This window comes from Pseudomonas sp. MIL9 (assembly GCF_016887925.1).
Taxonomy (GTDB): Bacteria; Pseudomonadota; Gammaproteobacteria; order Pseudomonadales; family Pseudomonadaceae; genus Aquipseudomonas; species Aquipseudomonas mohnii.
The window spans coordinates 57,527-115,197 of the sequence record NZ_JAFEHE010000008.1; the positions used below are offsets into that span (position 1 = coordinate 57,527).

Consider the following 57,671-nt stretch of genomic DNA (forward strand, 5'->3'; position numbering starts at 1 on the left):
CGCGGAGGAAACGGTCGTTCTTCAGGGCAGTCATGTCGGCATCCGGAAAAAAAGTGCGGGCATTTTCTCAGAGCCGGGCGCAAAAGGCACGGATGCAGGTCAGCCTTTTGTCTATCGGGTCAATTTGTCGCGGTGGAACACGGCTTTCGCCACAACACAAAACAACTGTGGGAGCGAGCCTGCTCGCGAAGAGGTCGGCACATCCAACATTGAAGTTGGATGACAGACCGCTATCGCGAGCAGGCTCGCTCCCACAGGGTTATTGCATTTCAGCTCAGGATTCGGGCTCAGACGCCCAGGTAATCCAGGATCCCTTCAGCCGCATTACGGCCTTCGAAGATCGCCGTCACCACCAGGTCGGAACCGCGGACCATGTCGCCACCGGCGAAGATCTTCGGGTTGCTGGTCTGGTGTTTGTACTGGCCCTGCTCAGGCGCGACAACGCGGCCCTGGCTGTCGGTCTGGATGCTGAACTGTTCGAACCACGGCGCCGGGCTTGGACGGAAGCCGAAAGCGATGACCACGGCGTCGGCCGGGATGATCTCTTCGGAACCCGGGATCGGCTCAGGGCTGCGACGGCCGCGGGCGTCCGGTTCGCCGAGACGGGTCTCGACCACTTTCACGCCTTCGACCTTGTCCTCACCGACGATGGCGATCGGCTGGCGGTTGTAGAGGAATTTCACGCCTTCTTCCTTGGCGTTCTTCACCTCTTTGCGCGAGCCCGGCATGTTGGCTTCGTCGCGACGATAAGCACAGGTCACCGACTTGGCGCCCTGGCGGATCGACGTACGGTTGCAGTCCATCGCCGTGTCACCACCGCCCAGTACCACGACCTTCTTGCCTTTCATGTCGACGAAATCTTCCGGCGACTTTTCAAAGCCCAGGTTGCGGTTGACGTTGGCGATCAGGAAGTCCAGTGCGTCGTAAACGCCCGGCAGGTCCTCACCGGCAAAGCCGCCCTTCATGTAGGTGTAGGTGCCCATGCCCATGAAGACCGCATCGTATTCTTCGAGCAGTTGATCCATGGTGATGTCCTTGCCCACCTCGGTGTTGAGGCGGAACTGGATACCCATGCCGGTGAAGACTTCGCGGCGATTGCTCAACACGGTCTTTTCCAGCTTGAACTCGGGGATACCGAAGGTCAGCAGACCGCCGATTTCCGGGTTCTTGTCGAACACCACCGGGGTCACGCCACCGCGCACCAGCACGTCGGCACACCCCAGGCCCGCAGGGCCCGCACCGATGATCGCGACACGCTTGCCGGTCGGCTTGACCTTGGACATGTCCGGGCGCCAGCCCATGGCGAACGCGGTGTCGGTGATGTACTTCTCCACCGAACCGATGGTGACCGCGCCGAAACCGTCGTTAAGGGTGCAGGCACCCTCGCACAGACGATCCTGCGGGCACACCCGGCCGCAGACTTCCGGCAGGGTGTTGGTCTGGTGAGACAGCTCGGCGGCCTGGAGGATGTTGCCCTCGGCCACCAGCTTCAGCCAGTTGGGAATGAAGTTGTGCACCGGGCACTTCCATTCGCAATACGGGTTACCGCAACCCAGGCAGCGGTGGGCCTGGTCGGCCGACTGCTGGGGTTTGAACGGTTCGTAGATTTCCACGAACTCTTTCTTGCGTTGACGCAACAGTTTCTTCTTCGGATCCTTGCGCCCGACCTCGATGAACTGGAAGTCATTATTCAGACGTTCAGCCATTGTTAAAACCTCATCAAACTCTTCAGGCGCATATCACTGCGGGTTGGCACGGGTGCTGGAAAGCAACGATTTCAGGGTGGCAGCCTTGGGCTTGACCAGCCAGAAACGACGCACGTAATCGTCAAGGTTTTCAGCGAGGTTACGACCCCACTCGCTGTCGGTTTCCTCGACGTACTCGTTCAGCACGCGCTGCAGGTGGCTGCGATAGGCTTCCATCGCCTCGCCGCTGATCCGCTGGATTTCCACCAGTTCATGGTTGACCCGGTCAACGAAGGTGTTGTCCTGGTCGAGCACGTAGGCGAAACCACCGGTCATGCCAGAGCCGAAGTTGTAACCGGTCTTGCCCAGAACACAGACGAAACCACCGGTCATGTACTCGCAGCAGTGATCGCCAGTGCCTTCCACGACGGTGTGGGCACCGGAGTTACGCACGGCGAAACGTTCGCCCGCGGTGCCGGCGGCGAACAGCTTGCCGCCCGTGGCGCCGTAGAGGCAGGTGTTGCCGATGATGGCACTGTCCTGAGTCTTGTAGACGCTGCCTTTCGGCGGAACGATGACCAGCTTGCCGCCAGTCATGCCCTTGCCGACGTAGTCGTTGGCATCGCCTTCCAGGTACATGTTCAGACCACCGGCGTTCCACACGCCGAAGCTCTGGCCGGCAGTCCCTTTGAAACGGAACGTGATCGGCGCATTGGCCATGCCCTGGTTGCCGTGTTTGCGGGCGATCTCGCCGGAGATCCGCGCGCCGATGGAACGGTCGCAGTTGCAGATATCCAGGGCGAATTCGGCGCCGCTCAGGTCGTTGATCGCCGAGGTGGCCATGTCGACCATTTTCTCGGCCAGCAGGCCCTTGTCGAATGGCGGGTTACGGTCCACGCCGCAGAACTGGGGTTTGTCCGCCGGCACGTGATCGCTGCCCAGCAACGGGGTCAGGTCCAGGTGATGCTGCTTGGCGGTCTGCCCTTCGAGGACTTCCAGCAGATCGGTACGGCCGATCAGCTCTTCGAGGGAGCGCACGCCCAGCTTGGCCAGCCACTCACGGGTTTCTTCGGCGACGTAGGTGAAGAAGTTCACCACCATGTCGACGGTGCCGATGTAGTGATCCTTGCGCAGCTTCTCGTTCTGGGTCGCAACGCCGGTGGCGCAGTTGTTCAGGTGGCAGATGCGCAGGTATTTGCAGCCCAGGGCGATCATCGGCGCGGTACCGAAGCCGAAGCTTTCAGCGCCGAGGATGGCGGCCTTGATCACGTCGAGGCCGGTTTTCAGGCCGCCGTCGGTTTGTACCCGGACTTTGCCGCGCAGGTCGTTGCCACGCAGGGTCTGATGGGTTTCGGCCAGGCCGAGCTCCCACGGGGCGCCCGCGTATTTGATCGAAGTCAGCGGCGATGCACCGGTACCGCCGTCGTAGCCGGAGATGGTGATCAGGTCCGCGTAGGCCTTGGCCACACCGGCGGCGATGGTGCCGACGCCCGCTTCAGCCACCAGCTTCACCGAAACCAGCGCTTTCGGGTTGACTTGTTTCAGGTCGAAAATCAGCTGCGACAAGTCTTCGATCGAGTAGATGTCGTGGTGCGGCGGTGGCGAAATCAGGGTCACGCCCGGCACTGCGTAACGCAGCTTGGCGATCAGACCGTTGACCTTGCCGCCCGGCAGTTGACCGCCCTCGCCTGGCTTGGCGCCCTGGGCGACCTTGATCTGCAGCACTTCGGCATTGACCAGGTATTCCGGGGTCACGCCAAAACGGCCAGTGGCAACCTGCTTGATTTTCGAGCTCTTGATGGTGCCGTAGCGCGCCGGGTCTTCGCCGCCTTCGCCGGAGTTGGAACGCGCACCGAGGCGGTTCATGGCTTCGGCCAGGGCTTCGTGAGCTTCCGGCGACAGGGCGCCCAGGGAGATACCGGCGGAGTCGAAGCGCTTGAGCACCGATTCCAGCGGTTCGATCTCGCTGATGTCCAGCGGCGTGTCGAGGGTTTTGACTTTCAGCAGGTCGCGGATCATCGACACCGGGCGGTTGTCCACCAGCGACGTGTATTCCTTGAACTTGCTGTAGTCGCCCTGCTGCACAGCGGCTTGCAGGGTGTTGACCACGTCCGGGTTGTACGCGTGATATTCGCCACCGTGGACGAACTTCAGCAGGCCGCCTTGCTGGATCGGCTTGCGCGGGCTCCAGGCTTCGGTGGCCAGGGCCTTCTGCTCGGCTTCGATGTCGACGAAACGCGCACCCTTGATGCGGCTTGGCACGCCACGGAAGCTCAGGTTGCAGACTTCCTCGGACAGGCCGATGGCTTCGAACAACTGCGCACCACGGTACGACGTGATGGTCGAGATACCCATCTTCGACAGGATCTTGAGCAGGCCCTTGGTGATGCCTTTACGGTAGTTCTTGAACACCTCGTAGAGGTCGCCCAGCACTTCACCGGTGCGGATCAGGTCACCCAGCACTTCATAAGCCAGGAACGGATAAACGGCAGAGGCACCGAAACCGATCAACACGGCGAAGTGATGCGGGTCACGGGCGGTCGCGGTTTCCACCAGGATGTTGGAGTCGCAACGCAGGCCTTTTTCGGTCAGGCGATGGTGCACCGCGCCGGTGGCCAGGGAAGCGTGGATCGGCAGCTTGCCCGGGGCGATGTGACGGTCACTCAGCACGACCTGGGTACGACCGGCGCGCACGGCTTCTTCAGCCTGATCGGCGACGTTGCGGATCGCCGCTTCGAGGCCGACGCTTTCGTCGTAGTTCAGGTCGATGATCGCGCGCTCGAAGCCCGGACGATCGAGGTTCATCAGCGAGCGCCACTTGGCCGGGGAAATGACCGGCGAGCTGAGGATCACGCGCGAGGCGTGTTCCGGCGACTCCTGGAAAATGTTGCGCTCGGCACCGAGGCAGATTTCCAGCGACATGACGATGGCTTCACGCAGCGGGTCGATCGGCGGGTTGGTCACCTGCGCGAACTGCTGGCGGAAATAGTCGTACGGCGTGCGCACGCGCTGGGACAGCACGGCCATCGGCGTATCGTCGCCCATCGAGCCCACGGCTTCGTAGCCTTGCTCGCCGAGCGGACGCAGCACCTGGTCGCGCTCTTCGAACGTGACCTGGTACATCTTCATGTATTGCTTGAGCTGATCGACGTCGTAGAACGCCGAACCGTGGTCGTTGTCTTCCATGGTCGCCTGGATGCGCAGGGCGTTCTTGCGCAGCCATTGCTTGTACGGATGACGAGACTTCAGGCGGTTGTCGATGGCGTCGGTGTCGAGGATCTGACCGGTTTCGGTGTCCACGGCAAAGATCTGGCCAGGGCCAACACGGCCCTTGGCGATCACGTCTTCAGGCTGGTAGTTCCAGACACCGATTTCCGAAGCCAAGGTGATGAAGCCGTTCTTGGTGGTGACCCAACGCGCCGGACGCAGACCGTTACGGTCGAGCAGGCACACCGCGTAGCGACCATCGGTCATGACCACGCCGGCCGGGCCGTCCCACGGTTCCATGTGCATCGAGTTGTATTCGTAGAACGCACGCAGATCCGGGTCCATGGTCTCGACGTTCTGCCACGCTGGCGGAATGATCATCCGCACGCCACGGAACAGGTCGATGCCACCGGTGACCATCAGCTCGAGCATGTTGTCCATGCTGGAGGAGTCGGAACCGACGCGGTTGACCAACGGGCCGAGTTCTTCCAGGTCCATCAAATCGTTGGTGAACTTGGTGCGACGGGCCACGGCCCAGTTGCGGTTGCCGGTGATGGTGTTGATCTCGCCGTTGTGCGCCAGGAAGCGGAACGGTTGGGCCAGCGGCCATTTCGGCAGGGTGTTGGTGGAGAAGCGCTGGTGGAACACGCAAATCGAGGTTTGCAGGCGCTCATCGCTCAGGTCTGGATAGAAGGCGGTCAAGTCCGCCGGCATCATCAGGCCTTTATAAATAATGGTCTTGTGGGAAAAGCTGCAGACGTAGTGATCGACGTCGGCGGCGTTGGCCACGGACGAGCGACGACGGGAGGTGAACAGCTTGACGGCCATGTCCTGGTCGCTCAGGCCTTCACCGCCGATGTACACCTGCTCGATCTGTGGCAGGCGCTCAAGGGCCAGGCGGCCGAGGACGCTGGTGTCGATCGGCACTTTGCGCCAGCCGACGAGCTGCAGGCCGGCGGCCAGGATCTCGCGGTTCATGTTCTCGCGAGCGGCTTCGGCTTTGACCGGGTCCTGGTTGAAGAAGACCATGCCCACGGCATATTGCTTGGGCAGGTCGACGCCGAACGTTTCCTGGGCGATGGCTCGCAGGAACACGTCCGGCTTTTGAATCAGCAGACCGCAACCGTCACCGGTCTTGCCGTCGGCATTAATCCCACCGCGGTGGGTCATGCAGGTCAGGGCCTCGATGGCCGTTTGCAAAAGGGTATGACTGGGCTCGCCCTGCATATGGGCTATCAGGCCGAAACCGCAGTTATCCTTGAATTCATCTGGTTGGTACAGACCTGCTTTCATAGACACTTTCTCACCAGGCTGCCTCTTATCGAGGCAAATTTCTTTTCAATTCAACCACTTACCGTCCACGCCGAACGTACGCCGGCTTTGCGGGGGCAAAAGGGAGGTCATTGTACACACCGTCACTTGGCCTCACAAATTTGACGACGAAATGTCGCAAATTCATGTCGCATTTGTGAAAGGTTTAAAGCGATCCGCTGTGCTAGTCAAAACTTTTTTAATCTTGACCGCAACGACTCAAAGACTACTGTGACGCAGACACCACAAGGCACGCGGCCTGTGGGGCCAGCGCGCTCTTGTAGAAATTTTGAGGTGCTTGGAGAGGCGGCCTGGGTAAGGCCGCCGAATCTTCAGCGAGTTGTTGCCAGTTCCTGTTGGACGCTGGCGACAGTGCGAGGCCAAGGTTTACCAGCCTGAACCTTCGCTGGCAAGGCCTTGATGGCGGAAACGGCTGCATCACGATTGGCGAAACTGCCGTAGGTGATCACATAGAGTGGCTTGCCGTTGAGGACTTTCTTGAAGTAGCGGTACTCGCCGCCCTGCTCCTTGACGAAGTTTTGCGCGGCCGTTTCAGAGCTGGTGCCGAGGATCTGTACCACGTAGTTGCCCGGAGCCTGACCTGCGTACCAGCTGCCGCCTGCGGCCTTGGCCACGGCGGCTGGTTTCTCGACTGGCTTCTCGACCGGCTTGGCCGCAGGTGCGGCTTTAGCCACGGGCGCGGGTGCAGGCTTGGCCGCTGGAACCGGCGCTGGCTTGGCGGTAGCGACTTGAGTCGGAGCAGGCGTCGGCTTGGCGGCGGGTGTCGGTGCAGGACCGGCAGGCACGCCCACAGGCGGCGCAGTCGTGGTCACGGTCGGCGGCGTGGCGCTGGAGCCTTCGACCGGCACGCCATCATCTCCCTCGGAAATCCCGCCTGCGGCTTCGGCCAGCGGACCACGCATGACCGGTTGCGAATTACCGACCAACGGCAATGGCATCGGCTGCGTGTTGCCGGCGAATTCGACAGACGGTGCACCACCGTTTGCTGCTGGCTGACCCTGACCGAGCGGCAGTTGCGCCTGTTCGTTGGCAGGTGCACCCGTGGTCGGCGCTTTGTTGCGACCCGGCATCAACCAGGCGGCGGCCACCGCGACCACAACGACGGCGGAAATCGCCAATACGTGTTTCTTCGGCATATTGAACCCCATACTTGGACGCTTGACCGCTGTGCGGCTGGCAATCATGGCTTCGATCATGGCATCGCGGGCGACCTGATTGATGTTGCCAGGCCAACCGTCGGAGCGTTCATGAATATCAGAGATCTGATCCGCGGTAAAAAGTTCGATCCCCCGGCCTGCGCCTTCGAGGCGCTGATCCAGGTATTCGCGCGTTTCCTCTACGGTATAAGGCTGCAGCTCGATGACGTGGAAACGCTCTTCCTCCAGGCTCAACTGCTCCAGCTGAGCGATCAGCGAGGACTCCCCGAACAGGAACACATGCGGACGGCCTTCCGGCGCTCCGGCGGCCAGCGCCATCAAGGCTTCGAGCGCGGACTCGTCGAGTTGCTCGGCGTCATCCACCAGCAGATAGACTTCCTGACCGGTCAGCGCCAGTTGCACCACCTGCGCCAGAATCGCGCCGATCTCGGCCTGGGCAACGTCCAGCGCCTGGGCAACCTGCCGCAGGATGCCAGCCGAATCGCCGGCGCCACGGGCGGAAACCACCACGCTTTGCACGGATTGTTTGTTGGTGCTGGCCACCAGGGCCTGGCGCAACAGGGTCTTGCCACTGCCTTGGGGCCCTGTGACGACCAACAGCAACTGGCTGTAACGCGCCAGGTGGTGCAGCTGTCCCAGCACCGGTTTGCGCTGGGCCGGGAAAAACTTGAAGCCAGGCACCCGTGGAGCAAAAGGGTCATGACTCAACTGGTAATGGCCGAGGAAAGCCTCGTCCGCATGCAAACTAGTCATCGCGATCTTATTAACCTTTAAGCTGAGCCAGGGCGCGGTAATCCGCTCCCAGCGTGGCCTGTAAAACCTCTTTCGGATAATCGTCGGTCACCACTGCCTCGCCCATTTGGCGCAGCAGCACCAGGCGCAAACGACCGTCGATCACTTTTTTATCAATTGCCATATGTTCGAGAAAATCGGCTTCCGTCATCTCCTCGGGCGGGATGACCGGCAGCCCGGCGCGCTGGAACAGACGAATGCCGCGATCACGGTCCTGTTCACTGATCCAGCCCAGGCGGGCGGACATTTCCAGCGCCATTACGGTGCCAGCAGCGACGGCCTCACCATGAAGCCAGACACCATACCCCATGTGGGTTTCGATGGCGTGGCCGAAGGTGTGGCCCAGGTTCAAGGTGGCACGAACACCGGTTTCCTTTTCGTCGGCGCCGACCACCGCTGCCTTGGCTGCGCAGGAGCGTTCGATGGCGTAGGTCAGGGCTTGCTGATCCAGATTGCGCAGGCGATCGACGTTGTCTTCGAGCCAGGTCAGGAACGGCTCATCGCAGATCAGCCCGTATTTGATGACCTCAGCCAGACCGGCGGACAGTTCGCGGGCCGGCAGGGTATTGAGGGAAGCCGTGTCGATCAGCACGACATTCGGCTGATAGAAGGCACCCACCATGTTCTTGCCCAGTGGGTGGTTGATCCCGGTCTTGCCGCCCACCGAGGAGTCGACTTGCGACAGCAGCGTGGTTGGAACCTGAATGAAATCGACGCCGCGCTGATAGCAGGCGGCAGCAAAACCGGCCATGTCACCGATCACACCGCCACCCAGGGCGATCACCGTGGTGCGGCGGTCGTGCCGTGCGGTCAGCAGGCCGTCGAAGATCAGTTGCAGGGTTTCCCAGGTTTTGAAGGCTTCGCCGTCGGGCAACACGACGGATATCACCGAGAACTGCGCGAGGCTGCGAGTCAGACGTTCAAGATAGAGCGGCGCGACCGTTTCATTGGAGATGATTGCCACTTGCCGTCCGCGAATATGCGGGGCCAGCAGCTCAGGCTGATCCAACAAACCTTCGCCAATATGAATCGGGTAGCTGCGCTCGCCTAGATCGACCTTGAGTGTCTGCATGTGTCCCCACAGTGAAGATGGAATCAGGCGTTCCGCCTTGAGTTAACGAATGTTCACGGCCTTTGCTGTTATTGACGCCGCTGGGTCGCCGTTCGCCACAACCTTGGACGGTTGTGGCAGGACGCCGAGGATAGCGCATTTCGCGCCGCGCATTAACGGGGAGGCAGCTGCTGCAAGCGTTCCAGGATATCGAGCACGACCATGCGTGGCGGCCGCTCATCGGTTTCCACCACCAGATCAGCGATTTCCCGATACAGCGGATCGCGGATCGCCAGCAGATCCCGAAGGGTCTTGGCCGGATCGGCGGTGCGCAACAAGGGCCGATTGCGGTCGCGGGACGTGCGACCGACCTGCTGCTCGACAGAGGCATGCAGATAAACCACCCGCCCACCGGCGTGCAGGGCTCGACGATTGGCTTCGCGCATCACTGCACCGCCGCCGGTCGCCAGCACCACGCCATCGTAATCGCACAGTTCGGCAATCATTGCCTCCTCGCGGTCACGAAAGCCCGGTTCGCCTTCTTTATCGAAGATCCATGGGATATTGGCGCCCGTGCGTAATTCAATTTCCTTATCGGAATCTTTGAATGGCAAGCGCAGCTCTTTGGCCAGCAACCGGCCGATGGTGCTTTTTCCAGCGCCCATCGGTCCTACAAGAATCAAATTTCGCACAGAATCAACGACTCACAGCAATCGCCTGGTTATTCATGATACGCGGAGTGAGAAACACCAACAGCTCGGATTTTTTCTCCGAAACCACGTCACGCCGGAAAAGGCGGCCAAGATACGGCACATCGCCAAGAAATGGCACCTTATCTACAACCTTGCTTTGAGTATTTGAGAAAACACCGCCAATGACGATGGTCTCCCCATCGTTGACCAGGACCTTGGCATTGACCTCGTTTTTCTTGATGGGCGGCACATCCTGGACCTTGTTCAGGTAGTCCGGTTCGTCCTTGGTGACCTTGACCTCCATGATGATCCGGTTGTCCGGAGTGATCTGTGGCGTCACTTCCAGCGACAGCGATGCTTCCTTGAAGGACACCGAAGTCGCGCCGCTGGAACTGGCTTCCTGGTAGGGAATCTCGGTGCCCTTGAGGATTTTGGCGGTTTCCTTGTCGGACGTGACGACCTTGGGTTGCGAGACGATTTCCCCGTTTCCGGTCTTCTCCATGGCCGTCAGCTCAAGGTCCAGCAAGACGTTATCGGTGATGAACGCAATGCCGATCCCCGAGGTGTTGTTCGTCGCCCCTAAATCGACGAACGGTGAATTGGTGCTGGTGCTGCCCGGCGTGCCAATGGTCGACGAGCCGTTGGCGCCGTTGCTGACCCCGGAAGTATTCCAGTTGCCCCTGTTCTGGACGGAGCCGCCCCAGCGCACACCCAGGCTCTTGTCGTAATCGACGTTGGCTTCGACGATTCGCGCTTCGATCATGACCTGGCGCACCGGAATATCCAGCTGGGCAACGATTCGCCGCAGCTCGTCGAGCCGATCCTGGGTCTGGTAGGCAATGATGTTGTTGGTACGCTCATCGACGGTAATAGAGCCCCGTTCGTCGACTTTCGCCTCGGCACTGGTCACCGACTGGAACAGTTTGGCGATATCCGCCGCCTTGGCGTAATTGACCTGCAACAGTTCCCGCCGTAGCGGTGCCAGATCGGCGATCTGTTTTTGCGACTCCAGCTCCTGCCGTTCCCGGGCAGCAATTTCGTCGGCCGGCGCCACCAGCAGGACGTTACCGATCTTGCGCTTGTCCAGCCCCTTGGTTTTCAGCACCAGATCCAGCGCCTGATCCCAAGGTACGTTCTGCAGGCGCAGGGTAATGCCGCCCTGCACGGTGTCGCTGGCGACCAGATTGAGATTGGTGAAATCAGCGATCAGTTGCAGCACCGAGCGCACGTCGATGTCCTGAAAATTCAACGAAAGCTTTTCACCGCTGTAGGCATGGCGGTCGGCATCACGCTTTTGCAGGTCGTCGGCGGTCACCGGACGGACGCTGACGGTAAGTTTGTTTTCGGTCTGATAGGTCGAGTAGTCGAAGGCACCGCCGCCGGGCTCGATCGTGATGGTGGCCCGATCACCCGTGGCGCTGGCGTTGACGAACTGCACCGGCGTGGCGAAATCCTTCACATCCAGACGCACGCGCAAGGGGTCGGGCAATTGGGTCCTGGCAAACCCGACGATGATCTTGCCGTCGCGCTCCTGAATGTCCGGCGCAATCGACGGATCCGACAGATCGATCAGCACATTGCCTTCGCCCTGGGTACCCCGCTGGAAATCCACACCGCGAATAGCCTTGCCCGATGGCATTGGGGGGCGCGCCGGGGCCGGCGCTGCGAGGGTGGCCGATGTGGTCGGCGCGACTTTGCCGCCCTGCCCGACCACCACGAACAGGTTGTTGCCCTCGACTCGCGTGCTGTAGGGGGCCGCCTGGGTCAAGTTGATGATCAGGCGCGTACGGTCCTTGACCTCCACCACCGTCGCGCTTCGGGCATTGCCAGCGCCCAGGTCACGGGTTTTGTTCGCCAATTGACTGACGACACCCGGCAGATCCAGTGCGATCCGCGCCGGTGATGCCGTGGTGTAACCCTGAGGGGCCGGTGGCGGCTCGTCGAATGCCAGCTTCAGCTCGACGCGGTCTCCCGGCAGCTCCGCAACATCCAGCGCCTTGAGGCTGGTCGCTTGTGCCATCGGCGACAACAACGCTATCCATAGCGTCATTCCGAGGGCTGAGAAAGTCCTGTTCATTTTTCCAGTTCCACTATGAGTGCTCTTTCAGAGGGAGGGTCCGCGGCCGTTCCAGCCAGGCACCTTCCCCGTCGGGGACGATTTCGACCACATCCACTTGTGAGCCGCTGATGGCAACGATCCGCCCGTCATTACGCCCCAGGTAATCACCGACTTTCAGCCTGTGCACCCCGCCAGCCCCGCGCAGCAATGCAAAGGAGCCCGCCGCATTGGAGATCGTGCCGACCATTTCAAACTGCTCGATGTTGAACCCCTCAAGGTATTGCTTGATTCGGTCGGGGTCGGGCCTGACGTCGCGTGAGCCGTGTTGCTGACCGGACAGGTCGATCCTGACCTGCGGTGAAAACGGACTGCGCAGGTTGGCTGCGTTGTAAGTGAATGTCGGGTAAGACCGGATTGTGGGCGTTGGTTCAATCTTGCCTGGTGCGCGCAGGCGCATTTCGTTCAGGTAGGCATCCAGGTCGCCGAAGTCATCGCCACCGCCACAGCCGGCAAGGACGACGAGCGACACGACCATCGATAAACAACGAATCGGGTTCATTGATGCGCCCCCTGATCGTTGTAGCGATAGGTCTTGGCAAGGATGCTCATGCGCAGCTTCGGGCCGCCGTCCGGTTTGGCCGGTGCCAGGTCGAAATCGTGCAGGGTCACGATGCGCGGCAACCCGGCCACACCACTGACGAACGTGGCCAGATCGTGATAGGCACCAGTGACGGTGATCTGAATCGGCAGTTCGATGTAGAACGGCCGGGTCACCTCCGGCAGTAGCTTGATCTCTTCAAACTCCAGCCCGCTACCCAGACCTGTGCGAGTGATGTCCTCCAGCAGGCCGGGCACTTCGGTATCACTGGGCAGTTGCCGCAGCAGCACACCAAAAGAGTCTTCCATCTCTTTCAGTTGCTGCGTATAGCGCTCCAGATTCGCCGCCCTATGCGCCTTGGTGGCGAACTGCTCCTTGAGGGCCGTCTCTTCTTCGCGCTTGAGGTCGAGCTGGCTCTGAACCTCACTTGTGGAAAAGCTGTAACCGAGCGCCAGGACCAGAATCATGACCAATACGCCCACCAGAACCTTGATCGCAGGCGGCCATGAACCGATGTTGTGAGTACCCAATTCGTGAATGTCGATCCTGCGCAGCTCTTCCAGCCATCCGGAAGGACTCATTGTTCATCCTCCACGGCGGCCGGCTGAGTCTGACGAACGGTCAACTGGAAGACATTGGCCTGATCCAACTGACCCGCCGTGGTCGCTTTGACTTCAGTCAGGCTCGGTGCATCGAACCAGTCCGAAGCGTTCAGGTTGCGCATCAGGTCGGAAACACGATTGTTCGATTCAGCGGCGCCAGAAATCGACAAGGTTTTGCCCACCCTTTTGACTTCGGTGAAATACACCCCGTCGGGCAGGGTCCGCGCCAGTTGGTCAAAAATTCGCCCACTGACCGGCCGATTGCCTTGCAGGTCCTGGATGATGCGCATGCGCTCGAGCAATTGCTGGCGACGCGCCTTGAGATCGCTGATCTGTTTAATCCGCTCGTCGACCACGACAATCTGCTGATTGATGTAATTGTTACGGGCGACTTGCCGTTCAATGGCGCTGTTGATGGCTTGATTCGCAACCAGCACCGCACCCGCCGATCCCACCAGCACCCCTGCCAGAATCACTAAAAACCGTTTTCGACGCTCCTCGCGCAGCTCTTCGCGCCAGGGTAAAAGATTGATCCGCGCCATCAGTCGAAGCTCCTGAGGGCCAGCCCGCAGGCAATCATCATGGCCGGCGCGTCGCTGGCCAGGGCGGCGGCGTTGACCTTGGCGCTCAACGTCATCCCGGCAAATGGGTTGGCCACCTGGGTCGGTGTGCCCAAACGCTCTTCGATCAACCGTTCCAGCCCACAGATTGACGCGGTGCCGCCGACCAGCAGGATGTGATCGATAGCGTTGTATTGGCCGCCAGCGAAGAAAAACTGCAATGAACGCGATACCTGTTGCACCAGCGCCTCGCGAAACGGCTGCAACACTGCACTGACGTAATCATCCGGCAAACCACCCTGCTTCTTTGCCAGCACCGCCTGTTCGAAGGTCAGGCCGTAGCGGCGCTGAATGTCCTCCGTCAGCTGACGACCACCGAACAATTGTTCGCGGGTATAGATAATGCGTCCGTGGTGCAGCACGCTCAGGGTGGTCATGGTCGCACCGATGTCGACCGCCGCCACCAGGCGCTCCCCGGGTATCACCGATTGATTGGTCAGCAAACCGAATGATCGCTCCAGGGCATGGGCCTCGACGTCGACCACGCGAGCGGTGAGGCCGGCCAGAGCCAGGGCTGCCTCGCGGACCTCGACGTTTTCCTTGCGGCAGGCCGCGAGCAGCACATCGACCCGCTCGGGATTGCGCGCTGAAGCGCCCTGTACTTCAAAGTCGATGGCGACTTCGTCCAGCGGATAGGGAATGTACTGGTCGGCCTCGATCTTCAGCTGGTTTTCCATGTCGTCGTCACAAAGCCCGGCGTCCATCTCGATGGTCTTGGTGATCACCGCCGAGCCAGCCACCGCCACCGCCACGTTCCTGAGGCGGGTTCTGGCCTTGATCAACGCGCGAGAGAGCGCCTGGCCCACAGCATCGAGCTCGGCAATATTTTTTTCGATAACGGCGTTGGCGGGCAGCGGTTCGACCGCATAGGCCTCGACCCGATAACGGGCGCCCTGGCGGCTCAGCGCCAGAAGCTTCACCGAAGTGGAGCTGATGTCGATACCCAAAAGCGCATCGGCCTTTTTGTTGAAGAGTCCTGGCACTGGCAATTCCCTATGACTATCCGTGAGTTACGGACTCTGCATTGTGTTTTGCGTTCCCTCCGCCCGTCTTGACATCAGCGCAAATGACGCTTCTGGCGGAAAAATGCTTATAATGCCCAGCGTTTTTTTCCGCTTTTCTCAAGCGCGGGTCGTTCGCCTTTAGCCTGAACCCTGATGCCTAATTCATTCTTTGCCCTGGATATCCAAAAGCCTTGATTCGTCTGCTGAAATTTTTCGGTTGGTCCATCGTCGCGGTTTTCTGCGGACTGCTTCTGGGTCTGAGCGGGGCGTTTCTCTACCTTAGCCCCGGATTGCCGTCCGTAGAGGCGTTGCGAAGCATCCAGTTGCAGATCCCTTTGCGGGTCTACAGCAGCGACAACAAGTTGATCGCAGAATTTGGCGAAATGCGCCGTACACCGATCCGTTTCGCCGATATTCCCCCCAATTTCATTAATGCGTTACTAAGTGCTGAAGACGATAACTTCGCCAACCACTATGGCGTCGACCCCAGCAGCCTGATGCGTGCCGCCACCCAATTGGTGAAAAGCGGGCACATCCAGTCCGGCGGCAGCACCATCACCATGCAGGTGGCGAAGAACTTCTTCCTGACCAGCGAACGCAGCTTCTCGCGCAAGACCACCGAAATCCTCCTGGCCTTGCAGATCGAACGGCAGCTGACCAAGGACGAGATCCTCGAGCTGTACGTCAACAAGATCTATCTGGGCAACCGCGCCTACGGCATCGAGGCGGCGGCGCAGGTTTATTACGGCAAGTCGATTCGTGACGTCAGCCTCGCGCAGATGGCGATGATCGCCGGCCTGCCCAAAGCCCCGTCGCGCTTCAACCCGCTGGCCAACCCGGCCCGCAGCAAAGAGCGTCGCGACTGGATCCTGGGGCGCATGTACAAGCTCGGCAAAATCAGCGAGGCCGACTACACCACCGCAATCAACGAACCGCTGAACGCCAGCTATCACGTCCCGACACCGGAAGTGAATGCGCCCTACATTGCCGAGATGGCCCGTGCCGAAATGGTCGGCCGCTATGGCAGCGACGCCTACACCGAAGGTTTCCGCGTGACGACCACGGTGCCGAGCAATCTGCAGGAAATGGCCAACACCGCCGTCCACGAAGGCCTGATGACCTATGACCAGCGCCACGGCTATCGCGGCCCTGAGTCGCGCCTGCCGGGCAAGACCCGCGAGGCCTGGGCGACCGAGCTGACCAAGCAGCGCACCATCAGCAGCCTTGAACCGGCCATCGTCACTCAGGTCGAGAAGAACGGCCTGCAGGTGCTGACCCGCAACGGCAACGAGCACGTCAGTTGGGACACCATGAAATGGGCGCGTCCGTTCCTGAACACCAACAGCATGGGTGCCAATCCGAAGCAGCCGTCCGACGTGGCCCAGGTCGGCGACCTGATTCGCGTGCAGCGTCAGGCGGACAATTCGCTGAAATTCAGCCAGATCCCGCAAGCCCAGGGCGCACTGGTATCCCTCGACCCGCAAAACGGCGCGATCCGCGCGCTGGTCGGTGGCTTCGCCTTCGAGCAGAGCAACTACAACCGCGCCTTGCAGGCCAAGCGCCAGCCGGGCTCGAGCTTCAAGCCTTTCGTCTACGCCGCTGCGCTGGATAACGGCTACACCGCCGCCAGCCTGGTGAACGACGCACCGATCGTGTTCGTCGACGAGTACCTGGACAAGGTCTGGCGTCCGAAAAACGACACCAACACCTTCCTCGGCCCGATCCGCTTGCGCGAAGCGCTGTACAAGTCGCGCAACCTGGTGTCGATCCGCCTGTTGCAGGCGATGGGCGTCGGCAAAACCATCGACTACATCACCCGCTTTGGCTTCAACAAGCAGGATCTGCCGCCCAACCTGTCCCTGGCCCTGGGTACCGCGACCCTGACGCCAATGGAAATCGCCACCGGCTGGAGCACCTTCGCCAACGGCGGCTACAAGGTCACCCCGTACATCATCGACAAGATAGAAAGCCGCAACGGCGACACGCTGTTCGTCGCCAACCCGGCGAGCGTGCCGAAAGGCGGCGTCGCCAGCGACGGCATCGCCGCACCGTCCGCCCAGGCCTTCACGGTCAACGCAATGCCGGGCGAAGCGCCAACTACCCAACCGGCGACACAGGCACCGGCCGTGGCTGAGCGCATCGTCGATGGCCGTACCACTTACATCCTCAACAGCATGCTCGAGGACGTGATCAAACTCGGCACCGGCCGCCGTGCACTGGCCCTGGGTCGCCCTGACATCGCCGGCAAGACCGGGACCACCAACGAATCCAAGGATGCGTGGTTCTCCGGTTACAACGCCGATTACGTGACCACCGTCTGGACCGGCTTCGACCAGCCGGAAAGCCTGGGGCGCAAAGAGTTCGGCGGCACCGTCGCGCTGCCGATCTGGATGAACTACATGGGCGCCGCGCTCAAAGGCCTGCCGCCACATACACAACCGGAGCCGGAAGGCATCCTGAGTCTGCGCGTCGACCCGGTCAGTGGCCGTGCGGCAAGCCCAAGCACGCCTGGAGCCTACTTCGAACTGTTCAAGGCCGAAGACACGCCACCGTCGGTCAACGAACTGGGCAACGGCAATGCGCCAGGCAGCCCGCTGCCAGCGGATGAAGCGGCGCCGATCGACTTGTTCTAGAGAAGCAGCCTGTAGGAGCGAGCCTGCTCGCGAAAAACAGTCAGATAACGCGGGTATTCAGACCGCCCGCGTCATCATTGACGACCATCGCGAGCAGGCTCGCTCGCGCACACAAACACACCTACGCCAACGGCCCCCCGTAGGGCCCCAGCCAGCGACACAGAGCCTCCAGACAACAAAAAAGCCCCGACTCTCACGAGCCGGGGCTTTCTGTTGAAGCGCTACAACGACTTAGCCGTTGAACACGTCATCCACGCTTTTGAGCGGGTAGTTCTTCGGATACGGCAGGGTTGCCACGCCGGTCTCGATCGCAGCCTTGGCCACGGCATCGGAGATCAGGGTAATCAGACGGGCATCCATTGGTTTCGGAATGATGTACTCACGGCCGAATTCCAGCTTGATGCCGCCATAGGCGTCGCACACTTCCTGAGGCACCGGCAGCTTGGCCAGTTCGCGCAGGGCGTTGGCCGCAGCCACTTTCATTTCTTCGTTGATGCGCTTGGCGCGAACGTCCAGGGCACCACGGAAGATGAACGGGAAGCCCAGTACGTTGTTGACCTGGTTCGGGTAGTCGGAACGACCGGTGGCCATGATCACGTCGTTACGGGTGGCGTGTGCCAGTTCCGGGGAGATTTCCGGATCAGGGTTCGAGCAAGCGAACACGATCGGGTTGGCCGCCATGGATTTCAGGCCTTCAGCGCTCAGCAGGTTAGGACCGGACAGGCCGACGAACACGTCAGCACCTTCCAGAGCGTCTGCCAGGGTACGTTTGTCGGTCGCGTGAGCGAAGACAGCCTTGTACTGGTTCAGGTCGTCACGGCCGGAGTGGATCACGCCGGTACGGTCAACCATGAAGATGTTTTCGATGTTCGCGCCCATGCTGACCAGCAGCTTCATGCAGGAGATCGCGGCAGCACCGGCGCCCAGGCAAACGATCTTGGCTTGCGCCAGGGTTTTACCGGCGATTTCCAGGGCGTTGATCATGCCAGCGGCGGTCACGATAGCGGTGCCGTGCTGGTCATCGTGGAATACCGGGATGTCGCACTGCTCGATCAGGGCACGTTCGATCTCAAAGCACTCAGGCGCCTTGATGTCTTCCAGGTTGATGCCACCGAAGGTGATGGAGATGCGCTTGACGGTGTCGATGAAGGCTTGCGGGCTTTCGGAGTCGACTTCGATGTCGAAAACGTCGATGCCGGCAAAGCGCTTGAACAGCACGCCCTTGCCTTCCATGACTGGCTTGGAGGCCAATGGGCCGAGGTTACCCAGACCCAGAATCGCGGTGCCATCGGAAATGACTGCAACCAGGTTGCCTTTGCCGGTGTATTTGTAGGCCAGTTCAGGGTCGCGAGCGATTTCGCGTACTGGTTCGGCTACGCCGGGGCTGTAGGCCAGCGACAGGTCGCGGGCGGTAGCGGTGGCCTTGGTGAGCTCGACGCTCAGCTTCCCTGGACGAGGATTGGCATGATATTCGAGAGCGGCAGTTTTCAAATCAGACATGGGGGCATTCCGCTTTTACTGTTGGACAGACTGGTCAGCGAGGATACGCGCCTCGCAAAATCCCCACAAGACTGACTGGTCACCCCTGTCAAGCGCCCTGCACTACGACTTTGGGCCAAGAGCCGCGAAACACAAGGGATAGACTGTTCACAATCGACAGAAAAAATGTCTACAATTTTTTATCAGTGCGCGACCTGAAGCATCGCCGGATCGGTCAATGGCAACATCCAGCGCGCCTGCCCCGCCTTGAGTCCCCCCTTGCGCGAACGATCCAGCACCCAGCCGCGAGCCTCGACTTGCCTGCCTTTGAGGCCATCAAGCGTGGCAGCGGGGAATCTGTCCAGCACATTGGGTGCAACGCGCAACACAACCGAATCCTGCAACTCGATCCAAACCCCGCCGCGATTGCGCTGAACCTTGCTCACACGACCGCTGAGCAGGGCAAAACCGGAGGCACTGATCTGATCCGCTTTCAGTACAGGTGACTGGCGCCACACGCCAAGGCCGGCCTGTCGGGCGCTGAGTTCTGCCGCTTGCTGACAGTCGACCAGATCGACATTCGGTGCGACCGCCACTTGAAAACCGAGGCCTTCGGCGAGCATTTGCGCTTCGAGGTTGGCACCATCGGCGCCGTAGACGTGGGCCAGGGTACGGCCGTAATGGTCCTTGCCTTCCTTGCCGGGGAGCAATCCGACCCGTCCGTCGCTCGCGGCCACCAAGGCTTCGAGACGCTTTCGCGCCGCCACGGCAAATGGTTCGTCGGAGCGGCCTTTCTTGCCCAGCTCCGGCGTATTCAAGCCGATCATGCGCACACTGCGACCATCCGTCAGGCGCAGCGTGTCACCGTCCACTACCCGCTGTACCGCGACCGATGCCAGGCCACTCGGTGCCGGGCAGAAGGCCTGGGCGCCGGAGAGCCAAATCGCGGACACAAAAAAGGCGCCCGCAAGGGACGCCTTTTTCATCAGCATGGAAAAACCGAAACGGCCTCCCAAGTTGATCGGCCTTAGGCCTTTTTCGCGCCGAAAGCACCGAAACGGTCTGCGAAACGCTGAACGCGGCCGCCAGTGTCCAGAGTCTTTTGCTTACCGGTGTAGAACGGGTGGCATTCGTTGCAAACGTCGATCGCCAGGGCTTTGCCGAAGGTCGAACGGGTTTCGAACTTGTTGCCGCAGCTGCAGGTAACAGCAACTGCTGGGTATTCTGGATGGATATCAGCTTTCATGGTGTCTTCCTCGGGCTAGCGTGCCGCCACCCAACACTATTGTTGAATACCGCACGTAATTAGGCCGCGGATTCTACCAGACAATGCCAATCACGCAAGCTGTCCCTGAGACCGACCGTCTGCTAGGCTCCCGAGCCAATACGCGATCCCCGGTGGGAGCGAGTCTGCTCGCGATAGCGGTGTACCAGTCGCGATGAATGCTGACTGACACGCCGTCATCGCGAGCAGGCTCGCTCCCACACGTTATGCGCCTAGCCCTTTTGTTGCCTGTTTATCGAGACTCCCCGCGTGCCCGACGCCATCCTGCGCCTCGCTTTGCCCTCGCCGCTGCGCCGCCTGTTCGACTACCGAGCTCCGGCCGGGGTCCTGCGCGCCCAGTTGCATCCGGGCATGCGCCTGCGGGTGCCGTTCGGCCGGCGGGAAATGATCGGGATTCTGGTGGAGGTCACCGACACCAGCGAAGTCCCGGCGGAAAAACTCAAGCCCGCACTGGCATTGCTCGATGCCACGCCGCCGCTGCCACCCGCCCTGTTCAAGCTATGCCTGTGGACTTCCCAGTATTACCAGCACAGTCTCGGCGACACCTTGAGCTGGGCATTACCGGTGCTGCTGCGCCAGGGCGAACTGGCCGAGGCGCGCCAGGAGCGTTTCTGGTCCGCCGCCCCCGGGGCCAGCCTCGATGACCCGCGCATCGCCCGCGCCCCGCGCCAACGTGAAGCGCTGGCGACGCTGGCCCAGCACCCCCACGGCGTCGCCCATCAGTTGCTGAGCAAGCTGATGCTGAGCAAGGACAGCCTCGATCTGTTGCTGGCCAAGGATCTGGTGCAGGTAGAGGTTCGCAAGCATGCCCCCGGCGCGCGCCACGAACACTGGCTGGCGCAGCCCGAGCTACCACTCAATCCGGAGCAACGCGCCGCTTATGAAGCGATCCGCGCCGGATTCGACAGTTATCACGCGTTCCTGCTGGCCGGCGTCACCGGCAGTGGCAAGACCGAAGTCTATTTGCAACTGATCCGCGAAACCCTGGAGGCCGGTAAACAAGCACTGGTGCTGATCCCGGAAATCAACCTCGGCCCGCAGACCCTGGCGCGCTTCGAACAGCGCTTCAATGCGCGTATCGCCCTGATCCACTCGGCAGTCAACGATCGTGAACGCCTCGACGCCTGGCTTGCCGCCCGCGACGGCGAGGCTGACATCATTATCGGCACCCGCTCGGCGCTGTTCACACCGATGAAGAATCCCGGCCTGATCATCATCGACGAAGAACACGACGGCTCCTATAAACAGCAGGAAGGCCTGCGCTACCACGCCCGCGACCTGGCCCTGGTGCGCGCCCGGCAGGAAAACATCCCGATCGTGCTCGGCTCCGCCACGCCCTCGCTGGAAAGCCTGCACAACGCCTACACCGGACGCTACGGCCTCCTGCGCCTGAACGAGCGCGCCGGTGGCGCCAAGCAGCCACGCTTCCTGCGCCTTGACGTAAAAAGTCGCCCACTGGACAGCGGCATTTCCGGGCCGATGCAACAAGCCATCGGTCAGACGCTGGCTGCCGGCCAGCAAGTATTGGTATTCCTCAACCGCCGCGGTTTCGCACCGACCCTGCTTTGTCACGATTGCGGCTGGATGTCCGAATGCCAGCGCTGCGATGCGCGAATGACCGTGCACCAGCGCCACGGCGAGTTGCGCTGCCACCATTGCGGCTACGTCGAGCGAGTGCCGCGCCAGTGCCCGAAATGCAACAAGGTCGATTTGCGTCCGGTGGGGGCAGGCACCGAACGGGCCGAAGAGCGACTGGGCATTTTGTTCCCCGACTACCCGGTTTTGCGGGTCGACCGCGACAGCACTTCGCGCAAAGACGCCATGAATCAGTTATTCGCGACCATTCAGAAAGGCCAGCCCTGCATCCTGGTGGGCACGCAAATGCTTGCCAAAGGGCATCACTTTCCACGAGTGACCCTGGTGTCGATTCTCGACGCCGACGGCGGGCTGTTCTCCGGCGACTTCCGTGCCAGCGAGCGCATGGCGCAGCTGATTGTCCAGGTCGCCGGACGTGCGGGACGCGCCGAAGAGCCGGGCAAGGTGATCATCCAGACGCATTTGGCCGATCACCCGTTGCTGGTGCAATTGACCGAACAAGGTTATTTCGCCTTTGCCGAGCAAGCCTTGAGTGAACGCCGGGCGGCAGGCCTGCCGCCGTTTGCGCACCTGGCCCTGCTGCGGGCCGAAGCGCACAAGCCGGGACAGGCCGAAGGATTTCTCGACGAGGCGTGCAGCGAGGCCGAACGCCTGCTGGCCGAACAGGGTTTGACCGGCATCGAATTGCTGGGGCCGGTGCCGGCACCAATGGAACGCCGCGCCGGGCGCTATCGTGCACAGCTCTTGTTACAGGCCACCGCGCGGGCGCCGCTGCATCGCTTGCTGGCCAGTTGGTTGTTGGTGCTGGAGCAGATGCCGAGCGGGCGGGCGGTGCGCTGGTCGCTGGATGTGGATCCGGTCGATTTGTATTGATTTGGGTACCGCCATCGCGAGCAAGCTCGCTCCCACAGTGGTTCTCGGGTGGAACTACAACGTGTATCCACCGCAAAACCTGTGGGAGCGAGCTTGCTCGCGATGGGGTCTTAATTGTCACCACACATCCACATCCTGCCTGCTAAGGTTGGCAAGCCCGTCTTCGCCACGGATAATGCCCAGTTTTTCCACCAGCGCACGATGCGCCGCCGCGCCAGCGGTCGAAAGAGAAGACCATGAAAGACACCATTCGCCAGCTGATCCAACAAGCCATCACCCAACTCGTCAACGAAGGTGTGTTGCCTGAAGGCCTGACGCCGGCGATCCAGGTGGAAAACTCTCGCGACAAGAAGAACGGCGACTTCGCCAGCAACATTGCCATGATGCTGGCCAAGCCTGCGGGCATGAAGCCGCGTGATCTGGCCGAGAAAATCATCGCCGCACTGCCGGCTGACGAAAACATCTCCAAGGCCGAAATCGCCGGCCCCGGCTTTCTCAACTTCTTCCAGAACACCCAGGCCCTGGCGACCCGCCTGGACGCCGCCCTGGCCGACGAGCACATCGGCGTGCGCAAGGCCGGCCCGGTGCAACGCACCGTGGTTGACCTGTCGGCCCCGAACCTGGCCAAGGAAATGCACGTCGGCCACCTGCGCTCGACCATCATCGGCGACGGCGTGGCTCGGGTGCTCGAGTTCCTCGGCGACGAAGTGATCCGTCAGAACCACGTCGGCGACTGGGGCACCCAGTTCGGCATGTTGATGGCCTATCTGCAGGAAAACCCGATCACCAGCGATGAGCTGTCGGACCTGGAAAACTTCTACCGCGCCGCCAAGCAACGCTTCGACGAATCCGAAGAATTCGCCGACCGCGCCCGCGGCCTGGTGGTCAAGTTGCAGGCCGGCGACCCGGACTGCCTGGCGCTGTGGACCAAGTTCAAGGACATCTCGCTGTCCCACTGCCAGAAAATCTACGAGCTGTTGAACGTCAAGCTGACCATGGCTGACGTGATGGGCGAAAGCGCCTACAACGACGACCTGATCAATGTGGTCAACGACCTCAAGGCCGCCGGCATGCTGGTCGAGAGCAACGGCGCCCAGTGCGTGTTTCTGGACGAGTTCAAGAACGCCGACGGCGATCCGCTGCCGGTGATCATCGTCAAGGCCGATGGTGGCTACCTCTACGCCACCACCGACCTGGCGGCCGTGCGCTACCGCAGCGGCAAGCTCAAGGCTGACCGCGCCCTGTACTTCGTCGACCAGCGTCAGGCCCTGCACTTCCAGCAAGTGTTCGCCGTGGCACGCAAGGCTGGCTTCGTGACCCATCCGATGGAGATGGAACACATGGGCTTCGGCACCATGAACGGCGCTGATGGCCGTCCGTTCAAGACCCGCGATGGCGGCACCGTGAAGCTGATCGACCTGCTGACCGAAGCCCAGGAACGCGCCTACACCCTGGTCAAGGACAAGAACCCGGAACTGGCCGAAGCCGAGCTGCGCAACATCGCCAAGGTCGTGGGCATCGGCGCGGTGAAGTACGCCGACCTGTCCAAGCACCGCACCAGCGACTACAGCTTCAACTTCGACCTGATGCTGAACTTCGAAGGCAACACCGCCCCGTACCTGCTGTATGCGTACACCCGTGTGGCCGGCGTGTTCCGCAAGCTCGGCAAGGACTTCAGCGAAGTCGACGGCCAGATCGTCCTCGAAGCGCCGCACGAACACGAACTGGCGGCAAAACTCGCGCAATTCGGTGAAGTGCTGAACAACGTGTCCGAAAAAGGCACGCCGCACATTCTCTGCACGTACCTGTACGACGTCGCCGGCCTGTTCTCCAGCTTCTACGAGAACTGCCCGATCCTCGCCGCCGACACCCCGGCGCAAATGCAGAGCCGCCTGCGCCTCGCCGCGCTGACCGGACGCACCCTCAAGCAAGGCCTGGAACTCTTGGGCCTGGAAACTCTGGAGCGTATGTAAGTTGGCTGCCAAGAAAAAACCTGCACCCAAGCGTGGCGCCAGCCGTTACCAAGCTCCAGCGAAGCAGCCGATTCCGGGTTGGTTGTGGATGGCCATCGGCCTGACGGTCGGCGCATTCATCGTATTCCTGATGAAGCTGGAGCCGGGCAAGGGCAGCGATACGGTCAAACGCGAGAAGGTAGAGCAACAGCAGCAGAAAGCCACCAAGATCGCCGAGGCCAACAAGACCCCGCCGAGCCCGACGCAACCGGTGAAGCCGAAGTACGACTTCTACACCTTGCTGCCGGAATCGGAAGTCATCGTGCCGCCGGATGCCGTGCCGGAAAAAACCCTGCCGACGCCACAAGTGCCGGCCGTTCCGACGACGCCGGTTACGCCGGCGGAAGCGGCGAAGATCGACACCGCCCGCGCCCAGGCGGCGCTGTCCGGTATCACGCCGCCGCCCGCGCCACCCGTCACCAAAGCCGCGCCGGTGACCAAGTTCTTCCTCCAGGCGGGTTCGTTCCGCAAGCAAACTGACGCCGACAAGGTTCGTGCGCAGATCATCCTGCTCGGCCAGGCGGTGGCGGTTGAATCCGGCACAGTGAAAGACGAGACCTGGTATCGGGTTCTGGTCGGACCGTTCAGCAACCGCGAACAACTGACCACTGCCCAGAAACAACTGGCCGGCGCCGGCTTCAGCAATCTGTTGTTACAACAGCGCCAGAGCCGCTGATCCGCCGAAGTGGGCAACACCAGGTTGCCCACTCTCTCTATGGCGAGGGAGCTTGTCCCCGCTGGGGTGCGAAGGCAAATTCGGAACAGAGCAGCCAAACACCACTCGTCCCCTCTCCCACCCCACAGTTGAAATCCACTCCACCACCCCCATATGAGTGGGCATAAGGCATTTTCGCCCCGCTGCGTGGAGACTCTTCCCTTGACCACCATCGTTTCAGTTCGCCGCCACGGCAAAGTCGTCATGGGCGGCGACGGCCAGGTATCCCTTGGCAATACCGTGATGAAAGGCAACGCGAAAAAAGTTCGCCGCCTGTACCACGGGCAGGTCCTCGCCGGTTTTGCCGGTGCCACCGCTGACGCCTTTACCCTCTTCGAACGTTTCGAAGGCCAGCTGGAAAAGCATCAGGGCCACTTGGTTCGTGCTGCCGTAGAACTCGCCAAAGAATGGCGAACCGACCGCTCCCTGAGCCGTCTCGAAGCCATGCTCGCGGTCGCCAACAAAGACGCCTCTTTGATCATCACCGGCAACGGCGACGTAGTTGAGCCCGAGCAAGGCTTGATCGCCATGGGTTCCGGTGGCGGTTACGCCCAGGCTGCCGCCAGCGCCTTGCTGAAGAAAACCGATCTGTCGGCCAGGGAAATCGTCGAGACCGCCCTGGGCATTGCCGGCGACATCTGTGTATTCACCAACCACACCCAGACCATTGAGGAGCAGGACTGCGCCGAATAAGCCCGTACTGGCCATCGCGCCACGGCTCATTCTTGCCTGAGGTCCGCCAAATACTATGTCCATGACTCCCCGTGAAATCGTCCACGAACTCAATCGCCATATCATCGGCCAGGACGATGCCAAGCGCGCCGTCGCCATTGCCCTGCGCAATCGCTGGCGCCGGATGCAGCTGCCCGAAGAGCTGCGCGTTGAAGTCACCCCGAAAAACATTCTGATGATCGGCCCGACCGGTGTCGGTAAAACCGAAATCGCCCGTCGCCTGGCCAAACTGGCCAACGCACCGTTCATCAAGGTCGAAGCCACCAAGTTCACTGAAGTCGGCTACGTCGGCCGCGACGTCGAATCGATCATTCGTGACCTGGCCGATGCGGCGATCAAGCTGCTGCGCGAACAGGAAATCATCAAGGTTCGCCACCGCGCCGAAGACGCCGCTGAAGAGCGCATCCTCGACGCGCTGCTGCCGCCGCCGCGCATGGGCTTCAGCAACGACGATGCCCCGACCTCGGATTCCAACACCCGTCAGCTGTTCCGCAAGCGCCTGCGCGAAGGCCAGCTGGATGACAAGGAGATCGAAATCGAAGTCGCCGAAATGGCCGGCGTCGACATTTCCGCGCCACCGGGCATGGAAGAAATGACCAACCAGCTGCAGAGCCTGTTCGCCAACATGGGCAAAGGCAAACGCAAGAGCCGCAAGCTCAAGGTCAAGGAAGCGCTGAAACTGGTGCGCGACGAAGAAGCCAGTCGTCTGGTCAACGATGAAGAGTTGAAGGCCAAGGCACTGGAAGCGGTCGAGCAGCACGGCATCGTGTTCATCGACGAAATCGACAAGGTCGCCAAGCGCGGCAATGTCGGCGGCGCCGATGTGTCCCGCGAGGGTGTGCAACGCGACTTGCTGCCGCTGATCGAAGGCTGCACCGTCAACACCAAACTGGGCATGGTCAAGACCGACCACATCCTGTTCATCGCCTCGGGCGCTTTCCACCTGAGCAAGCCGAGCGATCTGGTGCCTGAGCTGCAAGGTCGTCTGCCGATTCGTGTCGAACTGAAGGCGCTGTCGCCGGAAGACTTCGAACGCATCCTCAGCGAACCGCACGCTTCGCTCACCGAGCAATACTGTGCACTGCTGAAAACCGAAGGCCTGACCATCGAGTTCCAGCCAAGCGGCATCAAACGCATCGCGGAAATCGCCTGGCAGGTCAACGAAAAAACCGAAAACATCGGTGCCCGTCGTCTGCACACACTGCTTGAGCGCCTGCTTGAAGAAGTGTCGTTCAGCGCCGGCGACCTGGCCAGTGCCCATGACGACAAGGCGATCCAGATCGACGCCGACTACGTCAACAGCCACCTCGGCGAATTGGCGCAGAACGAAGACCTGTCCCGTTATATCCTGTAAGCAACACTTGTAGGAGCGAGCTGGCTCGCGATGAACCCGAGAGCGACGCGTTTGTTCAGACAACACGCGTTATCGTTAACGTCCATCGCGAGCCAGCTCGCTCCTACAGGGTTCCACCCCTAACGGAACTCAGGTCATGACCCAACTCCCCACCGACATCAAACTGCACAAAGCCTCGAAAACCCTGACGCTCAAATATGCGTCCGGCGAGGAATTCACCCTGCCCGCCGAATTCCTTCGCGTGCACTCTCCTTCCGCCGAAGTCCAGGGCCACGGCAAACCCATCCTGCAATTTGGCAAGATCAACGTAGGCCTGAGCAAGATAGAACCGGCCGGTCAGTACGCACTGAAATTGACCTTCGACGACGGCCACGACAGCGGCCTGTTCACCTGGGAATACCTCTATGAACTGGGGCGACGTCATGACGCACTCTGGGAGGATTATCTTGCCGAGCTCAAAGCCGCCGGAAAAACCCGCGACCCGAACGAATCCGTCGTCAAGCTGATGCTCTAGCCTGAGCCTCTTGCTCTTTAGAGGGCATTTTCTAATTTCATCTGTTTGAATGCTTGGCCGTAAGGTCAGTCATTGGCCTGCTTGCGAAAAAAATTAAACTCGGGTAACCAATGGAGCTGGCAAGTTCCCTGCAGTGTTCTCTGCGAAACAAAAGCAGCGATGCAGCACTAACGGTCACCCGAGCAGTAGTACCTGGCATTGGCTGTGTAACTGCACAGCAGGCCCCGGGTACTCGTCTCAGGACAATGGAGCGTCGTAGATGAGTAACAAGAATAACGATGACTTGAAGTATCAGGCCTCGGAAAACACCTTGGGACTGAATCCTGTCGTTGGACTGCGTGGAAAGGATCTACTGGCTTCTGCTCGAATGGTGCTCAGGCAGGCCATCAAACAACCGGTGCACAGCGCCAGGCATGTTGCGCACTTCGGCCTTGAACTCAAGAACGTGCTGTTCGGCAAATCCACACTGCAACCGAGCAGCGATGACCGTCGCTTCGCCGATCCGGCCTGGAGCCAGAACCCCCTTTATAAACGCTATCTGCAAACCTACCTGGCGTGGCGCAAGGAACTCCACGACTGGATCGATGACAGCAAACTCTCGGCCAGTGACGCCGCTCGCGGGCACTTCGTGATCAACCTCATGACCGAAGCCATGGCCCCGACCAACACGGCGGCCAACCCGGCGGCCGTCAAACGCTTCTTCGAAACCGGCGGCAAGAGCCTGCTCGATGGTCTTTCGCATCTGGCCAAGGACCTCGTGCACAACGGCGGCATGCCGAGCCAGGTCAACATGGGTGCGTTCGAGGTCGGCAAGAGCCTCGGCGTGACCGATGGTGCGGTGGTTTTTCGCAACGATGTGCTGGAGCTGATCCAGTACAAGCCGATTACCGAGCAGGTCCACGAGCGTCCATTGCTGGTGGTGCCGCCACAGATCAACAAGTTCTACGTTTTCGACCTGAGCCCGGACAAGAGCCTGGCGCGGTTCTGCCTGCGCAACAATGTGCAGACCTTCATCGTCAGCTGGCGCAACCCGACCAAGGAACAGCGCGAATGGGGTCTGTCGACCTACATCGAGGCGCTCAAGGAAGCGGTCGACGTGGTCACCGCCATCACCGGCAGCAAAGATGTGAACATGCTCGGCGCCTGCTCCGGTGGCATCACCTGCACCGCCCTGCTGGGCCACTACGCGGCAATCGGCGAGAACAAGGTCAACGCCCTCACCCTGCTGGTCAGCGTGCTCGATACCACACTGGACAGCGATGTCGCCCTGTTCGTCGACGAGCAGACCCTCGAAGCCGCCAAGCGCCACTCCTACCAGGCCGGCGTACTGGAAGGCCGCGACATGGCAAAAGTCTTTGCGTGGATGCGTCCCAACGACCTGATCTGGAACTACTGGGTCAACAACTACCTGCTGGGCAACGAACCGCCGGTGTTCGACATCCTGTTCTGGAACAACGACACCACCCGATTGCCCGCCGCGTTCCATGGCGACCTGATCGAGATGTTCAAAAACAACCCGCTGATTCGCCCCAATGCACTGGAAGTGTGCGGCACGCCCATCGACCTGAAGCAGGTCACGGCCGACATCTTTTCCCTGGCCGGCACCAACGACCACATCACCCCGTGGAAGTCCTGCTACAAGTCGGCGCAACTGTTCGGCGGCAATGTCGAGTTCGTGCTGTCCAGCAGCGGGCATATCCAGAGCATCCTGAACCCGCCGGGCAATCCGAAATCCCGTTACATGACCAGCACCGAAATGGCTGCCAATGCCGAAGAGTGGCAAGAGAATTCCACCAAGCACACCGACTCCTGGTGGCTGCACTGGCAGGCCTGGCAGGCCCAGCGTTCGGGCGAACTGAAAAAGGCCCCGGCGAAGCTGGGCAACAAGGCTTATCCGGCGGGCGAGACTGCGCCAGGCACATACGTACACGAGCGGTAACTGACACACCCCGCTCCTCCTGTAGGAGCGAGCTCGCTCGCGATGGACGTTAACGATGACGCGGGGCACCTGAACGACCGCGTTGCCCGGACATTCTTCGCGAGCAGGCTCGCTCCTACAGGGGGTCGGGGATGAATTCATAAACAGGGCCAGAAGCATGCCGCAACCGTTCATATTTCGTACCGTCGACCTGGATGGCCAGACCCTCCGCACGGCGGTACGCCCCGGCAAGCCTCACTTGACGCCCTTGCTGATTTTCAACGGCATCGGCGCCAACCTGGAGCTGGTGTTTCCGTTCGTCGCGGCACTGGACCCGGACCTGGAAGTCATCGCTTTCGACGTGCCCGGTGTCGGTGGCTCTTCGACGCCGAATCGACCGTATCGCTTTCCGGGCCTGGCCAAACTGACGGCACGCATGCTCGACTACCTCGATTACGGGCAGGTCAATGTCATTGGTGTGTCCTGGGGCGGCGCCCTTGCCCAACAGTTCGCCTACGACTATCCGGAGCGCTGCAAGAAACTGGTGCTGGCCGCCACTGCGGCCGGCGCGGTGATGGTGCCGGGCAAGCCGAAAGTGCTGTGGATGATGGCCAGTCCGAGGCGCTACATCCAGCCCTCGCACGTGATCCGCATTGCACCGATGATCTACGGCGGCTCATTTCGCCGCGACCCGACACTGGCCGCGAGCCACGCGGCAAAAGTGCGTTCGGCAGGCAAGCTCGGTTACTACTGGCAACTGTTTGCCGGCCTCGGCTGGACCAGCATCCACTGGCTGCACAAGATCAATCAGCCGACCCTGGTACTGGCGGGCGATGACGATCCGTTGATCCCGCTGATCAACATGCGCCTGCTGGCCTGGCGGATTCCCAATGCCCACCTGCACATCATCGATGACGGCCATCTGTTTCTGATCACCCGCGCCGAAGCGGTGGCGCCGATCATCATGAAATTCCTCGAAGAAGAACGACAACGCGCCGTGATGCATCCGCACCCGGCGCCATTGGACGGCTAGCGGCTCATTGACGGGCGGCAGGACGCCGCGCCGCGCAACAACCCGAAACAGCGTCTATGGTGTTTTGGTTCGGTTGTGTGTTTTTGGCCTGAAGACGAAGGAGTGTTGACTCATGCGTGACAAACCAGCGCGGGACACTTTGCCCACTCCCGCCGCGTTCATCAACGCACAGAGTGCGATTACCGGCCTGCGCGGCCGGGATCTGATTTCGACCCTGCGCAGCGTTGCCGCCCATGGCCTGCGAAACCCGGTGCACAGCGCCCGGCACGCCCTGAAACTGGGCGGGCAGCTGGGCCGCGTGCTGCTCGGTGAGACCCTGCACCCGACCAATCCACAGGACAGCCGTTTCGCCGACCCGGCCTGGAGCCTCAACCCGTTTTACCGTCGCAGTTTGCAGGCCTACCTGGCTTGGCAAAAACAGGTCAAGAGCTGGATCGACGACAGCAACATGACCCCGGACGATCGTGCCCGCGCGCATTTCGCCTTCGCCCTGCTCAATGATGCCGTGTCACCGTCCAACAGCCTGCTCAATCCACTGGCGATCAAGGAGATCTTCAACTCCGGCGGCAACAGCCTGGTGCGCGGGATCGGTCACCTGGTGGATGACTTGCTGCACAACGACGGCCTGCCCCGGCAAGTCACCAAACAGGCTTTCGAAGTCGGCAAGACCGTCGCCACCACCACCGGCGCCGTGGTGTTTCGCAACGAGTTGCTGGAGCTGATCCAGTACAAGCCGATGAGCGAAAAGCAGTATTCCAAGCCGCTGCTGGTGGTGCCGCCGCAGATCAACAAGTACTACATTTTCGACCTGAGCCCGCACAACAGCTTCGTCCAGTTCGCCCTCAAGAACAGCCTGCAAACCTTCGTGATCAGCTGGCGCAACCCGGATGTGCGTCACCGCGAATGGGGCCTGTCGACCTACGTCGAGGCGGTTGAAGAAGCCATTAATGTGTGCCGGGCGATCACCGGTGCCCGTGAGGTCAACCTGATGGGCGCCTGCGCCGGCGGGCTGACCATCGCTGCGTTGCAAGGTCACTTGCAAGCCAAACGGCAACTGCGCCGGGTCTCCAGCGCGACGTATCTGGTGAGCCTGCTCGACAGTCAGCTGGATTCACCAGCAACCCTCTTCGCCGACGAACAGACCCTGGAAGCCGCCAAGCGGCGCTCCTACCAGAAAGGCGTGCTCGACGGTCGCGACATGGCCAAGGTGTTTGCCTGGATGCGCCCCAACGACTTGATCTGGAGCTATTTCGTCAACAACTACCTGTTGGGCAAAGAACCCCCGGCGTTCGACATCCTCTACTGGAACAACGACAACACGCGCCTGCCCGCCGCGCTGCATGGCGACCTGCTGGATTTCTTCAAGCACAACCCGCTCACCCACCCGGGCGGCCTGGAGGTGTGCGGCACGCCGATCGACTTGCAGAAGGTCACCGTCGACAGCTTCAGCGTGGCCGGTATCAACGACCACATCACACCGTGGGACGCGGTGTATCGCTCGACGCTGCTGCTCGGGGGTGATCGCCGCTTCGTGCTGTCCAACAGCGGTCACGTGCAAAGCATCCTCAACCCGCCGAACAACCCGAAAGCCAACTACGTCGAGAACGGCAAACTGAGCAGTGATCCGCGGGCCTGGTACTACGATGCCAAGCACGTCGATGGCAGTTGGTGGACCCCGTGGCTGAGCTGGATTCAGGAACGTTCGGGGGCGCTAAAGGAAACCCAGATGGCCCTCGGCAACCAGAACTATCCACCCATGGAGGCGGCGCCCGGTACTTACGTGCGCGTGCGCTGACACTCAACGACCCACGGCCGCGACCGGCCGTGGCATCACCCGATCAATAAGAAGACTGGATGAAAACCCGCGACCGCATCCTCGAATGTGCCCTGCAGCTGTTCAATCAGAAGGGCGAACCAAACGTCTCCACCATGGAAGTTGCCAACGAAATGGGCATCAGCCCCGGCAACCTCTACTACCACTTCCACGGCAAGGAGCCGCTGATTCTCGGGTTGTTCGAACGCTTCCAGAATGAGCTGGCCCCGCTGCTCGATCCGCCATCGGACGTTGAACTGGCACCGGAAGATTACTGGCTGTTCCTGCACCTGATCGTCGAACGCCTGGCCCACTACCGGTTTCTGTTCCAGGACCTGTCGAACCTGGCCGGCCGCCTGCCGAAGCTGGCCAAGGGCATCCGCAACCTGCTCAATGCACTGAAGCGCACGCTGGCGTCGTTACTGGCGCGATTGAAAGCCCAGGGGCAATTGGTCAGCGACACCCAGGCGCTGGGGCAACTGGTGGAACAGATCACCCTGACGCTGCTGTTCTCGCTGGACTATCAGCGGATTCTCGATCGCGAAGGTGAAGTGCGATTGGTGGTCTACCAGATCATGATGCTGGTGGCGCCGCATCTGCTGCCGCCGATCAAGGTGGCGACGGAGCGCCTGGCGATGCAGTACCTGGAAGAGCACGATTAATGCTGATCACACCTATCCCTGTGCGAGCGAGCCTGCTCGCGATGGCGGTGTGTCAGTAGGCAAAATTTTTGAATGTGATGGCCTCATCGCGAGCAGGGCTCGCTCCCACATCAGGTTTGTGGTGCTTTCAAAATGCTGCACAAACAAAAACGCCCGGCCTTGGCAGGCCGGGCGTTTTCTTGAGCCCTGAAAAAATCAGGACTGACTGGTTGGCGTCGAAGGTGCCGGCGCGGCAGTCGGGGTTACAGCAGGGGTCGGCGCGGTCGCGGAGTTCGACGAGCTGACCGGTGCTGCCGGCGTTGCGGCAGCCACTGCTGGTTTTGGTGCGGCAGCTTTTGGAGCGGCCGGTTTTTTCACCGCTGGTTTCTTCGCAGCGGCAGGTTTTGCTGCTGGTTTGGCCGCTGCGGTTTTCGCCGCAGGCTTGGCGGCGGCAGGCCTGGCAGCAGGTTTAGCGGCGGCTTTTGCGGCAACCGGTTTGGCCGCTGGTTTGGCGGCAGCGGGTTTGGCAGCGGCCGTTTTCGCCGCTGGCTTGGCAGCAGGTTTCGCCGCCGCTTTAGCCAGTGGCTTGGCAGCGGTTTTGGCTGCTGGTTTAGCCGCTGGTTTGGCGGCCGCGGTTTTCGCCGCGACAGGCGCAACCTTGGCACCGGTGAGCTTTTCGATCTGCTTGGTCAGGGTATCGACCTTGCTGTGCAGTGCCTTGACTTCGTTGCGGCTCGGTACGCCCAGGCGCGAGATGGCGCTGTTCAGACGCTTGTCGAAAGCGCCTTCCAGCTCGTCCCACTTGCCCAGAGCACGATCTTTCACGCCGCTGATGCGCGACTTGGCCGAAGAAGCGGAGTCCTTGGCGGCGTCGACAGTTTTGCCAACGGCGCTCTTGGTCAGCTTCTCGGCTTTTTCGCCGTCCTTAACCAATGCATCGAAGAGTTTGCTGCCGTCAGTGTCGATCTTCGAGTACACGCCTAAACCCGCCAGCCAGATTTTTCGGGAGTAGTCTTCGACTTTCCCGATCCACGAGCTGCCTTCTTTTTCAGTATTCTTTTTGCCAGCCATCCCGTTCTCCTTAAGATTTACGCGCGACGCGTTCGAGCAATGCCGTCAGCTCATCGAGCTTGGCAGAGAGTGTCTCAACGTCATGTTTAGACGGAATGCCGATACGATTCAAGGCACTTGCGACACGCGTGTCGAACGCCTTCTCCACTTTGTCGAGTTGAACTTCGACCTTGCCTTTGAAAGTGCGCACTTCGTCTTTGGCTTCATCGATCTCGGCATTCGCCGCTTCAAGCTTCTCAGTGACTGCTTTTTTGCCTTTCTTTTCAACAGTTTGACCAGCCTTGATCAACTCTTGAAAGTAGTCGCTGCCCTCTTGGCCAACCTTGGTGTAGGCACCCAGGCCTGCCAGCCAGATCTTGCGGGCATAGGATTTGACGTCGCTCAGGGCGGTGGTCGATGCGTCGATTTTTTTCTTCAAAATAACTTTGGCCATGGTGCACCTCACGCGCAAAAGGTTTGAGGAACTGCCCGTGAAAGTGTCGGGCTCTGGCACAAAGTAGGGAGAAAAATTAGAAACGGCACCCTAACAACTGACATAAATCTTCGGGATCACCGTCAACAAATGTGGGAGCGAGCCTGCTCGCGATAGCGGTGCATCAGTCGATGATTAATGCTGACTGACATACCGTCATCGCGAGCAAGCTCGCTCCCACAGGGAATTTCGTTTCAACCAGAGATCAGACCAAGGCTTTATCCAGCGCCTTTTCGATTTCCGATTTGATCATGCCGCTCATGGCCGACATCATCAGGCCCAGTTCCACATCGACCTTGATCGAATCGTCACTGACATGCACCGCGCCTTTCACACCCGAGCGCTTGAGGTTCAAGGTGTCGCCAGACCACTGCGGCTCCAGGCCATATTGATCGGACAGTTTCTGCGCCAGCTTGTTGGCCTTCTCGCGAGCCGCTTCCTTACCCAGGCCGTGGGCACGCTCAACACTAATATGGGCCATCGAATGACTCCTGCTTTATGAATGCTTGTTCGGTGAATCTTGACCACTGATGCGGCAAAACGTCCCGAGGGTGATCCATCTTACCTTCAGCCTTGCCAAGACAAAGCATCCCTTGGGGATTAGAATGTCGCGCATTCTATTTTGGTGACAGCGATATGACTGATCAGCGCAAAGGCAGCGATGCCGAACCCACCACTCACTTCGGCTTCAAAAACGTTCCGGAAAGCCAGAAAGCGGAAAAAGTCGCTGAGGTTTTCCATTCGGTAGCCGCCAAGTACGACTTGATGAACGACCTCCTGTCGGGCGGCATGCACCGCCTGTGGAAGCGTTTTGCGATCGAATTGTCGGGTGTACGCACAGGCAATCGCGTGCTGGACATCGCCGGCGGTACCGGCGACCTGACCCGCAAGTTCTCGCACCTCGTTGGCCCGACCGGTCAGGTGGTGCTGGCGGATATCAATGAATCCATGCTCAAGGTCGGTCGTGACCGCCTGCTGGACCTGGGTGTGGCCGGCAACGTCGAATTCGTCCAGGCCGATGCGGAAAAACTGCCGTTCCCGGACAACCACTTCGACTGCGTGACCATCGCCTTCGGCCTGCGCAACGTCACCCACAAGGAAGACGCCCTGCGCTCGATGCTCCGTGTACTCAAGCCAGGCGGCCGCCTGCTGGTGCTGGAGTTCTCCAAGCCGACCAACGCGCTGATGTCCAAAGCCTACGACGCCTATTCGTTCGCCTTCATGCCGCTGATGGGCAAGCTGATCACCAACGATTCGGAAAGCTATCGCTACCTGGCCGAATCGATCCGCATGCACCCGAATCAGGAAACCCTGAAGTCAATGATGGTCGAGGCCGGTTTCGACCGCGTGACCTATCACAACATGACCGCAGGCATCGTCGCCCTGCACCGCGGCATCAAGCCCTGATGCTGCTCGCCGGCCTGCTCGCCAGCGTTGAACTCGGTCTGAACCGTGTGCTGCGCCTCGACAGCACGGCGCTGCCGCGGCTGGCGCATTTGAGCGGCAGGGTGATTGCCGTCGATTGCCGCAGCCCGGCGTTTCAATTGTTCATCCTGCCCAGCGACGAAGGCCTGATGCTGGCTTCCCAGTGGGAAACCGGTGCCGACTGCACCTTGCGGGCCCCGGCCTCGAGCCTGCTGAAACTGGCGATGAGCAAGGACAAGACGTCGGTGCTGCATGGGCCCGAGGTCGAGCTCGAGGGTGACAGCGGCGTACTGCTGGAGCTGGCGGCCATCCTTCAGGACCTGGAGCTGGACTGGGAGTACGAACTCTCGCGCTGGCTCGGCCCTGTCGCCACACAACTGGTCGGTGGTCACCTGCGCAGCCGCGCCCGCTGGTATCAGCAAGGGTTCGCCAGCCTGGGCCAGAACCTTGGCGAATACCTGGCCGAAGAATCGCGCACCCTCGTCGGTCAGCGCGAAGCCGAAGCCCGATTCAGTGAACTGGACCAGATCAAGCTCGATCTGGAACGTCTCGAGGCGCGTTTCGAGCGCCTTTCCCGATCCCTCGACCCAAGCGATAACGCATGAAGCTGCTTGCCGTCCGCCGTTTGTTGCGCATCCAGCGCGTCGTGATCCGCTACCGCCTCGATGACCTGCTGTTCGCCCTGCCGCTGCCCTGGTTCCTGCGGGCGCTGCGCTACGCCCTGCCGTGGCGCTGGTTCCCGCGCAAGACGCTGGACCTGAGCCGGGGCGCGCGACTGCGCCTGGCGCTGCAGGACCTGGGGCCGATTTTCATCAAGTTCGGACAGATCCTGTCCACCCGCCGCGACTTGCTGCCCGAAGACATCGCCGATGAACTGATGAAGCTGCAGGACCGCGTCCCGCCGTTCGATTCGCAGCTGTCGGTCAAGCTGATCGAAGAGCAGCTGGGCAAGAAAATCAGCGAAGTCTTCAGCCGTTTCGACGTCGAACCGCTGGCCTCGGCCTCGGTGGCGCAGGTGCACGCCGCGCAACTGAAAACCGGCGAAGAAGTCGTGGTCAAAGTGATTCGTCCAGGGCTGAAACCGGTGATCGCCCAGGATCTGGCGTGGCTGTTCATCCTCGCCCGCGCCGCCGAAAAACTCTCGGCCGATGCGCGCCTGCTGCACCCGGTGGACGTGGTCAGCGACTACGAAAAAACCATCTACGACGAACTCGACCTGCTGCGTGAAGCCGCCAACGCCAGTCAGTTGAAGCGCAACTTTGAAGGTTCGCCGCTGCTGTACGTGCCGCAGGTCTATTGGGACTGGTGCCGCCCGAAAGTGTTGGTGATGGAGCGTATATACGGCATCCAGGTCACCGATCTGGCGACCCTGGCCGACCAGCGCACCGACATGAAGATGCTGGCCGAACGCGGCGTGGAGATTTTCTTCACCCAGGTGTTCCGCGACAGCTTCTTCCACGCCGACATGCACCCCGGCAACATCTTCGTCAGCACCGTGAACCCATGGAGTCCGCAGTACATTGCGATCGACTGCGGCATCGTCGGCAGCCTGACCCCGGAAGACCAGGATTACCTGGCCCGCAACCTGTTCGCGTTCTTCAAGCGTGATTACCGTCGCGTGGCGCAATTGCACATCGATTCGGGCTGGGTGCCGGCGGAAACCAAGCTCAACGAGTTCGAAGCGGCGATCCGTACCGTGTGCGAGCCGATTTTCGAAAAACCGTTAAAAGATATTTCCTTCGGCCAGGTGCTGATGCGCCTGTTCCAGACCGCACGGCGCTTCAACATGGAAGTGCAGCCGCAACTCGTACTGCTGCAAAAAACCCTGCTGAACATCGAGGGCCTGGGTCGTCAGCTGTATCCGGACCTCGACCTGTGGAACACCGCCCAGCCGTTCCTCGAGCGCTGGATGCGCGAGCGGGTCAGTCCCAAAGCCTTGCTCGGCAACGTGCAGAGCCAGTTCGAGCAGATCCCGCACCTGGCCAACATGGCCCGCGACCTGCTCGAGCGCATGTCGCAACCCCATGCCAACGACCCGCCACCACCCTGGCATCGACCTCGCGACGACTGGTTCCTGCGCCTGCTCGGTACCGCGCATCTGGCCGGTGGCGCCCTTCTCGCCGCCGGTGGGCCGTTGAACCAGTTGGCGTATTGGCCGGCCGGCATCATGATGGCCGTCGGCTTGTATCTGGTCGTTCGTCGATAGCCAGTTGCGTGAACGACTGGCACACTGTTTGAACGCTTGGGTTCGACTAATGAAGTGTCGGACCCGCTGTCGGAGTCGAAGATGAAAAACTGGCTGGACGAGATCAAATGGGACGCTGATGGCCTGGTGCCGGCGATTGCCCAGGATCACAAGACCGGGCGCGTCCTGATGATGGCCTGGATGAACCGTGAAGCACTGGAGTTGACCGCCGCCGAGAACCGCGCCATTTACTGGTCGCGCTCCCGTGGCAAGCTGTGGCGCAAGGGCGAAGAGTCCGGCCACGTGCAGACGCTGCACGAAATGCGTCTGGACTGCGACGCCGACGTGATCATCCTGATGGTCGAACAGATCGGCGACATTGCCTGCCATACCGGCCGCCAGAGCTGCTTCTATCGCGTCTTCGAGAACGGCGACTGGACAACCGTCGACCCGGTCCTGAAAGATCCCAATGCCATCTATTCCGCAGGACACAAACATGAGTGACACTCTGACCCGTCTGGCCGCTGTGCTGGAAGAGCGCAAAGGCGCCACTGCCGATAGCTCGTACGTCGCCAGCCTGTACCACAAGGGCTTGAACAAGATTCTGGAAAAAGTCGGCGAAGAGTCGGTCGAAACCATCATTGCCGCCAAGGACGCCGCCATCAGCGGCGACTGCAGCGATGTGATCTACGAAACCGCCGATTTGTGGTTCCACAGCATGGTCATGCTCGCCCAATTGGGGCAGCATCCACAGGCTGTACTCGATGAACTGGACCGTCGCTTCGGTCTGTCCGGACACGCCGAGAAAGCCTCGCGCCCGTCCGCCTGAATAACGACTAGAGAGGAGCAGCAGCATGGGCATTTTTGACTGGAAACACTGGATCGTCATCCTGGTTGTCGTGGTACTGGTGTTCGGCACCAAGAAACTTAAAAACCTCGGCACCGACGTCGGCGAATCGATCAAAGGCTTCCGCAAAGCCATGAACGACGACGAAAAACCGGCCGATCCGACCGCGACGCCGGCCCAGCCTGTTCCGCCCGCTCAACCACAGGCCTCTGTCAATCAGCCGCACACCATCGACGTGCAGGCGCAAAAAGTCGAAGAGCCGATCCGCAAAGACGTGTGAGCACTGACTAATGTTTGGTATCAGCTTCTCTGAACTGCTGCTCGTCGGCCTCGTCGCCCTGCTGGTGCTGGGCCCCGAGCGTCTGCCGGGCGCTGCGCGCACCGCTGGCCTGTGGGTCGGGCGTCTGAAGCGCAGCTTCAACGCGATCAAACAGGAAGTTGAACGTGAAATCGGTGCCGACGAAATTCGTCGGCAACTGCACAACGAGCACATCCTGTCGCTTGAGCAGGAGGCGCGGAAGATCTTCACGCCGACCCAGCAGGAGCCAACGCCGGTGGAGCATGTGGGCGAGCAGTCGATCCACACACCCGCGGCACCCACGCCAACGCCTGCGCCAGCGCCCGTTGTAGCGGCACCTGCGGTTGAACCCGCTGCTCCAGCCGCCGCGCCTGTCGCGCCGGCTCCTCATGACCCCACACTGCCGCCGCGAGCCCCATGAGCGATCTTCCTGAAAACGACCAGCACATGCCGCTGGTTTCGCACCTCACCGAGTTGCGTACCCGCCTGCTGCGCTGCGTAGCGGCGATCTTCGTCATCTTCGCCGGGTTGTTCGCCTTCACCCAGCAGATCTATACCTTCGTCTCGACGCCGCTGCGCGCCTATTTGCCAGCAGGCGCGACGATGATCGCCACCGATGTGTCGTCGCCATTCCTGACGCCGCTGAAACTGACGATGATGGTGTCGCTGTTCCTGGCGATCCCGGTGATCCTGCACCAGATCTGGGGCTTCATCGCGCCGGGCCTGTACAAGCATGAGAAGCGCATTGCAGTGCCCTTGCTGATCTCCAGCATCATGCTGTTCTACACCGGCATGGCGTTCGCCTATTACCTGGTGTTCCCGCTGATCTTCAAATTCTTCGCCGCCGCCACGCCGGCCGGCGTGGAAATGATGACCGACATCACCAGCTACCTCGACTTCGTCATGACGCTGTTCTTCGCCTTCGGCGTCGCGTTCGAGATTCCGGTGGCCGTGGTGCTGCTGGTCTGGATCGGCGTGGTCGACGTCAAATACCTGAAGAAAATCCGCCCGTACGTGATCATCGGCTGCTTCGTGGTCGGCATGATCCTGACGCCGCCGGACATCTTCTCGCAGACCCTGCTGGCCGTACCGATGTGGCTGCTGTTCGAAATCGGCATCCTGTTTGGCAGCCTGGTGAGCAAGCGCGGCGAACATCCGGACGATCTGCCGGCTGACGATCACAACGACCAGCCGCCAGCGACCCAAGCGTGAACCTCCTGCTCCTTGAATCGGCCGACTTCATCGCGGCCGACCGGGTGATCCTGCGTGATCGCCGGTTGACCCACATGCAGGAAGTCCACCGCTGCGAAGTCGGCGACAGCATGCGTGTCGGGCGTATCGACGGGCTGATGGGTTCCGCCGAGGTGTTGCGCCTGGATGCCGATGAGGCGGAATTGCGCGTCACCCTCGACCAGCCACCGCCGGCCAAGCTGCCATTGACCCTGGTGCTGGCCCTGCCACGGCCCAAGATGCTGCGCAGGGTGTTCCAGACCGTGGCGGCCATGGGTGTGCCACGAATCGTGCTGGTCAACAGCTATCGCGTCGAGAAGAGCTTCTGGCAGACCCCGTTCCTGGAACCTGAAGCGATTCGCGAGCAGTTGATCCTCGGCCTCGAGCAGGCCCGGGACAGCGTGCTGCCGCAAGTCGTCATCGAGAAACGCTTCAAGCCGTTCGTCGAAGATCGCCTGCCGGCCATCGTCGAAGGCACCCTTGGCCTCGTCGGCCATCCGGGCCATTACCCGCCCTGCCCGCGCGCGCTGAGCGAACCGGTGACCCTGGCCATCGGTCCGGAGGGTGGCTGGATTCCTTACGAAATCGACTTGTTCGGCAAAGCCGGTTTGCAGCCGGTGCAATTGGGCGAGCGCATCCTGCGGGTTGAGACCGCCGTCACCGCCCTGCTGGCACGACTCTTCTAAACCAGACACTTCCCCCCTGAGCAGGCTCGCCCACAGGCCTTTCATCTGCCACCCGTCGGGCGACGCCTTCAGAACCCGGCTCGCCCGCCGATATACCTTCAAAATCAATATGTTGTTTGAGGGAGTTGCAGCATGTACCCATGGCTGGCCGATAAGCTGGGAAACGTAGGCGTTAATCGCAAATTGGGTATTGGCTTCGGTCTTGTCTTGCTGCTGACGCTGCTGACCACTGTCACCGGCTGGACCGGCCTGAGCGACGTGACAAGCCGCGGCGATAAGCTGGGATTCATTTCCGAAATCAACGACCTGACCAAAGACCTGCGCGTTGCGCGCCTTAACTATGAAATGCAGCATGGCGAACAAGGCACGGGCGCCGTCAGCGAGCAGTTGGTCAAGCTCGACACCAGCCTGCAATCCGCCCGCAAGCTGATCGAACAGCCCGCCGACGCGGCCATGATCGAACAGCAAGTGACCGCCGTCGGCCAATACAAGCAAGCCTTCGCCGCCATGATCCAGGCCGGCGCCAGTCGTGATGACGCCCGCAGCAAACTCGGCGCCACGGCAGACAACGCGGCGGCTCGCGTGGCCGAAGTGGAAAAATCGATGCTGCAGGGCGACAGCGTCAGCGCCTTCAACAGCGTGATCAACCTGAGCAAACTGCTTCAGCAAGCACGCTTCCAGGTTCGCGGCTACACCTACAGCGGCAAGACCGAGGCCGAGCAGCCCGCACTGGATGCCATTGACAACACGCTGAAGTACCTCGAAAACCTGCCATCCACACTGCCGGAACAACACACCGCCAATCTGCAGCAGGCCGCCGAATCCCTCAAAGCCTACCGCGCGGCGGTCAGCCAGTACCGTGATGCCCAGGTCGCCAGCGCCGATGCGCTCCAACGCATGGCAGCGCAAGGTCAGATCCTGATCGACGTCAGCAGGAAGCTCACGATTTCGCAAACGATCGTGCGTGACACCGATGTCGCCCACGCCAAGAACACGTTGCTGTTGGCCACCGCACTGGCGCTCGCCTTTGGCCTGTTCGCCGCGTGGTCGATCACCCGGCAGATCGTGATCCCGCTGGCTCAGACCCTCAAAGTGGCCGAGCACATCGCTGCCGGCGACCTGACCCACAACCTGACCTCCACACGCCAGGACGAATTGGGCCAGTTGCAACGCGCCATTCAGAGCATGACCCTGGGCCTTCGCGAACTGATCGGCGGCATCAGTGATGGTGTCACGCAAATCGCCAGCGCCGCCGAAGAGTTGTCGGCCGTCACCGAGCAGACCAGCGCCGGGGTCAACAGCCAGAAAGTCGAAACCGACCAGGTGGCGACCGCCATGAACGAAATGACCGCCACGGTGCAGGAAGTCGCGCGCAACGCCGAAGAAGCCTCCGAAGCCGCCGTCGCTGCCGACCAGCAGGCCCGTGAAGGCGACAAGGTGGTGGCTGAAGCAATCGCACAGATCGAGCGCCTGGCCCTGGAAGTGGGTCACTCCACCGAGGCCATGGGCGAGCTCAAGCGTGAAAGCGACAAGATCGGCAGCGTCCTCGACGTGATCAAGTCCGTGGCCCAGCAAACCAACCTGCTGGCGCTCAACGCAGCGATCGAAGCGGCGCGCGCGGGTGAGGCCGGGCGCGGTTTTGCCGTGGTCGCCGACGAAGTCCGCAGCCTGGCGCAACGCACCCAGAAATCCACCGAAGAGATCGAAGAACTGATCGTCGGCCTGCAGAGCGGCACCCAGCAAGTGGCGACCATCATGGACAACAGCCGCTGCCTGACCGACAGCAGCGTCGAACTGACCCGCCGCGCCGGCGGCTCACTGGAAAGCATCACCCGCACCGTCTCGGCGATCCAGGCGATGAACCAGCAGATTGCCGCCGCTGCCGAGCAGCAGAGCGCCGTGGCGGAAGAGATCAACCGCAGCGTGCTGAACGTGCGGGATGTGTCGGATCAGACGTCAGCGGCGAGCGAAGAAACGGCGGCGTCCAGCGTTGAGCTGGCGCGGTTGGGGACGCATTTGCAGAGGCTGGTGGGGCGATTCAGGGTTTGAGGTGATTCATCTGCCTCGGTTCGCTTAGAACCGAGGTGATGCAATCGCCAGCAGGCTGGCTCCCACAGTGGATTTTTGGTGTCCACACCAAACCCTGTGGGAGCTAACCTGCTAGCGATTAGCGGCCCCCGAGGCCGCTGCTTTTAAAGGACCTGACGCAGGAAAGCCTGCGCCCGCGGATCCTTCGGTGCATCGAAGAACTCCGCCGGCGAGGCGTCTTCCAGCAATTTGCCGTGATCGAAGAACAGCACCCGGTCCGCCACTTCCCGGGCGAAGCCCATTTCGTGGGTGACGCAAACCATGGTCATGCCTTCCACGGCCAGGTTTTTCATCACGTCCAGCACTTCACCGACCATCTCCGGATCCAGCGCCGACGTCGGCTCATCGAACAGCATGACCTTCGGCTCCATCGCCAGCGCCCGGGCAATCGCCACGCGCTGCTGCTGGCCGCCGGACAGGCGCGAGGGGAACTCGTTGGCCTTCTGCGCGATACCGACCTTCTCCAGCAACGCCATGGCCTTGGCCTCGCGCTCTTTCTTGCCACGCTTGCGCACGACCTTCTGCGCCAGGCAGAGGTTTTCCAGCACGGTCATGTGCGGGAACAGGTTGAAATGCTGAAACACCATGCCGACTTCGCGACGATAGGCATTCACATCGGTTTTCGGGTCGGCCAGCTGCAAACCGTCAATGCTCACCGAACCGGAATCGAATTCTTCCAGGCCATTGAGGCAGCGCAGAAAGGTCGACTTGCCGGAACCGGAGGGGCCGATCACCACCAACACTTCGCCCTTGGCGACGGTTGTGCTGACGTTATCCACCGCGCGCACCACCTGGCCACGGGTGTCGAAGACTTTTACCAGATCGCGGACTTCAATCACTTTGCGCGAGCCTCCGCTCAAGCCGGCTGGCGATTTTCGACAGCGGCAGGTTGATCAACAGGTACAGGCCGGCAACACAGAACAGGATTTCGAACGGCGAAAACGAGGTGGTGATGACTTCGCGACCGCTTTTCAGCAGCTCGGTAATCGCGATCACCGACACCAGTGAGGTGTCCTTGACCAGGCTGATGAACTGCCCGGCCAGGGGCGGCAGCACGCGTTTGAACGCTTGCGGCAACACCACGTGACGCATCGACTGGCCGGCACTCAAACCCAGCGAACGCGCGGCTTCGTTCTGGCCACGGGCGATCGACTGCACGCCGGAACGGATGATTTCCGCCACATAGGCACCCGTGAACAGCGAGAGCGCGGCGATCCCGGCGAACTCCCGGGACAGGTTCATCACCGTACCGATGAAGAAGTAGAAAATGAAAATCTGTACCAGCAACGGCGTACCGCGCACCAGTTCAACGTAAAGGGTCGAGAGGTCGCGCAAGGTCGGGTTGTTCGACAGCCGGCACAGGCCGGTGGCGAGACCGATCAGCAAACCGAGCACGCCGGACACCACCGACAGCCACAAGGTGGTCCACAGCCCCCACAGCAGCGGTCCTGCGGCCCAATGACGGGTCACGCCAATGACATCGCCTTCAGCCACATCATCGCCCTGGGCGACTTGCAGGCTGCTGTCATCGACGATCAGGCGTTGCTCGTCGCCCGCATCGTTGCGCAGGGTCACTTCAGCCTTGTCGCCCTTGCGCACCAGTTCGCTGACGGTGGAGATGTCGGCGGCGCGCTGGGACTCTTCGGCGTGGTAGGCAAAGTATTGCGGAACGCGGTTCCAGCGCCATTCGTAGGACATCAGCGAGGTGGCGTAATACAACGCGCCAGCCAGGCCGATCAGCACCAGCACGGTCAATACGTGCCAGGGCCATTGGGCTTTTTTCTGTTTCATCTGTTTTGCAAGTTCCGAATTCTGTGTCGCATGGCAGGCCGCAATCGCGAGCAAGCTCGCTCCCACAGGGGTTGTGCCGGGCACAAAACCTGTGTTCACCCGGATCAACCGTGGGAGCGAGCTTGCTCGCGATTGCAGCGACGCGGTCTACGTGACCGAGTGTTACTCCATGTCCTTGAGCCACTCGGTGCTCTTGAACCACTTGTCATGGATGCGATCGTAGGTGCCGTCTTCGTGGATCTGGTGCAGGAAGTTGTTGATGAAGTTGATGCTGTCGTAGTCACCCTTCTTCAGACCAAACGCCAGGGGCTCGTAGGTGAACGGCTTGTCGAGGAACACCAGTTTGCCGTTGCCGACCTTGTTCACCGCGACCACGTTGTAAGGCGCGTCGTAGATGAAGGCATCCGCCTTGCCGTTGACCACGTCGAGCACGGCTTCCTGCTCGTTGTCGTAGCCGTGGTATTTGGCTTTGGCGATCAGCTTTTTAGCGACCAATTCGCCCGTCGTGCCGAGTTTGGAGGTGATGCGGTAGTCGGCGGTGTTCAGGTCTTTGTAGGACTTGATGGTGCCTTCCAGCTCCTTGCGGATCAGCAACGTCTGGCCGACCACGATGAAGGGTTCGCTGAAGTTCAGGCGCAGGTTACGTTCCTGGGTCAGGGTCATGCCGCTGCCGATCATGTCGAACTTGTCGGTAAGCAGGGCCGGGATGATGCCGTCGTAACCGGTGGACACCAGCTCCAGCTTGACGCCCATCGCCTTGGACATGGCTTTGAGGAGGTCGACTTCAAAACCGATGATCTCGCCACGCTTGTTGGTCATTTCGAATGGCATGTAGGTCGGGTCCATGCCGACTTTCAAGGTGCCGCGTTTGACCGCGTCATCGATGGCACCGGCCTGTGCCGCGTTGACTGCAACCAATGCCGTGACGCCGACCAGCAGCATCGACAGATACTTCTTCATCTTCAAGCCCCCAAAACCATTGCATTTGCGGCGCCAAATCGACAGTTTTCGAATAAAAACAGACAGATACGGACACAAAACGGTCCGGGCGCACCCATTCGGGGACGGATGCTAACGCACTCGCTCGATTGCACAAGGGTTTAGACAGGATTTGTTGCCTGATGCTGGTGGCCCCATCACTTGCGAACGATCATAAAAAAACCCGCTTTCGCGGGTTTTTTCATCAGGCCAACTGTGGCTGAACGCTCACGGGCTTGAGCGGCAGCAGCGGTGCATGGGGGTCGGCCGTGACCGACTTGCGCCACGCGCCCAGCCACTCCTGGTGACCTTCGCGCCAGACCTGCTCATGCAGGCGAGCCAATGCCACCGGGTCGCTCAACAGTTGCACGCGTTCATTGTTGGTCAGCCCTTCAGGCCCGACTTTCATCGCATGCCGTACCCGCTCGACGCGCAGCCACTCGATCGGTTCCGCCTGACGGTGACGGGAGGTCGCCAGCGAGCACGCCAGGGCGTTCTGCTGAGGGTCGACCACCGCACGGATGAAGCCGTCGTTCAGTGCATGCCAGCGGTTTTCGTGGGTGTACTGGTCAGTGGCCAGCAACGCCTGCGGCGGATTGTATTCCTCGGGGATCAGGAACAGGCTCTCGTCACGGGACTTGAGGCCCAGGCCGACCCGGCTGGAAATCACCGATACCGGGATCGACAGCATCAGGGAGCCGACAATCGGCACCAGCCACCAGAGGAAGCTCGGGTTCAGCCAGATCACCAGCAAGGCCCAGAAGAAGCCGAGCAAGGTTTGCGGACCGTGGCGTTTTACCGCTTCGCTCCATGGCGTGGAGTCGTCGTCACGCTGCGGCGAGTTCCAGGTCGCGGCCCAGCCGAGGAACGCGGCGAGGACGAAACGGGTGTGGAAAATCATCCGCACCGGCGCCAGCAGCATGGAGAACAGCATCTCCAGCAACATGGACAGGGTCACCTTGAACTTGCCACCGAACTCTTTCGCGCCCTTGGCCCAGATCAGGATGATGCTCAACAGCTTCGGCAGGAACAGCAGCACGATGGTGGTCGAGAACAGCGCAATGGCCTTGTCCGGGTGCCATTGTGGCCACAGCGGATAGAGCTGGCGCGGTTCGAGGAAGTACTGCGGCTCCATCAGCGTGTTGACCGCCAGCAGCGCCGTCGACAGCACCAGGAAGAAGAACCACAACGGCGCCGACAGGTAGGACATCACGCCGGTGAGGAACACCGCACGGTGCACCGGGTGCATGCCCTTGACCAGGAACAGACGGAAGTTCATCAGGTTGCCGTGGCACCAGCGACGGTCACGCTTGAGTTCGTCCAGCAGGTTCGGCGGCAGTTCTTCGTAGCTGCCCGGCAAATCATAGGCAATCCACACGCCCCAACCGGCACGGCGCATCAGCGCGGCTTCAACGAAGTCGTGGGACAGAATCGCACCGGCGAACGCGCCTTTACCGGGCAATGGCGCCAGGGCGCAGTGCTCGATGAACGGTTTCATGCGGATGATCGCGTTGTGACCCCAGTAGTGGGATTCGCCCAACTGCCAGAAGTGCAAGCCGGCGGTGAACAGCGGACCGTACACACGGGTGGCGAACTGCTGCATGCGCGCATACAGGGTGTCCATGCCCGACGCACGCGGCGCGGTCTGGATGATCCCGGCGTCCGGCGTGGCTTCCATCAAGCGCACCAGACTGGTCAGGCACTCACCGCTCATCACCGAGTCGGCGTCGAGCACGACCATGTACTTGTAGTCACTGCCCCAACGACGGCAGAAGTCGTCGAGGTTACCGCTCTTGCGCTTGACGCGACGACGGCGGCGGCGATAGAAAATCTTGCCGAAGCCCCCTGCCTCGCGGCAGACATCCAGCCAGGCCTGTTGCTCGGCGACGCAGATATCGGCGTCGTTACTGTCGCTGAGGACGAAGAAGTCGAAGCGATCCAGGTCACCCGTGGCCGCGACCGACTCGAAGGTCGCGCGCAGACCGGCGAATACCCGGGGCACGTCTTCGTTGCAGATCGGCATCACCAGTGCGGTGCGCGCGTCTTTCGGAATCGGCTCATTGCCGGCGCTGGCGCCGGAAATGCGGTACTTGTCGTGACCGGTGAGCAACTCCAGGAAGCCCATCAGCGCCGTCCAGAAACCGGCGGAAACCCAGCAGAACAGAATCCCGAACAGGATCAGGATGCTGGTCTGCAACGCATACGGCAGCACTTGCGTGGCGGTTTGCAGCAGCGGTTGGTGCAGGACTTCTTCGAGGTCGACGAACGACCAGCCCTGATACGGCATGATGCCTTTCATGTACCAGCCAGCCACGATGGTCTGGCCCAGCATCAGCAGCAACAGAATGTAGCGACGGATCGAGCCCACGGTGCGCCAGCGCGCAGCCGGCAGCACACGCTCATCTTTCGGCGGCGCCGGTGGATTGGTGCGACCGGTCAACCGGCGCCAGCCACGCACCAGGATATTGGTGCGCCATGGCTCCGGCACGACTTTGGTCCGACGGATCGGCGGGGTCGCCTTGAGGCAGACCCGACCGTTGGCGTCGAGCACCAGCATTTCGGCGTCCTGCAACTCTTCGGCGGTACTCAGGGTCAGGCGCTTGCCGACCGAAGCCTGGGCGGCATCGGTCGGCGCGTCGAACGTCGAGGACGACAGACGTTCGTGCAGTTCGCTGAAGGACTGGCAGCCCGCGAGTTCCGCGCGCTGCTGGTCGGTCATCGGCAGGTGCGCCAGGTACTCGGACAGAGTCTCTGGCTGTACGTGTGAATTACTCATCGGCAGGCAACTGATAGCTCCAGGTCTCGGTCAGGACTTCTTCAGTCGATGCCGATTCCGGTGTGGCTGGGGCCGCATCGGCAGCGACAGGCTGCTTGGCGTCTTTATTGGCCTTGTCCTTGGCTTCTGCAACCGGCTTGGCGTCAGCCTGTTTGGCCTCGGCCTGCTTGGCTTCCTTGTCCGCTTTCTCCTGTTGTTTGGCGGCGACCTTGTCGGCCTTGGCCACGGAGGAGCTGGAGGCCGGAATCGAAGTCTTGGCCAGGTCGGCAGGCGTGACGTTCTGAACCAGCGCCGCACGCATCTCGGTGGACTTGCTCGGGTCCTTGATCTTCATGCGCAGGGTCAGGCGCCAGCCCTTGGTTTCAGGGTTGTAGCGCACGCTGTTTTCCACCAGCTCGGCATTATCACCAACGCTCACCTGGCTGCGAACGTCCGTATTCTCTGGCAGTGCCGCCAGGGACGGGCCTTCGAAGTCCACCAGGTAGGCGACGCTACCGTCCGGCTGACGAATCAGGTTGGACTGTTTCACGTCACCGGTGGAGCGCAGGGTCTGCTTGACCCAGGCGCTGTCCGGAGCGTGGATGGACGCTTCGTCCATGGTCCAGTGCATACGATATGCGACATCGAGCGGCTGGCCAGGTTCCGGCATTTTTTCCGGACTCCAGAAGGCCACGATATTGTCGTTGGTTTCGTCGGCGGTCGGAATCTCTACCAGATCGACGGAGCCCTTGCCCCAGTCACCTTCCGGTTCGATCCAGGCGCTTGGGCGCTTGTCGTAGCGGTCATCAAGGTCTTCGTAGTGGCTGAAGTCACGACCACGTTGCAGCAAGCCGAACCCGCGTGGATTTTCGACCGAGAAATTACTCACGGACAGGTGTTTCGGGTTGTTCAGCGGACGCCAGATCCACTCGCCATTACCGGCGCGGATCGACAGACCGCTGGAGTCGTGCAGTTCGCGACGGTAGTTCAGCACTTTCGATGGCTGGTTGGCGCCGAACAGATACATGCTGGTCAGCGGTGCAATGCCAAGCTTGGTGACTTTGTCACGCAGGAACATCTGCGCCTTGACGTCGACGATGGTGTCGCTGCCCGGACGCAGGATCAGGCGATAGGCACCGGTCGCCCGTGGCGAATCCAGCAGCGCGAAGATCACCAGGTGCTTGTCGCCCGGCTTGGGCTGTTGAATCCAGAATTCGCGAAAACGCGGGAATTCCTCACCGGATGGCAACGCGGTATCGATCGCCATGCCGCGAGCGGACAAGCCATAGACGTGGCCCTTGCCGACAACGCGGAAATAACTCGCGCCGAGCATGGTCATGATTTCGTCTTGCTTGTCAGCCTTGTTGACCGGGTACAGCACACGGAAACCGGCGTAGCCTAGTTGCTCGGTGGCTTTTGGATCGAATTTCAAATCGCCGAAATCGAAGCGACTTGGGTCGTATTTGATCTCTTCGACGGTGTTCGCCGTGATTTCGTTGATTTTCACCGGCGTATCGAAGTGCATGCCCTGGTGATAGAACGACAGCTTGAACGGGGTTTTCTGGTCCGCCCATTCGGCTTTTTCCGTCAGAAAACGAATTTTCTGATAGTCCGCGAATTTCATCTCGCGGAATTCGTTCGGCAGGTTACTGCGCGGCGCTTCGTATTTTTGCCCGGCCAGTTCTTTTGCCTTGGCCGAGACATCATCCAGATTGAAAGCCCACAGCTGGCCGGCGCTGAGCAAGGTAAGCAGAGCAGAGCCCGCTACCAGAGCGCTACGAAACCGTTTGGCAGACAATTTTGGTGCGTTACAGGGACTAACAATCACGAGCAACCCTCGCCGAAAACAGATCAAAAAACCAACGGCCAGTTAAAGGGTATGTACGGAATCCGGTACGAAAAAACCGGCCTTACAGACCACTCTTGCCAAGTTGGCGAGCATTGTTCCGACTCCGATGGGGCTAAATGATTCCCCAAACGGTTCAGGACAAGTCTCTACCTAAGTCAAAATGGACCAACGAACGCTGATCCCCGTAGCGCGCGATTATCTAGTAGCCCGCGTTACAACGCATCAGGGGTAACAAAGTATTTATCGGGAAAAGCCCCTGTTTTCAGTCGAAAACGGCGCAAAACAGGGTTTCAAGCGGTTTTACGTCTGTAACAGGAAGGTTACCGGGCCGTCATTGACCAGGTGCACCTGCATATCCGCGCCGAATCTACCTGATGCCACAGTGCCATGCACCTGTTTCGCTTTGCCTAATAGATAGTCGAAAAGCTCCTCGCCCAGGGCCGGAGGGGCCGCGGTCGAGAAACTCGGGCGCAACCCGCTCTTGGTGTCGGCGGCCAGGGTGAACTGCGAGACCAGCAGCAACCCGCCACCCACGTCCGCCAGGGACAGATTCATCTTGCCCTCGGCGTCACTGAACACTCGATAGTTAAGCAGCTTATTGAGAAGTTTGTCGGCGCTGGCCCGAGTGTCCTCGGGCTCGACCGCCACCAGCACCAGCAAACCCTGGTCGATTGCTCCGACCACCTCGCCCGCCACCTCGACCCGCGCGCCACGCACGCGCTGCAGCAGGCCCTTCATGCTTCTTCAGGAGCCAGGTCGAGCAGGCGCCGGGCCATCTGATCGGCGGCACGCACCAAGGCGTCGGTAATCCCCGGTTCAGCAGCGGCATGACCGGCGTCACGGATAATTTGCAGCTCGCTGTTCGGCCAGGCCTGGTGCAGTTCCCAGGCGTTATCCAGCGGGCAGATCACGTCATAACGACCGTGGACGATCACCCCGGGTAAATGGGCGATCTTGCCCATGTCGCGAATCAACTGGTTCGGCTCGAGGAATGCGTTGTTGGTGAAGTAGTGGCACTCGATACGGGCGATCGACAGTGCGCGCTGCGGTTCGGAGAAACGATCGACCAACAGCGGATTGGGACGCAGGGTCGCGGTCCGGCCTTCCCAGGTGGACCAGGCCTTGGCCGCATGCATCTGAGCGATTTGATCGTTGCCGGTCAGGCGCTTGTGGAAGGCCGTGAGCAAGTCGTCGCGCTCGTCCAGCGGGATCGGCGCAATGTAGTCCTGCCAGTAATCGGGGAACAGACGGCTGGCACCGGCCTGGTAGAACCACTCGATTTCCTGCGGCCGGCAGAGAAAAATCCCGCGCACGATCAGACCGTGCACACGTTCCGGGTGGGTTTGCGCGTAGGCCAGCGCCAGGGTCGAACCCCAGGAGCCACCGAACAGTACCCATTTTTCAATGCCCAGGTGTTTGCGAATCCGCTCGAGGTCGGCCACCAGATCCCAGGTGGTGTTGTTTTCCAGGCTGGCGTGGGGCGTGGAACGACCACAACCGCGCTGGTCGAAGGTGACGATGCGATACAGATTTGGATCGAAGTAGCAGCGACTCTGGGCGTCACACCCGGCGCCGGGGCCGCCATGGATGAACACGACCGGCAATCCTTCCGGTGAACCGCTTTCGTCGACGTACAGCGTATGGGTTTCATCGACAGCCAGATCATGCCGGGCGTAGGGTTTGATCTGCGGGTACAAAGTCTGCATTGCGCGCTCCGTAAGGGGTCTGGGTCATCCCTGGGGGGACTTCAATTATTCTGCCGTTGGGCATCATAAACCCGAATTACGCCAATGAGCATGCCCTTGCAGAGTCAGAGTCTAGGCGCCAGATAACCGAGCAGGTTTTCATAGAGCCTGTCGACCTCGGCAACCTGCCCCCGCGCCCGCAAACAACCGTGTACAAGCCCTTCGCCGTAATACAACGTCGTTGCTACGCCGGCAGCGTCCAGTCGCTCGGCGTACAGCACGCCGTCATCACGCAGCGGATCGAATTGCGCCACGGCGATGAAGGCCGGTGGCAATCGGCGAAGATCCGCGGCGAGCAACGGCATCGCATAGGGCCCAGGTTGCGGGGTGCCTCGCAGGTACAACGCGTGGTAACAATCCACATCGCTGCTGCTCAGTAGCGGAGCATCGATGCATTCACTGCGCGAAGCCAGATGATGATCGCCACCCAGTCCGGGATAGATCAGCACTTGCGCGGCCGGCACGGGCTCACCCGCGTCACGCAATGCCAGGCACAGCGCAGCGGCCAGATTGCCGCCGGCGCTGTCGCCGGCCACCAGCGTACGCGCAGGGTCAAGTTTGAACGGCCCGGTGCGCAGTGCGCGCCAGACCTTCAGGCAGTCATCAAACGCCGCCGGAAACGGATGCTCCGGCGCGAGCCGGTAATCGACTGCGATCACCAGCACGCCCAGGGTCGACGCCAGTTCGGCACAGATGAAGTCGTGGGAGTCCAGATCCCCTACGACCCAACCGCCGCCATGCAGATAGACGATGCACGGCGCACCACCGGTCGGCGGCGAAACCGGCGGTTGATAGGACCGCACCGGGACACCGGACAATTCAAAGTCCACCACGTAGAGGCCGGTGGGACGTGGCGGGGTGAACGCCCGGCACATCTCGCTGTAGGCCTGGCGCAATCCGGCAAGGCTGCTGTCGGTGCTGTTGAAACTGACGGTTTTCTCGACGAAAGCCGTCATCTGTTCGGAAAGCGGATAAGGCGCCATGAGACTGCTGCCCGTTCAGGGAGGGGGAATGTATACCCCCTGTAGGAGCGGAGCCTGCTCGCGATAATGGCCAACGATAACGCGGTAAGCCTGATACCCCGCGGTGTTCTCGGGTTTATCGCGAGCGAGCTCGCTCCTACAGGTTCTGGTGTCAGTTTTTCAGACTGGCCTGCACCGCCGCCACGCCATCCTTGCCGTCAAAACTGCTGACACCCGTCAGCCAGCGCTGAAGGTCTTCCGGGTGTTCACGCAGCCATTTTCTGGCAACGTCCTGCGCCGTCTGGCGCTCCATGATCGGCACCATCAACTGGCTTTCCTGGGCGGCGGTGAAGGTCAGGTTCTCCAGCAGCCGATTGACGTTCGGGCAGCGCTCGGCGTAATCCGGGGCGGTCACGGTGGAAACGGTCGCCGCCCCTTCGTTCGGCCCGTAGACGTCTTCGCTGCCGGTCAGGTAGGCGATCTTCATGTTGATGTTCATCGGGTGCGGGGTCCAGCCGACGAACACCACGAACTCCTTGCGGTTCACCGCCCGTTGCACCGCAGCGAGCATGCCGGCTTCTCCGGACTCGATCAGCTTGAAGTCCTTGAGGCCAAAGTGATTGGTCTCGATCATGGTTTTGATGGTGGTGTTGGCGCCGCTGCCCGGCTCGATGCCATAGATCTTGCCACCGAGCTGATCCTTGAATCTGGCGATATCGCCAAAGGTTTTCAAACCGGCAGCCGCGACATAGTCAGGCACCGCGAGCGTTGCCTGGGCGTCGGCCAGGCTTGGTTTGTCCAGGACCTTCACTTGATTGGCGGCCAGGAACGGCGCGATGTTTTTGTCCATCGCCGGCTTCCAGTAACCGAGGAAAATATCCAGGCGCTTGTCGCGAATGCCGGCGAAGATGATTTGCTGCACGGCGCTGGTTTGCTTGCTTTCATAGCCAAGGCCATTGAGCAATACATCGGCCATGCCGCTGGTGGCGATCACGTCGGTCCAGTTGACCACGCCCATGCGTACGGCTTTGCAGGAAGCGTCATCAGCGGCCAGGGCGCTGGTGCTCAGCAGAGCGGTGCCGCAGAGGATTGAGAGACAGCGGGTGAACAGTCTTTTCATCAGAATGATCTCGTGCGGCAGCGGATTATTGTCGAGGCCGGTGTCTTTGTGCACCGTGGCCAGAACATTACGCAGCAGACGAGTGGCAAAAGCGAACTGAGGCGACCGAGATTTGCACAGTGGCGACTGTTCCTGTCAGGTATCGAAAAGAACGCTAAACCAATGTGGGAGCGAGCCTGCTCGCGACGAGGCCATGACATTCAACATTGACGTTGACTGTAAGTCCGCTATCGCGAGCAGGCTCGCTCCCACAAAGTTTGTGTAGGGTTTTAGCGCTTGTAGTGCTTTTCACCCCACGCCAGCAGCCCTTGCAACAATTCCCTCAACACCACCTGCGTCGGCTCCGCCAGATCCGCCCGATAGCGGAACGGCTCGAACTCTTCCATATACGTGCACTGGCCCAACTCCAGTTGCACCGCATGGATGTTTTGCGCCGGGTTGCCGTAGTGGCGGGTGATGTGGCCGCCCTTGAAGCGTCCGTTCAGCACATGGCTGTAGCCCGGGTGTCCGGCGCAGATCGCTTCCAGCTGGGTCGCGAGCTGTGGATCGCAACTGGCGCCATTGAAGGTGCCGAGGTTGAAGTCCGGCAGCTTGCCGTCGAACAGGTGCGGGATGATCGAGCGGATGGAGTGCGCATCGAACAGCAACACATAGCCGAATTCGGCTTTGAGGCGCGCCAGCTCCTGCTGCAAGGTGCTGTGGTAGGGCGTCCAGATCTGCTCCAGGTAGGTCGTGCGCTCTTCTTTCGAAGGCTCCAGCCCTTCGCGGAACAGCGGCACACCGTCAAACAGCGTCGCCGGGTACAGGCCGGTGGTCGCGCCCACGTACAACGGCTTGTCGTCGGACGGCCGGTTCAGGTCGATGACGAACCGCGAGTACTCGGCGGCCAGGGTGCTGGCGCCCAGTTCGGCGGCGAAATCGTAAAGCTGCGGAATGTGCCAGTCGGTGTCCGGCAGGCTTTTCGCGGCCGGGATCAACCCGGCCTCGACTGCCGGGGTCAGGCGCAAACCAGCGTGGGGCATGCTGATCAGCAGCGGCACGCGGCCTTGTTTGAAGTTCAGAACCTTATCCACAACTGCTCTCCTACAGACTCGTTTCGACGCCGTGACGCACGACGCGCTTTTCCAGATCACCGCCCAGCCAGTAAGACAGGTCGGCCGGACGATCGATTTGCCAGGCGACGAAATCCGCGACCTTGCCCACCTCCAGCGAACCATGGGTATCGGCCATGCCCAGGGCCGTGGCGGCATGAATCGTGGCGCCGGCCAGCGCTTCTTCCGGGGTCATGCGCAAACAGGTGCACGCCATGTTCAGCATCAGTCGCAACGACAGTGCCGGCGAGGTGCCGGGGTTGAGGTCGCTGGCGATGGCGATTTTCACGCCGTGTTTGCGCAGGGCGTCCATCGGCGGCAATTGGGTTTCGCGCAGGAAGTAAAAAGCGCCAGGCAGCAGCACCGCGACCGTGCCGGACTTGGCCATGGCGATGGCGTCGTCTTCGGTCATGAATTCCAGATGATCGGCGGACAGTGCGTGGTAACGCGCCGCCAGGGTCGAACCGTGCAACGACGACAACTGCTCGGCGTGCAGTTTCACCGGCAACCCCAGTTCCTGGGCGGTGATGAACACCCGCTCGACCTGCGCCGGGGAAAACGCCAGGTATTCGCAGAACGCATCCACCGCATCCACCAGCCCTTCGGCAGCCAGGGCCGGGAGCATCTCGGCGCAGATGTGATCGATGTAGTCGTCGGCGCGATCCACGTACTCAGGCGGTAATGCATGGGCGGCCAGGCAAGTGCTGCGCACGCTGACCGGCAGCTCGGCGCCAAGGCGACGGGCCACCCGCAACATCTTGCGTTCGTTGGCCAGGTCGAGGCCGTAACCGGATTTGATTTCGATGCTGGTGACGCCATCGCGCATCAGGCTTTTCAGACGCTTGGCGGCGCTGGCAAACAGTTCATCTTCGCTGGCCGCACGGGTAGCGCGCACGGTGCTGGCGATGCCACCGCCGGCGGCTGCAATTTCCGCGTAGCTGACGCCTTGCAGACGCTGTTCGAACTCACCGCTGCGGTTTCCGCCGAACACCGTGTGGGTGTGGCAGTCGATCAGGCCCGGCGTCACCCAGGCCCCGTTCAAATCATTGACCGCCGGGTACTCGCCCGCCGGCAGCTCAGCGCGCGGGCCAACCCATTCAATGTGCGCACCGGACGTCACGATGGCCGCATCCTCGATGATCGAGTAGACGCCTTGCGCCATGGTTGCGACGTGGCAGTGTTGCCAGAGGGTTTTCATCCCATGTCCTCGTGTTAATCAAAATCGATTCGCGAGCAGGCTCGCTCCCACAAGTGGTACGCATTCCAATGTGGGAGCGAGCCTGCTCGCGAAGGGGCCCTTACAGGCTAGGCAAAAGCTTGGTCGACAGCAGTTCATTCAGGCAACGCGAAGCCAGCAACTCAGTCGCCGCATTGATGTCCGGCGCAAAGAACCGGTCTTTCTCATAGAACGGCACTTCGTTACGCAGAATCGCCCGCGCCTTTTCCAGCTTCGGCGAGGTCTTCAGACCGTTGCGCAGGTCCAGGCCTTGAACCGCTGCGAGCCATTCAACGGCGAGAATCCCGCGGGTGTTCTCGGCCATTTCCCACAGACGCTTGCCCGCCGCCGGGGCCATGGACACATGGTCTTCCTGGTTGGCGGACGTCGGCAGGCTGTCCACCGAATGCGGATGGGACAGCGCCTTGTTCTCGCTGGCCAGTGCCGCCGCGGTCACCTGGGCGA

Annotated in this window: 50 protein-coding genes (2 of these 50 running past the window's edge); 21 read left to right on the forward strand and 29 right to left on the reverse strand. The window is 61.0% G+C overall.

From position 1 onward, the window contains the following. From hemE to JQF37_RS10600, 11 genes are all read right to left on the reverse strand, one after another. A protein-coding gene (gene hemE / locus JQF37_RS10550) for a uroporphyrinogen decarboxylase (RefSeq protein ID WP_047536484.1) crosses the window boundary here: on the reverse strand, window positions 1–34 show its start. Its footprint begins 1,034 nt before the window's first position; the window shows 34 of its 1,068 coding nt (coding positions 1–34); it begins with the start codon at window positions 32–34; its stop codon lies beyond the left edge, outside the window. Between the two features lie 253 nt (window positions 35–287). Further along, window positions 288–1,706: an FAD-dependent oxidoreductase gene (locus tag JQF37_RS10555; RefSeq protein WP_130207269.1), complete on the reverse strand. Its 1,419-nt coding sequence runs from the start codon at window positions 1,704–1,706 to the stop codon at window positions 288–290. 33 nt (window positions 1,707–1,739) lie between these two features. After that, window positions 1,740–6,185 (reverse strand): glutamate synthase large subunit, encoded by a 4,446-nt coding sequence (gltB, locus tag JQF37_RS10560; RefSeq protein WP_130207271.1) that lies wholly within the window; start codon window positions 6,183–6,185, stop codon window positions 1,740–1,742. Window positions 6,186–6,535: 350 nt separating this feature from the next. After that, on the reverse strand, window positions 6,536–8,134 hold the full coding sequence (locus JQF37_RS10565) for an AAA family ATPase (protein WP_130207273.1): 1,599 nt from the start codon (window positions 8,132–8,134) through the stop codon (window positions 6,536–6,538). 10 nt (window positions 8,135–8,144) lie between these two features. Continuing rightward, the gene (gene aroB / locus JQF37_RS10570) at window positions 8,145–9,245 is read right to left on the reverse strand and encodes a 3-dehydroquinate synthase (protein ID WP_047536476.1); all 1,101 of its coding nucleotides are present in this window, start codon (window positions 9,243–9,245) and stop codon (window positions 8,145–8,147) included. 152 nt (window positions 9,246–9,397) lie between these two features. Next, window positions 9,398–9,916 (reverse strand): shikimate kinase AroK, encoded by a 519-nt coding sequence (gene aroK / locus JQF37_RS10575; RefSeq protein ID WP_047536474.1) that lies wholly within the window; start codon window positions 9,914–9,916, stop codon window positions 9,398–9,400. Between the two features lie 4 nt (window positions 9,917–9,920). Continuing rightward, window positions 9,921–11,993, reverse strand: a complete 2,073-nt coding sequence (gene pilQ, locus JQF37_RS10580) for a type IV pilus secretin PilQ (protein WP_130207275.1) — start codon at window positions 11,991–11,993, stop codon at window positions 9,921–9,923. Between the two features lie 13 nt (window positions 11,994–12,006). Then, entirely contained in the window at window positions 12,007–12,534 is a 528-nt protein-coding gene (locus tag JQF37_RS10585) for a pilus assembly protein PilP (protein WP_130207277.1), read from the reverse strand. Continuing rightward, a complete protein-coding gene (pilO, locus tag JQF37_RS10590) occupies window positions 12,531–13,154 on the reverse strand; it encodes a type 4a pilus biogenesis protein PilO (RefSeq protein ID WP_130207279.1) in 624 nt (207 codons plus the stop codon). Before pilO ends, JQF37_RS10585 begins: the two co-directional genes overlap by 4 nt. Further along, window positions 13,151–13,717, reverse strand: a complete 567-nt coding sequence (locus tag JQF37_RS10595; RefSeq protein WP_130207281.1) for a PilN domain-containing protein — start codon at window positions 13,715–13,717, stop codon at window positions 13,151–13,153. The genes pilO and JQF37_RS10595 overlap by 4 nt, the downstream gene beginning before the upstream one ends. Next, a complete protein-coding gene (locus JQF37_RS10600) occupies window positions 13,717–14,778 on the reverse strand; it encodes a pilus assembly protein PilM (RefSeq protein WP_130207283.1) in 1,062 nt (353 codons plus the stop codon). Before JQF37_RS10600 ends, JQF37_RS10595 begins: the two co-directional genes overlap by 1 nt. 212 nt (window positions 14,779–14,990) lie before the next feature. Here JQF37_RS10600 and JQF37_RS10605 point away from each other — a divergent pair, with 212 nt between their 5' ends. After that, a complete protein-coding gene (locus JQF37_RS10605) occupies window positions 14,991–17,432 on the forward strand; it encodes a penicillin-binding protein 1A (protein WP_130207285.1) in 2,442 nt (813 codons plus the stop codon). Between the two features lie 231 nt (window positions 17,433–17,663). Here JQF37_RS10605 and JQF37_RS10610 read toward each other — a convergent pair whose 3' ends face one another. From JQF37_RS10610 to rpmE, 3 genes are all read right to left on the reverse strand, one after another. Next, window positions 17,664–18,932, reverse strand: coding sequence for a malic enzyme-like NAD(P)-binding protein (locus JQF37_RS10610; RefSeq protein ID WP_130207287.1), 1,269 nt, complete (start codon window positions 18,930–18,932; stop codon window positions 17,664–17,666). A gap of 182 nt (window positions 18,933–19,114) precedes the next feature. Further along, window positions 19,115–19,903, reverse strand: coding sequence for a thermonuclease family protein (locus JQF37_RS10615; RefSeq protein WP_130207289.1), 789 nt, complete (start codon window positions 19,901–19,903; stop codon window positions 19,115–19,117). A gap of 35 nt (window positions 19,904–19,938) precedes the next feature. Then, on the reverse strand, window positions 19,939–20,157 hold the full coding sequence (gene rpmE / locus JQF37_RS10620; protein WP_008047849.1) for a 50S ribosomal protein L31: 219 nt from the start codon (window positions 20,155–20,157) through the stop codon (window positions 19,939–19,941). Window positions 20,158–20,445: 288 nt separating this feature from the next. Between rpmE and JQF37_RS10625 the strand changes: the two genes are divergently transcribed. From JQF37_RS10625 to JQF37_RS10670, 10 genes are all read left to right on the forward strand, one after another. Next, window positions 20,446–22,665: a primosomal protein N' gene (locus JQF37_RS10625; RefSeq protein WP_204149629.1), complete on the forward strand. Its 2,220-nt coding sequence runs from the start codon at window positions 20,446–20,448 to the stop codon at window positions 22,663–22,665. Window positions 22,666–22,901: 236 nt separating this feature from the next. Continuing rightward, window positions 22,902–24,638 carry an arginine--tRNA ligase gene (gene argS / locus JQF37_RS10630; protein WP_130207293.1) on the forward strand — a complete coding sequence of 579 codons (1,737 nt, stop codon included), beginning with the start codon at window positions 22,902–22,904 and terminating at the stop codon, window positions 24,636–24,638. Between the two features lies 1 nt (window position 24,639). Beyond that, the gene (locus JQF37_RS10635) at window positions 24,640–25,353 is read left to right on the forward strand and encodes an SPOR domain-containing protein (protein ID WP_090465652.1); all 714 of its coding nucleotides are present in this window, start codon (window positions 24,640–24,642) and stop codon (window positions 25,351–25,353) included. 201 nt (window positions 25,354–25,554) lie between these two features. Continuing rightward, window positions 25,555–26,085 (forward strand): ATP-dependent protease subunit HslV, encoded by a 531-nt coding sequence (hslV, locus tag JQF37_RS10640; protein WP_103404469.1) that lies wholly within the window; start codon window positions 25,555–25,557, stop codon window positions 26,083–26,085. Between the two features lie 55 nt (window positions 26,086–26,140). After that, complete coding sequence (gene hslU, locus JQF37_RS10645) at window positions 26,141–27,478, forward strand: ATP-dependent protease ATPase subunit HslU (RefSeq protein ID WP_130207295.1); 1,338 nt, start codon at window positions 26,141–26,143, stop codon at window positions 27,476–27,478. Window positions 27,479–27,614: 136 nt separating this feature from the next. After that, window positions 27,615–27,992, forward strand: coding sequence for a DUF971 domain-containing protein (locus JQF37_RS10650; protein ID WP_130207297.1), 378 nt, complete (start codon window positions 27,615–27,617; stop codon window positions 27,990–27,992). Between the two features lie 259 nt (window positions 27,993–28,251). After that, entirely contained in the window at window positions 28,252–29,931 is a 1,680-nt protein-coding gene (gene phaC / locus JQF37_RS10655; RefSeq protein WP_130207299.1) for a class II poly(R)-hydroxyalkanoic acid synthase, read from the forward strand. A gap of 157 nt (window positions 29,932–30,088) precedes the next feature. Continuing rightward, window positions 30,089–30,943, forward strand: a complete 855-nt coding sequence (gene phaZ, locus JQF37_RS10660) for a poly(3-hydroxyalkanoate) depolymerase (protein WP_130207301.1) — start codon at window positions 30,089–30,091, stop codon at window positions 30,941–30,943. A 112-nt stretch (window positions 30,944–31,055) separates the two neighbouring features. Beyond that, complete coding sequence (phaC, locus tag JQF37_RS10665; RefSeq protein ID WP_130207303.1) at window positions 31,056–32,738, forward strand: class II poly(R)-hydroxyalkanoic acid synthase; 1,683 nt, start codon at window positions 31,056–31,058, stop codon at window positions 32,736–32,738. Window positions 32,739–32,797: 59 nt separating this feature from the next. Beyond that, window positions 32,798–33,418, forward strand: a complete 621-nt coding sequence (locus JQF37_RS10670; protein ID WP_130207305.1) for a TetR/AcrR family transcriptional regulator — start codon at window positions 32,798–32,800, stop codon at window positions 33,416–33,418. A gap of 195 nt (window positions 33,419–33,613) precedes the next feature. Here the strand turns inward: JQF37_RS10670 and JQF37_RS10675 are convergent, their stop codons facing one another. The 3 genes from JQF37_RS10675 to JQF37_RS10685 form a co-directional block, all read right to left on the reverse strand. Beyond that, window positions 33,614–34,468: a phasin family protein gene (locus tag JQF37_RS10675; RefSeq protein ID WP_130207307.1), complete on the reverse strand. Its 855-nt coding sequence runs from the start codon at window positions 34,466–34,468 to the stop codon at window positions 33,614–33,616. 10 nt (window positions 34,469–34,478) lie between these two features. Then, entirely contained in the window at window positions 34,479–34,901 is a 423-nt protein-coding gene (locus JQF37_RS10680; protein WP_090465668.1) for a phasin family protein, read from the reverse strand. Window positions 34,902–35,145: 244 nt separating this feature from the next. Next, a complete protein-coding gene (locus JQF37_RS10685) occupies window positions 35,146–35,421 on the reverse strand; it encodes a polyhydroxyalkanoic acid system family protein (RefSeq protein WP_130207309.1) in 276 nt (91 codons plus the stop codon). A gap of 155 nt (window positions 35,422–35,576) precedes the next feature. On the opposite strand from JQF37_RS10685, the gene ubiE reads away from it, so the two are divergent. The 10 genes from ubiE (at window position 35,577) to JQF37_RS10735 (ending at window position 43,660) form a co-directional block, all read left to right on the forward strand. Continuing rightward, window positions 35,577–36,347, forward strand: a complete 771-nt coding sequence (gene ubiE, locus JQF37_RS10690) for a bifunctional demethylmenaquinone methyltransferase/2-methoxy-6-polyprenyl-1,4-benzoquinol methylase UbiE (RefSeq protein WP_007989286.1) — start codon at window positions 35,577–35,579, stop codon at window positions 36,345–36,347. Further along, complete coding sequence (locus JQF37_RS10695; protein WP_130207311.1) at window positions 36,347–36,970, forward strand: SCP2 domain-containing protein; 624 nt, start codon at window positions 36,347–36,349, stop codon at window positions 36,968–36,970. The genes ubiE and JQF37_RS10695 overlap by 1 nt, the downstream gene beginning before the upstream one ends. Further along, window positions 36,967–38,571 (forward strand): ubiquinone biosynthesis regulatory protein kinase UbiB, encoded by a 1,605-nt coding sequence (gene ubiB, locus JQF37_RS10700; protein WP_130207313.1) that lies wholly within the window; start codon window positions 36,967–36,969, stop codon window positions 38,569–38,571. Before JQF37_RS10695 ends, ubiB begins: the two co-directional genes overlap by 4 nt. 81 nt (window positions 38,572–38,652) lie before the next feature. Beyond that, window positions 38,653–39,054, forward strand: coding sequence for a phosphoribosyl-AMP cyclohydrolase (hisI, locus tag JQF37_RS10705; RefSeq protein ID WP_130207315.1), 402 nt, complete (start codon window positions 38,653–38,655; stop codon window positions 39,052–39,054). Further along, the gene (locus JQF37_RS10710; protein ID WP_047536426.1) at window positions 39,047–39,379 is read left to right on the forward strand and encodes a phosphoribosyl-ATP diphosphatase; all 333 of its coding nucleotides are present in this window, start codon (window positions 39,047–39,049) and stop codon (window positions 39,377–39,379) included. The genes hisI and JQF37_RS10710 overlap by 8 nt, the downstream gene beginning before the upstream one ends. A gap of 25 nt (window positions 39,380–39,404) precedes the next feature. After that, complete coding sequence (locus JQF37_RS10715; RefSeq protein ID WP_103404461.1) at window positions 39,405–39,677, forward strand: twin-arginine translocase TatA/TatE family subunit; 273 nt, start codon at window positions 39,405–39,407, stop codon at window positions 39,675–39,677. A 10-nt stretch (window positions 39,678–39,687) separates the two neighbouring features. Then, window positions 39,688–40,116 carry a Sec-independent protein translocase protein TatB gene (gene tatB / locus JQF37_RS10720; protein ID WP_130207317.1) on the forward strand — a complete coding sequence of 143 codons (429 nt, stop codon included), beginning with the start codon at window positions 39,688–39,690 and terminating at the stop codon, window positions 40,114–40,116. Then, on the forward strand, window positions 40,113–40,907 hold the full coding sequence (gene tatC, locus JQF37_RS10725) for a twin-arginine translocase subunit TatC (protein WP_130207319.1): 795 nt from the start codon (window positions 40,113–40,115) through the stop codon (window positions 40,905–40,907). The genes tatB and tatC overlap by 4 nt, the downstream gene beginning before the upstream one ends. After that, a complete protein-coding gene (locus tag JQF37_RS10730; protein ID WP_047536419.1) occupies window positions 40,904–41,611 on the forward strand; it encodes a 16S rRNA (uracil(1498)-N(3))-methyltransferase in 708 nt (235 codons plus the stop codon). Before tatC ends, JQF37_RS10730 begins: the two co-directional genes overlap by 4 nt. 132 nt (window positions 41,612–41,743) lie before the next feature. Next, window positions 41,744–43,660 carry a methyl-accepting chemotaxis protein gene (locus JQF37_RS10735; protein ID WP_130207321.1) on the forward strand — a complete coding sequence of 639 codons (1,917 nt, stop codon included), beginning with the start codon at window positions 41,744–41,746 and terminating at the stop codon, window positions 43,658–43,660. A gap of 143 nt (window positions 43,661–43,803) precedes the next feature. On the opposite strand, the gene JQF37_RS10740 is transcribed toward JQF37_RS10735, so the two are convergent. The 12 genes from JQF37_RS10740 to hutH form a co-directional block, all read right to left on the reverse strand. Further along, complete coding sequence (locus JQF37_RS10740; RefSeq protein WP_103404456.1) at window positions 43,804–44,538, reverse strand: amino acid ABC transporter ATP-binding protein; 735 nt, start codon at window positions 44,536–44,538, stop codon at window positions 43,804–43,806. Next, window positions 44,531–45,490 (reverse strand): amino acid ABC transporter permease, encoded by a 960-nt coding sequence (locus JQF37_RS10745; protein WP_130207323.1) that lies wholly within the window; start codon window positions 45,488–45,490, stop codon window positions 44,531–44,533. The genes JQF37_RS10740 and JQF37_RS10745 overlap by 8 nt, the downstream gene beginning before the upstream one ends. A gap of 162 nt (window positions 45,491–45,652) precedes the next feature. Then, window positions 45,653–46,450: a transporter substrate-binding domain-containing protein gene (locus JQF37_RS10750; protein WP_130207325.1), complete on the reverse strand. Its 798-nt coding sequence runs from the start codon at window positions 46,448–46,450 to the stop codon at window positions 45,653–45,655. A gap of 223 nt (window positions 46,451–46,673) precedes the next feature. After that, window positions 46,674–49,244, reverse strand: a complete 2,571-nt coding sequence (gene mdoH, locus JQF37_RS10755; RefSeq protein ID WP_130207327.1) for a glucans biosynthesis glucosyltransferase MdoH — start codon at window positions 49,242–49,244, stop codon at window positions 46,674–46,676. Further along, window positions 49,237–51,051: a glucan biosynthesis protein G gene (locus JQF37_RS10760; protein WP_130207329.1), complete on the reverse strand. Its 1,815-nt coding sequence runs from the start codon at window positions 51,049–51,051 to the stop codon at window positions 49,237–49,239. Before JQF37_RS10760 ends, mdoH begins: the two co-directional genes overlap by 8 nt. Window positions 51,052–51,372: 321 nt before the next feature. Then, a complete protein-coding gene (gene dtd / locus JQF37_RS10765) occupies window positions 51,373–51,810 on the reverse strand; it encodes a D-aminoacyl-tRNA deacylase (protein ID WP_059181779.1) in 438 nt (145 codons plus the stop codon). Then, window positions 51,807–52,778: a prolyl aminopeptidase gene (gene pip, locus JQF37_RS10770; RefSeq protein ID WP_130207331.1), complete on the reverse strand. Its 972-nt coding sequence runs from the start codon at window positions 52,776–52,778 to the stop codon at window positions 51,807–51,809. The genes dtd and pip overlap by 4 nt, the downstream gene beginning before the upstream one ends. A gap of 104 nt (window positions 52,779–52,882) precedes the next feature. After that, complete coding sequence (locus JQF37_RS10775) at window positions 52,883–53,800, reverse strand: alpha/beta hydrolase (RefSeq protein WP_130207333.1); 918 nt, start codon at window positions 53,798–53,800, stop codon at window positions 52,883–52,885. A 151-nt stretch (window positions 53,801–53,951) separates the two neighbouring features. Then, window positions 53,952–54,899: a choline ABC transporter substrate-binding protein gene (locus tag JQF37_RS10780; protein ID WP_130207335.1), complete on the reverse strand. Its 948-nt coding sequence runs from the start codon at window positions 54,897–54,899 to the stop codon at window positions 53,952–53,954. A gap of 269 nt (window positions 54,900–55,168) precedes the next feature. Next, window positions 55,169–55,972: an N-formylglutamate deformylase gene (hutG, locus tag JQF37_RS10785; protein WP_130207337.1), complete on the reverse strand. Its 804-nt coding sequence runs from the start codon at window positions 55,970–55,972 to the stop codon at window positions 55,169–55,171. A 10-nt stretch (window positions 55,973–55,982) separates the two neighbouring features. Then, window positions 55,983–57,188 carry an imidazolonepropionase gene (gene hutI, locus JQF37_RS10790; RefSeq protein ID WP_130207339.1) on the reverse strand — a complete coding sequence of 402 codons (1,206 nt, stop codon included), beginning with the start codon at window positions 57,186–57,188 and terminating at the stop codon, window positions 55,983–55,985. 100 nt (window positions 57,189–57,288) lie between these two features. Next, a protein-coding gene (hutH, locus tag JQF37_RS10795) for a histidine ammonia-lyase (protein WP_130207341.1) crosses the window boundary here: on the reverse strand, window positions 57,289–57,671 show its 3' end. The gene runs 1,150 nt beyond the window's last position; only the last 383 of its 1,533 coding nucleotides appear in the window; its start codon lies off the right edge, out of view — the gene reads right to left on this strand; the stop codon is at window positions 57,289–57,291.

Coding starts and splice junctions, on each gene's coding strand:
- JQF37_RS10555 (WP_130207269.1), bottom strand. CDS start 1,706: ATGGCTGAACGTCTGAATAATGACTTCCAGTTCATCGAGGTCGGGCGC.
- gltB (WP_130207271.1), bottom strand. CDS start 6,185: ATGAAAGCAGGTCTGTACCAACCAGATGAATTCAAGGATAACTGCGGT.
- JQF37_RS10565 (WP_130207273.1), bottom strand. CDS start 8,134: ATGACTAGTTTGCATGCGGACGAGGCTTTCCTCGGCCATTACCAGTTG.
- aroB (WP_047536476.1), bottom strand. CDS start 9,245: ATGCAGACACTCAAGGTCGATCTAGGCGAGCGCAGCTACCCGATTCAT.
- pilQ (WP_130207275.1), bottom strand. CDS start 11,993: ATGAACAGGACTTTCTCAGCCCTCGGAATGACGCTATGGATAGCGTTG.
- JQF37_RS10585 (WP_130207277.1), bottom strand. CDS start 12,534: ATGAACCCGATTCGTTGTTTATCGATGGTCGTGTCGCTCGTCGTCCTT.
- pilO (WP_130207279.1), bottom strand. CDS start 13,154: ATGAGTCCTTCCGGATGGCTGGAAGAGCTGCGCAGGATCGACATTCAC.
- JQF37_RS10595 (WP_130207281.1), bottom strand. CDS start 13,717: ATGGCGCGGATCAATCTTTTACCCTGGCGCGAAGAGCTGCGCGAGGAG.
- JQF37_RS10610 (WP_130207287.1), bottom strand. CDS start 18,932: ATGTCTGATTTGAAAACTGCCGCTCTCGAATATCATGCCAATCCTCGT.
- JQF37_RS10615 (WP_130207289.1), bottom strand. CDS start 19,903: ATGCTGATGAAAAAGGCGTCCCTTGCGGGCGCCTTTTTTGTGTCCGCG.
- rpmE (WP_008047849.1), bottom strand. CDS start 20,157: ATGAAAGCTGATATCCATCCAGAATACCCAGCAGTTGCTGTTACCTGC.
- argS (WP_130207293.1), top strand. CDS start 22,902: ATGAAAGACACCATTCGCCAGCTGATCCAACAAGCCATCACCCAACTC.
- hslU (WP_130207295.1), top strand. CDS start 26,141: ATGTCCATGACTCCCCGTGAAATCGTCCACGAACTCAATCGCCATATC.
- JQF37_RS10650 (WP_130207297.1), top strand. CDS start 27,615: ATGACCCAACTCCCCACCGACATCAAACTGCACAAAGCCTCGAAAACC.
- phaC (WP_130207299.1), top strand. CDS start 28,252: ATGAGTAACAAGAATAACGATGACTTGAAGTATCAGGCCTCGGAAAAC.
- phaZ (WP_130207301.1), top strand. CDS start 30,089: ATGCCGCAACCGTTCATATTTCGTACCGTCGACCTGGATGGCCAGACC.
- phaC (WP_130207303.1), top strand. CDS start 31,056: ATGCGTGACAAACCAGCGCGGGACACTTTGCCCACTCCCGCCGCGTTC.
- JQF37_RS10670 (WP_130207305.1), top strand. CDS start 32,798: ATGAAAACCCGCGACCGCATCCTCGAATGTGCCCTGCAGCTGTTCAAT.
- JQF37_RS10675 (WP_130207307.1), bottom strand. CDS start 34,468: ATGGCTGGCAAAAAGAATACTGAAAAAGAAGGCAGCTCGTGGATCGGG.
- JQF37_RS10680 (WP_090465668.1), bottom strand. CDS start 34,901: ATGGCCAAAGTTATTTTGAAGAAAAAAATCGACGCATCGACCACCGCC.
- JQF37_RS10685 (WP_130207309.1), bottom strand. CDS start 35,421: ATGGCCCATATTAGTGTTGAGCGTGCCCACGGCCTGGGTAAGGAAGCG.
- ubiE (WP_007989286.1), top strand. CDS start 35,577: ATGACTGATCAGCGCAAAGGCAGCGATGCCGAACCCACCACTCACTTC.
- JQF37_RS10695 (WP_130207311.1), top strand. CDS start 36,347: ATGCTGCTCGCCGGCCTGCTCGCCAGCGTTGAACTCGGTCTGAACCGT.
- ubiB (WP_130207313.1), top strand. CDS start 36,967: ATGAAGCTGCTTGCCGTCCGCCGTTTGTTGCGCATCCAGCGCGTCGTG.
- hisI (WP_130207315.1), top strand. CDS start 38,653: ATGAAAAACTGGCTGGACGAGATCAAATGGGACGCTGATGGCCTGGTG.
- JQF37_RS10710 (WP_047536426.1), top strand. CDS start 39,047: ATGAGTGACACTCTGACCCGTCTGGCCGCTGTGCTGGAAGAGCGCAAA.
- JQF37_RS10715 (WP_103404461.1), top strand. CDS start 39,405: ATGGGCATTTTTGACTGGAAACACTGGATCGTCATCCTGGTTGTCGTG.
- tatB (WP_130207317.1), top strand. CDS start 39,688: ATGTTTGGTATCAGCTTCTCTGAACTGCTGCTCGTCGGCCTCGTCGCC.
- tatC (WP_130207319.1), top strand. CDS start 40,113: ATGAGCGATCTTCCTGAAAACGACCAGCACATGCCGCTGGTTTCGCAC.
- JQF37_RS10735 (WP_130207321.1), top strand. CDS start 41,744: ATGTACCCATGGCTGGCCGATAAGCTGGGAAACGTAGGCGTTAATCGC.
- JQF37_RS10745 (WP_130207323.1), bottom strand. CDS start 45,490: ATGAAACAGAAAAAAGCCCAATGGCCCTGGCACGTATTGACCGTGCTG.
- JQF37_RS10750 (WP_130207325.1), bottom strand. CDS start 46,450: ATGAAGAAGTATCTGTCGATGCTGCTGGTCGGCGTCACGGCATTGGTT.
- mdoH (WP_130207327.1), bottom strand. CDS start 49,244: ATGAGTAATTCACACGTACAGCCAGAGACTCTGTCCGAGTACCTGGCG.
- dtd (WP_059181779.1), bottom strand. CDS start 51,810: ATGAAGGGCCTGCTGCAGCGCGTGCGTGGCGCGCGGGTCGAGGTGGCG.
- pip (WP_130207331.1), bottom strand. CDS start 52,778: ATGCAGACTTTGTACCCGCAGATCAAACCCTACGCCCGGCATGATCTG.
- JQF37_RS10775 (WP_130207333.1), bottom strand. CDS start 53,800: ATGGCGCCTTATCCGCTTTCCGAACAGATGACGGCTTTCGTCGAGAAA.
- JQF37_RS10780 (WP_130207335.1), bottom strand. CDS start 54,899: ATGAAAAGACTGTTCACCCGCTGTCTCTCAATCCTCTGCGGCACCGCT.
- hutI (WP_130207339.1), bottom strand. CDS start 57,188: ATGAAAACCCTCTGGCAACACTGCCACGTCGCAACCATGGCGCAAGGC.